This window comes from Pseudomonas caspiana (genome assembly GCF_040224095.2).
Taxonomy (GTDB): domain Bacteria; phylum Pseudomonadota; class Gammaproteobacteria; order Pseudomonadales; family Pseudomonadaceae; genus Aquipseudomonas; species Aquipseudomonas caspiana.
In genome coordinates this window covers 2701434-2759104 of record NZ_CP167995.1, presented here as the reverse complement: position 1 = coordinate 2759104, position 57671 = coordinate 2701434, and the positions used below count along the sequence as shown (strand labels likewise).

Sequence of the window (57671 nt, the reverse complement as noted above, 5' to 3'; positions counted from 1 at the left end):
TCGCCCCGGAATCCTACAAGCTCAGCGTGAAGGAGCGTTCATTGGGCGCGATTATTGGCACCGGGCCGTTCGTGCTGGAGCGCTATACCCCGGAAAGCGGCTTGAAGCTGGTCAAGCGCAAAGGCTATGCATGGCCGTCCGCCAACGCGAAGAACAAGGGCGAAGCGCACCTCAATACCGTTGAAGTCAGCTACGTGCCGGAGGAAAGCGTGCGCAATGGCCAGTTTGTACAGGGCCAGGTGGACATTCTCTGGCCCCGCGCGCCTTTTTCCGAAGTCGACTTGAACCTGTTCAAATCCAAGGGCGCAACCATCCAGAGTCGTTCGCTGCCAGGCCCGGCGCTGAACTTCTACCCCAACACCCGTGGTACACGCATCCTCGCGGATCGAAATGTGCGCCTTGCGCTGCAAAAAGGCATCGACCGCAAGACCTACGCGGCCACTGTGTACAACCCACAGTTTCCGGTGGTGACCAGCATCTACGACGTCACCACGCCGTATTACAAGAACAAGTCCGATCAACTGGCCTACGACCCGCAAGGCGCGGAAAAGCTGCTGGATGACGCAGGCTGGCAAAAAGGTCCGGATGGCTATCGCAGCAAGGACGGCAAACGCCTCAAGCTGGTCTACAACCTGTCCCCGGCAGAAGGTGCGGGGGATGTGCTGATCCAGGACCAACTGCGCAAAATTGGCATCGAGCTCAAGCTCAATGTGCTGACCACCGCTGAATGGGCCGCCGCCAACGCCTCGGGCAACTATGACCTGACCTCCACCTACATGACCCGCGCCGATCCGATCATTCTGCAAACCATCATTGATCCGCGGAGCGCCAACAGCTCGACCCTGGCCACCAACCTTTACGCACCGGAAACCCTGCCCAAGGCACTGGAACTATTCGACGCGGGCCTGACGGCAACCAAAGCCGAACAACGCGCCAAGGCCTACGGCGATTTGCAGGATCTGCTGATCGAAGAAGGCTCGGCGTTCCCGATCTATGAGCGCGTCTGGCAGGCCGCGACCGCCAAGAAGGTCCATAACTTTTACTGGACTGCCGAAGGCTTTGCGCTGCTCAACGACATCGAGATCGCAGCGCCATGAGCCGCTACGTGATCGGCCGGATTGCCCAGGCACTGCTGGTGTTATGGGGAGCGTATAGCGTGACGTATTTCATCCTGTATTTACTGCCGGGTGACACGCTGTCGATCATGCTCAGTGCCTCGGGTGTCGAAATCGATGCGCTGTCGCCTGAAGAAATCGCCAAGGCCCAGGCCTACTACGGTCTGGATGGCGGGATTTTTCAGCAGTACTTCCACCTGTTGTGGGGTGCCGTGCAGGGTGACTTCGGCAGCTCGCTGACGCTCAATCGGCCGGTGTCAGAATTGCTCGTCGAGCGTCTGCCGCAAACATTGGCGCTGGCCGGCCTGGCCATCGTGTTTTCGCTGATTGGCGGCATCGGTCTGGCGTACCTCGCCGCGTATGTGCGCTGGCAACCGCTGAAGGTCGCCCTAGCGCGACTGCCGTCACTGGGCTTTTCAGTGCCGGTGTTCTGGATGGGCCTGCTGTTGATTCAGTTGTTCGCCTTCACCCTGGGCTGGTTCCCGGCCACGGGCAATCAGGGCTTTTCCAGCCTGATCCTGCCCGCCGTCACTCTGGCGATTCCCAGTGCAGCGGTTTACGCCCAAGTGCTGCAGCGCGGTTTTCAGGGTGTCTGGAAAGAACCCTACATCATTACCGCTTACGCCAAAGGTCTGAGCCGCGCTCAGGTTCAGGCCCGACACGCATTCAAGAACGCCGCTCTGCCGTTGCTGACCCTGATCGGGTTGCAAGTCGGCAACACGGTGTCCGGGGCCGTGCTGGTGGAAACCATTTTTGCCCGCTCCGGCGTCGGTCGGCTTGCGCAAGAAGCCGTGCTGCGCCAGGACATCCCCGTGGTACTGGCAATCGTCGCGGTGTCCGCAGCAGCCTTTGTGCTGGTCAACCTGATCGTCGATCTGCTCTACCCCGCGCTCGACCCGCGTATCGCCCACACACCAAAGGTCTCCTGACGCCATGACTATTTTTGATAATCGCCTTGAACGTCTGGCCCGCAGTTTCACCAAGACGGATGCTGCACCGCCTGTACTGTGGCGCCGCCGCAGTCGTTTCAGCCGGGCACTGGAGGCCACTCAACCGCTGTTGCGCCGACCGGGTTTCGTGCTGGCGGTGGCAATCATTGCCTTTGCGTTGTTGTCCGCCGTGGCGCCCAGCCTGCTCACCCACTTTGCGCCTTACGCCACCTCCCCCATCGACAAACTCACACCGCCCAATGGCGTGCACTGGTTCGGCACCGACGAACTGGGCCGAGACCTCTATACCCGCGTGGTCTACGGTTCTAGCCTCTCGGTACAGGCAGCATTGCTCGCGGTCGGTATCGCGCTGGCAGGCGGCTTGAGCCTGGGCATCGTCTCCGGTTTCGCTGGCGGACGTATCGACGCCGTAATCATGCGTTTCATCGATGTACTGTTGGCCCTGCCCGGTCTGCTGCTCGCACTGGCTATCGTTACCGCGATCGGCTTCGGCACCATTCCGGTAGCCATCGCGGTAGGCGTCGGGATCATTCCCGGCTTTGCCCGAACCACCCGCGCCGAAGTGCTGCGGATCAAGACCCTGCCCTATGTCGAGGCCGCACGCCTGGGCGGCGCCAGTTGGACCCGGACGCTGTTGCGGCACATCCTGCCCAATGCCTGGGGCCCGGTCGCCGTGCTGGCCACGCTGGATTTCGGCGCGGCGATTCTCGCCACAGCGGGCCTGAGTTTTCTCGGCTTCGGCGCAGAGCCACCTGCTGCTGAATGGGGCACCCTGATCGCCAACGGCCGTCACTTCCTGATGACCGCGCCGTGGGTGTCGTTGTTGCCAGGTCTGTTCGTGGTCGCCGTCGTGTTCAGCTTCAACCACATCGCCCGCACCCTTGAGGAGACGCAACGATGAGCATCGCCGATGCATTGATCGACGTGCGCCAACTGGCTGTTGCTTACCGTTTTGGCGGGCTGGTCAATCAGGCTGTGCGCGGCGTTTCCTTTCAGGTCGCCAAGGGCGAAACCCTGGCCATTGTCGGCGAGTCCGGCTCCGGCAAATCGACCATGGCCAATGCCATTCTTGGTCTGCTGCCAGACAATGCAGTGGTGACTGGCGGCGAACTGTGGGTCGACGGAACGGACCTGACCCACGCCTCTGAACGACAGAAACGCCAGCTTCGCGGCAGCACCATTGGCCTGGTGCCTCAGGACCCCATGGTCGGTTTGAATCCGACCCTGCGCATTGGCAAGCAAATCGGCGAGGCGTTGATTCAGGCTCAGGGTCGTCGTTATCCCGCCGTGGACGCCGATGTGCTGGAGTTGCTGCAACAGGTCGGTCTGGACAATCCGCTGCTGCGCGCCCGGCAGTACCCTCACGAACTGTCGGGCGGCATGCGTCAACGGGTGCTGATCGCTATTGCCCTGGCGGGCAACCCGCGGCTGATCATCGCCGACGAACCCACCAGCGCGCTGGACGTGACCGTACAACGCAAGATACTTGACCACCTGCAACGGCTGGTGGCCGAGCGAGGCATTTCGCTGCTGATCATCACTCACGATCTGGGCGTGGCCGCAGATCGCGCGGACCGGGTGCTGGTGATGAAAAGCGGTGAGCTGGTCGAGCAAGGTCCGCCGCAACAGATCCTCATCAACCCCAGCCATTCCTACACCCAGGCATTGATCGCCGCAGCACCCGCCTTCGGCCAGCGCAAGACGCCCGCTGCACCACGCCCTACCGCTAACAGCAAGGCGCCGATTCTGACTCTGGAGAATGTCGGGAAGTCGTTCCGGCTGCCTTATGTGAAAGGCGAAAGCGCGGAGTTTCAGGCCCTTGAAGACGTCAACTTCAAGGTTTATCCGGGGCAGACGCTGGCCATTGTCGGTGAGTCCGGCTCGGGTAAAAGTACTGCGTTGCGCATTGCCTTGGGCCTGGAAAAACCGACTCAGGGCCGCGTACTGTTCGAAGATCAGGACATTACTCACTTGGGCTGGGGTGAGTTCCGCCCGCTGCGCCGACGCATGCAACTGGTGCAGCAAAACCCCTTCGCTGCACTCGATCCGCGCTTCACCTTGTTCGAGAGCATCATTGAACCGCTGGTGTCGTTCGGGTTGCTCAAAGGCCGGGATCTGGAGCAGGCGGCGCGCAAGCTGATCGAGCGGGTGCATCTGCCGGTGGCTTATCTTGATCGTTTGCCACGAGAGCTTTCCGGGGGCCAGCGACAGCGGGTTGCCATCGCACGGGCACTGGCGTTGCAACCGGACTTGTTGCTGCTCGACGAACCGGTCTCCGCCCTCGACGTCTCGGTGCAGGCGCAGATTCTTGATCTGCTGGTGGAGCTGCAAAGCGAACTGGGCATTGCCTACGTGCTGGTTTCCCATGATCTGGCCGTGGTTGCCAGCGTAGCTCATCAGGTGTTGGTGCTGCGCCAGGGCAAGACCGTTGAACAAGGCGCTGCCAGCGACATCTTCGACCAGCCGGAAGCGGCGTATACCCGTGAGCTGATTGATGCCATACCGGGGCGACGGCTGGAGGTAGCAGCGCAATACTGACTTGAAACTCATTCGGCAGCGCTCATCAAACAAAATATAACCACATGATTTGGAATGCTCTTCTGTAGGAGTGAGCTTGCTCGCGATAGCATCAGCACAGGCAATATATTCATCGACTGATAGACCGAATCGCGAGCAAGCTCACTCCTACAGGTACTGTGTTTACAACTCGATGTTGGTAAACATCCCACAAGGACAATCATGACCCGCACCCTTCTGGCGTTGACCCTCGCCTCGCTTCTCGCACCGGCACTCAGCCAGGCTGCGACGACGGATATCACCGACGCGCAATACGCAAAGGTGCTCGAAGGCTCATGGCGAGCCAAGGAAAACAGCGCTCGCGACAGCTATCGTCATCCACAAGAGACGTTGAAGTTCTTCGGTCTGCAGGCTCAGCAGACGGTAATCGAAATCACGCCTGGGGGTGGCTGGTACAGCGAGATTCTTGCTCCGTTGCTCAAGGAGCATGGGCATTACATCGCCGCCCTTCAGGCACCTTCCTCCGGCGACTATTACAAGAAAGCCGCTGATGGCCTGAAGCAAAAGTTCAAGGCGGACCCGGCACGCTATGGCAAAGCCGAAACCATCGAGTTCGATCCCCAGGCACCGGCATTTGGCAAACCCGGCACAGTCGACCGGGTACTGACCTTTCGCAACGTACACAACTGGGTCCTGGCCGATGACGCGCCACAAATGTTCGCGGCTTTCTTCAAGGTGCTCAAACCCGGCGGCGTGCTGGGCGTAGTGGATCACCGCGCCAAAGACGGCGCTGATGTCAGCAGCATCAAGGACAGCGGCTACCTGCCCACCGATTACGTAGTGAAACTGGCCACGGATGCGGGTTTCAAGCTGGACGCGCAAAGCGAAGTCAACGCCAATCCGAAGGACACCAAGGACTATTCAGCAGGCGTCTGGACCCTGCCGCCGTCTTACAAACTGGGGAAACAGGACCGGGCGAAATATGCGGCGATTGGCGAGTCGGACCGGTTTACGTTGCGGTTTGTGAAGCCGGTGGGTGAGTAGCGTTTTGGGGGTGTGCAGGCAGCTGTTCTGTGGGAGCGGTGCTTGCCCGCGATAAGGCCAGATGCGATCTAAAGTGAATCGCGTCCAGCCTTATCGCGGGCAAGCACCGCCCCCACATGAAACAGCATTCCACACCAAGTCCTATACAGGCTGGCTAATGTGCTGCTGATACAGCGCATTCAGCCGCTCGCTGACCCGAGCGAATCGGTCGGCCATCAGCCACGTTGACCGGGGTGGGACGAACACCTCACTGGCGCTGTAAACCTCGCTGCCTGTCAGCAACCCCCATCAAGTCAGAGTAACGATTTGTAAAACATCCCCGCCCCTCTCACCGACAGGCGCCCGCCTTACCGGGTCTGGATGTGTTTCTATCCATGACACCTCTGTTACACCTTCAAGAATGAAAGGAGTCTTCGTATGCCCGCCCACTCGCTCAGTCGTCGCCACTTCATTCAGGCAAGCTCAGCGCTGGCCGCCATGGCAGCCCTGTCTCCCCTGCTCCCGGCGTTTGCCGCAACATCGCTGCTGACCCGCAAGATTCCCGCATCAGGCGAGGACTTGCCGGTGATTGGCCTGGGCACTGCCCGAACCTTCAATTTTGCGGTGACTTCAGAAGAGATGACTCCGGCGCTGCAAGTACTAAAGACGCTATTGAATGGCGGCGCGAAGTTGATCGACACCGCGCCTAGCTACGGCGATTCTCAAGCCGTAACCGGTGAATTGCTGACCCGCGCCAACGCCCACCGTCAGGCCTTTATCGCCACCAAGGTCTCATCGACCGGACGTGAGGCGGGGCTTCGCCAAATAGAACAAGCGTTCAAGCAGCTACAAACCGAGCGCATCGACCTGATTCAGGTGCACAACCTGCAGGACACCGCCACGCAATTGCAGACTTTGCGCGAGCTTAAGCAACAGGGCCGGATTCGCTACATCGGCGTGACGCATTACGTCGAGTCCGCCCACGACGAACTGCTGGCCGTACTGCAAAAAGAGAAAGTCGACTTCGTACAGGTCAACTATTCCATCGGCGCCCGCAACGCTGAAAAGCGTCTGCTGCCCTGGTGCGCAGATAATGGTGTGGCAGTGTTGGCCAACCGCACGTTCGAAGCCGGACGACTATTTGCCAAGGTCAAAGGTAAACCAGTGCCGGATTGGGCGTCCGCTGAACTGGATGCCAGTTCATGGGCACAACTGATGCTCAAGTTCGTGCTCGCCAACCCCGCCATCACCGCAGTGATTCCGGCGACCAACAACCCGCGTTATGCTGCCGACAACCTGCTGGCGGGCCAAGGTCGATTGCCCGACGCCAGCTTGCGTGAGCGGATCGCCGAACTGTTCGCCTGATCATTCACAGCCGGGAGCGTATCCGTGTCCTTTGTTGACCACCCACTGAGCCAACGCGCTGCCCGCACCATCAATGCCGAACCGGACGAACTGCGTCCGGCATTGGCAGGCTTCGCCCTGTTCTTCTGCTTGTTTTGCGGCTATTTCATGCTGCGGCCCATTCGTGAAGCCATGGGTATTCAGGCCGGGGTCGAAAATCTTCAGTGGCTATTCACCGCGACATTCCTGGTCATGCTGATCGCGGTCCCGTTATTTGGCTGGCTTAATTCTACGGTGCCACGTGTCCAGTTCATCGACTGGGTTTATGGGTTCTTTGCCGTCAACCTGCTGTTTTTCGCCGCGACCTTTGCCCTGCATGACGACAGTGTCTGGCTGGCGCGAGTGTTCTATGTGTGGATTTCGGTCTACAACCTGTACGTGGTTTCAGTCGCCTGGAGCCTGATGGCCGATGCGTTCGACGGCGCTCAGGCACGGCGGTTGTTTGCCTTTATCGCAGCGGGTGCCAGCGTGGGTGGTTTGCTGGGTCCGTTGATCAGCGCCTTCTCGATTGAAATGCTCGGTCAGGGCGGGCTGGCGCTGTTCAGTGCCTTGCTATTGTTGCTGGCATTGGCGCTCAAGCGTTACCTCATGGCCTGGCGTGAAACTGGCGGCGCGGGTCGGCCCGGTGCGCCGCCTGCTGAAAACCCGCGACGGCCGGTGGCAGGCAACCCGTTCAGCGGCATGCTGCGGGTACTGCGCTCGCGGTATCTGCTGGGCGTGTGTCTGTTCGTGGTGCTGCTCGCCACTGCCAGCACCTTTTTGTATTTCGAACAGGCACGACTGGTGTCCGAGTTGTTCGCGACTCGTGAAGAACAGATCCGCGTGTTTGGCCTGATCGATTTCGCGGTGCAGGCTGGCGCGCTGGTTTCGCAGTTGTTCATCACCGGGCGTATTGCCCAGCGCTTTGGAGTTAGCGTGTTGCTGGCGGGCGTGCCAGTGCTGGTGTGTATCGGCTTTATCGGCCTGGCACTGGCGCCAACATTCGCCATGTTGGCTGGGTTGATGATCGTGCGACGTATCGGCGAGTACGCGTTTATCCGACCCGGCCGGGAAATGCTCTTTGCGCCGCTGGACGCCGAGACCAAGTACAAGGCCAAGAACTTCATTGACACCGTGGTTTATCGCGGCGGCGACGCCATCAGCGGCTGGGCCAAAAGCCTGCTGGACATGCTCGGTCAAGGTACTGCGCTGGTGGCCTTGGTGGGCGCTGCGTGTGCGGCGCTCTGGGCGGTTACCGGGTGGTATCTGGGGCGGCGTACGGATCGGGAAGTGATCGAAGAGCGCGTGAAACACACTGATCATCCGGATTGAAATGTAATTCCCGTAGGAGCTGCCGAAGGCTGCGAAGCATTTATCCTGACACATCGCGATCGCAGCCTTCGGCAGCTCCTACAGGATCCGGTTCAGCTCAGAACAATAAAGTTCAAATAACGCCCTCCAGCGGCTCGATAATTCGCAATTATTACCAATCCCGCAACAGTGTTTTCCCTAAATGCGAAATGACAATTTGTCGCAGGCAGGGCTTTTTTTGATATCTTTGCAAAAGTAACCAGTTAGTTAATTGTCTTCGGAGTTCAATAGAACTGAGCCGTGTCGTCAGCATGGACCCTGAAAAGTCTCCTCGCGACCGCTGTTCGGGAACAGCTCTTCAAGCCGTTTCCTCCACTACGCTTAACCTTTCATACAAACGCTCATGCGTCACCAGGATCATGCACCATGACTAAGTCTCAACCTACGGCATCCGTCAGCCGCTGGCCCATCTGGGTCGCGGCGCTCGGCGTGCTGGTATTTGGATTACTGTTCACAGGACTGGGCGGTTACCTCGCCACACTTGGCGGCAGTTGGTACTTCCTGCTCGCCGGTCTCGGCATGCTCGTCTCTGCGGTACTGCTCTTTAAACAGCGCCTGACAGGTGCCTGGCTGTTCGCGGTCGTCATGGTGCTGTCCATCATCTGGGCGCTGGTAGATGCCGGGCTGAACTTCTGGCCACAAATCTCCCGCCTGTTCGCACTGGGCGTGTTGAGCCTGGTGGTGGCACTGGTCTACCCGACACTGCGCAAGGCGAATGGCCTGGTCGGAGGTCGTGGTGGCTATGCACTGAGCGGCCTTCTGGCACTGGCCATCGTCGGCGGCGCATGGGGCATGTTTATTCCTCACGCCTCGGTTTCCCCAACCGGCGACGGCCCGGGCCTGACCAAAGTCGACCCTGCCAAGGCGCAGAAAGACTGGGCTCACTACGGCAATGACGAAGGCGGCAGCCGCTTCGCTGCCCTGGACCAGATCAACCGCAGCAACGTCGGCAGCCTGGTACCCGCCTGGACTTACCAGACCGGCGACGTTGCGATCAGCGACGGCAACGGCGCTGAAGACCAGATGACCCCGCTGCAAGTCGGCGACAAAGTGTTCATCTGCACCCCACACAACAACGTCATCGCACTGGATGCCGACACCGGCAAACAGCTGTGGAAAAACGAAATCAACGCGCAGAGCAAAGTCTGGCAGCGTTGCCGTGGCCTGGCGTATTTCGACTCGACAGCCGCATTGGCGCAGCCAGTTGACGGCAGCACGCCCGCCACTGCTGTATCGGTACCCGCCGGTGCCAACTGCCAGCGTCGTCTGCTGACCAATACCATCGATGCACGCCTGATTGCTGTAGACGCGGACACCGGCGAGTTCTGCCAGGGCTTCGGCACCAACGGCCAGGTTGATCTCAAAGCAGGCCTGGGCAATGTTCCGGATTCCTACTATCAGCTGTCGTCCGCGCCGTTGATGGCCGGTTCTACTGTGGTCGTGGGCGGTCGCGTTGCCGACAACGTTCAGGCTGACATGCCTGGCGGCGTGATCCGAGGTTTTGACGTGATCACCGGCGCCATGCGCTGGGCGTTCGACCCGGGTAATCCAGAAGACAAGAAAGCTCCAGCGGCCGACGCCACTTATGTGCGCAGTACGCCAAACAGCTGGGCACCGATGTCCTACGACCCGGCGATGAACACCATCTTCTTGCCGATGGGCAGCTCGTCGACCGACATCTACGGCGTTGAGCGTACCGCGCTGGATCACAAATACGGCGCTTCGATTCTGGCGCTGAATGCAACAACCGGTGAAGAAAAGTGGGTCTACCAGACCGTCCACAATGACCTGTGGGACTTCGACCTGCCGATGCAGCCAAGCCTGATCGATTTCACCAAGGCCGACGGCAGCAAGGTGCCTGCCGTGGTGATCGGTACCAAGGCCGGTCAGATCTTCGTGCTCGACCGTGCCACTGGCAAGCCGCTGACCAAAGTTGAAGACGTCGCGGTCAAGGCCGCCAACATCCCCAACGAGCCTTACTCGCCGACACAACCGCTGTCGACCGGCATGCCGCAGATTGGCACCAAACACATGACCGAATCGGACATGTGGGGCGCCACGCCGTTTGATCAGATGCTGTGCCGTATCTCGTTCAAGCAAATGCGTTACGAAGGCCTGTACACCGCGCCGGGCACTGACAAGTCGCTGAGCTTCCCCGGTTCGCTGGGTGGCATGAACTGGGGCAGCCTCTCGACGGATCCGGTACACGGTTTCATCTTCGTCAACGACATGCGTCTGGGCCTGTGGATTCAGATGGTGCCGCAACAGAAAGACGCCAAAGCCTCTTCCGGTGGCGAAGCGCTGAACACCGGCATGGGTGCAGTACCGCTCAAAGGCACGCCGTATGCCGTGAACAAAAACCGCTTCCTGTCGATTGCCGGCATTCCGTGCCAGGCACCGCCGTTCGGTACGCTGACAGCGATTGACATGAAGACCCAGAAAGTCGCGTGGCAAGTGCCGGTCGGCACCGTTGAAGACACCGGCCCGCTAGGGATCAAGATGCACCTGCCGCTGCCGATCGGCATGCCAACACTGGGCGGCACGCTGTCTACCCAAGGTGGCCTGATCTTCATCGCTGGTACCCAGGATTACTACCTGCGCGCCTTCAACTCGGCCAACGGTGAAGAAGCCTGGAAAGCCCGTCTGCCCGTCGGCAGCCAAGGCGGCCCGATGACCTTTGTTTCGCCGAAAACCGGCAAGCAGTATGTGGTCATCACTGCAGGTGGTGGCCGTCAGTCGCCGGACCGCGGTGACTACGTGATCGCTTACGCGCTGCCTGATAGCAAGTAATCAGTAAAAGCAAAAACCCGCTGCCACCTCAACGGTGACAGCGGGTTTTTTTATTGTCTTTCCCGGCTGAACCAATCCTGCGATCTCCCGCCAGTATTGAGACACAGCTCGGTGGAGACGCTGCGGTATCTGGAGCAGGCCGAGTCATCGTTCTTCGTCGTAATGCTGTCCAGACCGAGCCTCGCCCCAACAGGACACCAGCCACGTATACGTCCATGAACAGCAAATGGGAATGTTGTGATTCACACAACATTCCCGAAGAAAAGCTTCGCCACTCGGAAACATTCGTTTGCCAATAAAGTCGTCGTGTCATTACCCTCATATGAATGAACTCTTCATTATGAGGACGAGCTGACCAGCAATTGGTCGGCCCGTTCAAACCACTATTAAACTTTACTTGTGGTTCTCTCGATATTGTCGGACACTTCGAATCGATGACAATATACAGGCGTCAGCCAACCGACATGCTTTTCTCCAAAAAAAATTGGCCGACATCACCCTAAACAAAAGATTCAACATTGGTTGACGAATGGTTTATTAAATTAACAATAGTCAATTAAAACAAACAGTTAACAACAGTAAGACGCTCTTCTCAATCCCGCGCCAAACCCCCGCAAAACCTGTTAAAGACTCGTTACAAATGTAAAAGTTTCGAACTTTGAAATTAATGTCAAAAACACTATTTAAATCTTTGCGCTCGCCGCGAATGCTGCTAATAATCGGCCCAGTTCCGGGTTGCAAGGCAATGCGCCATCTCACACGAAGTGAATAATCAGCTTCATTCCGATTCAACCCCGGCCTAAAAACTATTCAGTAGTTTGCTCAACATGCCATCAGGCTTTGAGCTGACTGCTCGTGCGGCGCAAGAAACTTGCGCGAGGAGGGCATCATCGCTCGCAGTGAATCCAGGATTAAGGTCCTATCGATCTTCGGCACGCGTCCCGAAGCCATAAAAATGGCTCCGCTGGTTAAAGCACTGGCGGCGGAATCTGGCGTCCACTCGCAGATCTGCGTCACAGGCCAGCATCAAAGCATGCTGAAGCAGGTGATGGATCTGTTCGACCTCACGCCTGATTTCAGTCTCGACGTGATGAGGCCCAATCAGACACTCAATACACTGACGTCTGCTCTTTATGGCGCAATTGATCCGATACTGGAAATGATCCAGCCGGACCGCGTTCTAGTGCATGGCGACACCACCTCAGCCATGGTTGCCGCAATGGCGGCGTTCCATCGCCGTATCCCGGTCGGCCATGTTGAGGCAGGGCTGCGTACGGGTGATATTCGCTCGCCGTGGCCGGAAGAGATGAACCGCCGCTGCATCGACCTGGGAGCCGACCTGCTGTTTGCGCCGACTTTCGAGTCCCGTACCAACTTGCTCAGTGAGCGCCTGCAAGGTCGCTCTTTCGTCACTGGCAACACGGTCATTGACGCCCTGCAATTGACCGCTAACCGGATCGATCAAGACCATGCATTGCGTGACAGTCTTGATAGCCAGTTTGCGTTCATCAAGCCAGGCCGCAAGGTATTGCTGGTCACCGGTCACCGTCGGGAAAATTTCGGCGACGGCTTCCTTGATATCTGCAAGGCACTGCGCCAGTTGGCTAGTCGTAAGGACATCCAGATCGTTTACCCCGTGCATTTGAACCCTAACGTTCAAGGCCCGGTCAACGAGCATCTGGGCGGTCTGGATAACGTACATTTGATCGAACCGCTGGACTATCTGGCCTTTGTTCGTTTGATGCAGCGTGCCCACGTGATTCTCACCGACTCGGGCGGCGTGCAGGAAGAAGCTCCTTCCCTCGGCAAGCCAGTGCTGGTGATGCGTGACGTCACCGAGCGCCCTGAAGCTGTCGCGGCGGGCACCGTTCGACTGGTCGGTACTGCGCCGGAATCCATCATCAGCGGCGTCGCGGCCCTGTACGACGATGACCTGCTGTGGCGTCGCGCCTCCCAGGCGGCCAACCCTTATGGCGATGGCAAAGCCAGCTCACGCATTGTCGATGTCCTGCTGAGCAGACCCATGCATGAATTCGTGGTGGGCAAATCACCGCGAAACATTGAACACCCCCTGATGATTCCGAACCCGGAATTCACCCGGCCAGTTTCCACATTCCAATAAACATTCGCCCCTTAACAGCCCGAGATCTGCCTGAATGAAGTTTTCCGTTGCCACTCAACCGGGCGCGCTGAGCGCCTTTGCCTGTGGCGTGAGCCTGCTCGCGCTCATGCCCAACTTTGCCCTGGCCGCGGAGAGCCCGCTCACTCAGGCAATCAACCGGCTGAACACTGATACCCAACAACAGCGCGAGATTCGTCTCAGCGATTTGGGTATTGATGCGCCGATCATCCTCGGCTCCACCGACTCGCGCCGCGAGCTGTATCTGCCGGTCCCGGCTGGGGTGCCGCTGACTGACGCCACCTTGCAGTTCGACGCCAGCTACCTGAACGGCGAAGGCGGACGCAACACTATGTTGCTGTCGCTGGACGGTTTCCCGGTACGCGCCGAAGGCCTGACCGAGCCGCAAGGCAACGCCAGCGCTACGTTGGGCGTCGACAAGGCAGCTCGCGATAGCGGTTCAGTGCGATTGGGCGTCGCCTGGTCGTCGATCGTTTCCCGCGTCCTGTGCGAAGACGAACGCGTGATCGGCAATGTGCTGCGTATCGACCCGGCGACCCGTCTGACCTACAGCTACGACGCCAATGATCTGCAGGACATCGGTGCGGCATGGAATGCCCTCCCCGGCAAGCCAGGCATCATGGTTGCTCCGGGCAGCCTGTCTGCCGAAAGTTACGACGCTGCATGGCGTATCGGTGTGGCTCTTGAGCGCATCGGCAAGCATGCACGCATCCTGCCCTTCCCTGCTTTGCAGCACAGCGTCGACCTGAGCGCTTTGCGCGTCCCGGCCGAACTGCTGAACATTCCGGCCTTCGCCGGCCTTAATGGCAAAGGCACACAGACTCTGAGCGACCCGGCACAGATCGGTGCTTTGTTGGTGCTGGGTCAGACGCCAAATGTACAAGCTGACCTGGCAATCAATGATCCGCAGTTGCTTAAGGCAATCAACGATTCACTGGATGCCTTGCAGGCCCAGATTCAAAGCCGCGACGCTACTGCGGTCGACGCGTTTAACCAATGGCGCGAGCGTCATATCAACGCAGGCCAGAAAACCGGTAAAGAAAACGTGCGTCTGGCATTGCTGGGCAGCCGCCCGATGCTGATGATTGCACCGGACGCCACCACCAAAGCGCTGACGATGTTCAGCTCGGCGTGGAACAAACTGGCCCGCACCCGCCAGTTGTCCATCAGCGAAGCACAGGCGCCGCTGGATACCGATGGCCGTGTAGCGCTGTCGCGACTGGGCGGCCAGCCGGGCACCATCGACGTATTGGCAAAAGCCGACTGGAGCGCCTCTTTCCCGCTGGGCGCCGTAGCTTACGACGGACGTCTGCCGGTCAAAGCAGTGATTGATATTGCTGCCGCACCGGGCGCATCGGACACTGCCCCGGTCGCCTCGCTGTTCCTCAATGATTACCTGATCGGCGCGCAGCAGCTGGAAACCACCGGCGAGAAGCAACGCATCGAAGCGCGCATCCCGCGTTACGCGCTAGGTTCAACCAACGTCCTGCGCGTCTCTTTCCAGCGCCAGCCGGTCAGCGATCGTTGCCTGGAAACGCCGCAGGCGTTCCCGGTTTCGGTACGCCCGACCAGCCACATCGTCCTCGAAAAAACCACGCCAAGTGATGACTTCGCAGGCATGGCAGCACGCTTCGCGGTTGATACCCAGGTGTTGGTTCCGCAGACCTGGCTCGATCACCCGGCCAGCAGCTTGCCGCAGGTGATTTCAGTAGCCAGCGCCACCGGTGTTTCACCACTGCGCGCGCAGTTGAATGTCAGCGCTGACCCGAAAACCGCAGTCAAGCCGGAGAAATCCTTCCTGGCTTTCGCACTGCCAGTCGCCGACAGCAAGCAAGCACTGCAAGTCGATGATCAAGGCCGACTGCGCATCAACGACAAGGATAAAGTCCTGCTGGATGTTACCCAGTTGAACAACCTCGCCTCGTTGCAAGTGGTCGAGTCCGGCAGTCAGCGTGGTCTGGTTTATCAGGCTCTGGGCAGCGACGCTCCGCAGTTCGCCAAGCCAATCCTGTTGACCCGCGGCGATACCAGCGTGCTGGGCAACAACGGTGTGTTGACCACCCTGGACAGCAAAGACCCTAACGGCAGCCGGATGATTGATGACGACGAGCCAAAAGGTCTGGATGCATGGCGCACGCCTTCGCTGTTGTGGCTGATTCCGGGCGGCATTCTGTTGTTCCTCGTGCTGTTGCTGGCTGGCCGTAGCGCCCGTCGCAATCGCCAGTAACGGGAACCTGAGATGACGTCGCTTTATTGGCCTTATTGGCTGGCCCACTACTACAGCGTCCTGGAAGTCGCGACCATCGTGATCGCGGTGCTGATCCTGATTTCCAGCCTGGACGACTTGTTCATCGACCTGTGGTACTGGTCGCGCCGGATATTCCGCAGTTTCACCGCCGGGCGCAAATACCGGCCGTTGACCGCAGAGCAATTGGTCGCCAGGGACGAGCAGCCTCTGGCGATCATGGTCCCGGCGTGGCTGGAATACGACGTCATCGCACCGATGATCGAGAACATGGTGTCGACGCTGGACTACCAGAACTATGTGGTTTTCGTCGGCACCTACATCAACGATCAGCGCACCATCGACGAAGTCGAACGCATGCGTCGCCGCTACAAGCAGTTGCACCGTGTAGAAGTCCCGCATGACGGGCCGACCTGCAAGGCTGACTGCTTGAACTGGGTGATTCAGGCGATCTTCCTTCATGAGAAAACCCACGGTATGACGTTCGCCGGTGTGGTCCTGCATGACAGTGAAGACGTGCTGCACCCGCTGGAATTGCGTCTGTTCAACTACCTGTTGCCGCGCAAGGACATGATCCAGTTGCCGGTGGTTTCGCTGGAGCGCAACTGGTACGAGTGGGTTGCGGGCACTTACATGGACGAGTTCGCCGAATGGCACGGCAAGGACCTGGTGGTGCGCGAAAGCATGAGCGACACCGTGCCTTCAGCCGGTGTCGGTACCTGCTTCTCGCACCGCGCGTTGCAGGTGTTGGCCGGGGAAACCCAGAACATGCCGTTCAACACCGACAGCCTGACCGAGGACTACGATGTTGGTGCTCGTCTGTCGAAAGTCGGCATGAACGCGATCTTCGTGCGCTTCCCGGTGGAATACCGAGTGTTGCGTAAATCGTGGTTCAGAAAGCCTTACGAATCGACCCTGAAAATGCCGTTGTGCGTACGGGAGTTTTTCCCGGATACGTTCCGCACCGCATTTCGTCAGAAAGCCCGCTGGACACTGGGTATCGGCCTGCAAGGCTGGGAGCAAATGGGTTGGACCGGTTCGCTGGCCAACCGTTACTTGCTGTTCCGTGACCGCAAAGGCGTGGTCACGGCGTTCGTCAGCATCATTGCGTACCTGATTCTGGTGCAACTGCTGGTCTTGATCATCCTGCGTCAAAGCGGCCTGTGGGATGTGAGCTTCCCTACCCCGTTCGAAGCCAACGGCTGGATCAAATACCTGTTGGTGGCCAACGGTATCGCATTGGCCTGGCGCGTTGTTCATCGCTGCTACTTCACCGGCGTGCTGTATGGCTGGCAGCATGCATTGCTGGCTATTCCACGGATGGTCGTTGGTAACTTCGTCAATTTCATGGCCGCTTCCCGGGCGTGGAAGATGTTCATTGTCGGCAAGGTGCTCAACCGCAAGCTGGTCTGGGACAAGACCATGCATGACTTCCCGTCCACTGACCTTGTAGCGGTTGCCCCGCGCAAGCTGGGCAGCGTGCTGTTGTCGTGGCAAGCAATCAACGACAGCAATCTGCAAAGCGCACTGGCCGAACAACAGACTCGCCAACTGCCATTGGGGCGCATTCTGCTCAATAACGGCTGGCTGGACGATGAAACCCTCGCCGAAGCCATTGCCTTTCAGAATGAGATGCCGCGTGTTTTCGATGTGGCTGCCAAGGCTGAGCGGGCAGAACCTGCGCTGGCCGACGAGTTTGCCCTGCGCTGGCGCGCCGTGCCGGTCGGCCTGAGTCCTGAGGGCCGTCAGCAGATTGCGGTGGCCAGCCCACTGTCAGCCGAAGGGCTTGAGCAAGTCAGCGCTGAACTGGGCAGCGAGCCTGTGCAGTTGATCGCTCGAGAAAGCGAAATCATCAACCAGTTGCGTCAGCTTGATGCACCGGATGATCGCGCCTTGCCGCATGCCAGCGCACCGCTGCTGGGCGATCTGCTGATCGAAATGGGCTTGCTGGATCGCGACGTGTTCAACAAAGCGATGCTGCATTACAAACCACAGCAACATGGTCGTATCGGTGACTACCTGGTGGATACCGGTGTACTGCCTCGCGCAACCATTGAGCAGGCGGTCGCCCGTCAGCACAGCCATTATCAGCCGGAGCCCGCATTATGAACCGCTCTCTGCTGAGCCTTGTGGTCGCCAGTGCAGCCCTGCTGCCGACCTTGAGTCAGGCCGAAACGCTGCCGCTGCCGTTAACCGGCCCGGCCTATCAAACGGCTAACGAAGCCTACAGCGCTTACGATCGCAAGGACTACGATCTGGCGATTGCCAAAGCCCGTGAGGCCTTGCGGCAGCGTGCCGACGTGACCCGTTTGAACCGGCTGATCGAACTGGCGGAACGCGACAAGGACATGCGCGACAACCCTCGGCGTTATCCGCAAGCGAAGCCCGCTCCTGGCTTCAGCGTCGCGGCTCAGGCGTTCAAAGCCTACGACCGCGACGATTTCGGTCTTGCTGCCCAGTCCGCCCGCAAAGCCATCGCCCTGGCGCCAAAGCGCATGGACTATCGACTGCTGCTGATCGAGTCTCTGCAACGCCAACAGCAATTGGTCGAGGCCGATCAGGCAACCACTGAGGCGCTGCGGGTATTCCCGGATGACGATGCGCTGTTGATGCGCCGCGAAGCGATTCGCCGCCAGATTGCAGCACCGCTGGCCATCGCCGGTTATCGTGCGCTGGAACAGGACAATCTGCCGCTGGCAGTGGATCAGGCTCGCAGGGCCGTGGGCTGGGCGCCAGAAATAGGCGCGAACCAGCAACTGCTGATCAGCGCCCTGCTCGCCTCAAAGGATTATTCTGCCGCCGAGCAAGCCGCTACCGGCGCGCTGGCGCAAGACGACGGTGAAATTGCGCCGTGGGTGCTGCGCGCCTATGCACTGGATCGTCAGGGCAAAACCCAGGCGGCACAGGCTGATCTGAATAAGGCACTGGCCATTGACGGCTTGCTGGATTCCGAAGAGCGTGAGATTCGCTTCTTTGCGGCCGATCTGGCGTTGGCCAACGGCAACCCGCAACAAGCGCTCGACCAGTTGCAGCAACTCAAGCCTGACGAAGGTGGTGAAGTCGCCCGTCGACGTGCCGCTGCGCAGGTGGTTGCGCGACAAAAAAGCAATGGTCTGAAAACGGCGGTGCGCTTCCCTGCCCCGGCCTTGAACTGCCAGGAAAGTGCCTTCGGCCTGATCTGCGATATATGGCCAGGCAACCAACGCGATGCTGGCACCGACACTGCGGTGCAGGCGTATGCCGCACTGGCTCGCAAAGACGCCGCTTCAGCGGCTGCACTGGCCAACGAAGCCATTCGTCGTGCGCCGCAAAATCCGGCGTACCGCGGTTTGCTGGTGAGTGCGTTGACTGAACAAAAGCGCCTGCCAGAGGCGATCGACGCAGCGAGCCAAGGCATTGCCGCCAATGGCAACGATGCGCGTTTGCTGGCTCAACGCGGTCGTCTACGCCAACAAACCGGAGATGATTCCGGGGCGCGCAAAGACTTCACTCAAGCGCTGGCACTGGGCAGCTTGCCCACCTATGAAGAAGCCAGTCTTTACGCTGCGCTCGGGCAACGCCGTACCGCACGTGAGCGCTTGCAACAGGCGCGTGATGCCGGTGAGCTGGAAGGCATGAGCAATCTGCAAGTCGCCTACCTGTCGGTTCAGGCCGGTGACGACGACGCAGCGCATGACTCGTTTCGCAAGGCTGACGCCGAAGCGCCATTGCCACCGACAGCGACTCAGGACGCGGCGTACAACGCCATGCGCGTCAACGACGATGAGCAGGCGGTGGGCTACTTCAAGCGCGTAATCGATGCACAGAATGCCGGTGAACTGGACATGCCTGCGCAACAGCTGTTCGATACCCGACGTGCAGTCGCCGACGTCTCGCGCACCTGGGGCCTGATCAGCACCACCAGTTATCGCGGCAACAGTTCCAGCAGCGGCTTGAGCTCCGCGCCGAGCACTGGCAGCAATGGCAATGGTGGAAGTGGCGGCAGCAGCAACGACAGCCTGCAAAACAGCACCGAACTGTCGTGGCGTCCGCTGGGTTATCGCAATGCGCGCTTTGTCGAGCTTTACGGGCGGATCACCGACACCTTGTGGGCCAAGAACAGCGATTCGGACACCGGCCTTGACGCTCTGCAAGGCGCACTGGGCGTGCGGGTCAAACCGTTCTCGTCGCTGAACGTGATGGCGGCTGCGGAACGCACCTTTCCAATCGGTTCATCCAACGTCGACGGCGACTGGCTGCTTCGCCTGGGTTATGGCTCCAGCATCGGTACCGATCTGCGGGTCGACACACCAAGCTGGTGGACCTCACAGCTGTTCGCCGAAGCCGGGCATTACGTCAACGATTCGCGCAACTACTTCAACAGCGAATGGCAAGGCGGCCGCAGCTACGCCATCGGTGGTACTGGCTCGCGCTGGGTGACCTTCCCGCATGTCGTGGCGGCTTACGATTACGACTCGAAAATGAACAGCAAAACCGGGGCCGATGGCCGCGATGATTATTCCTCGGGGCACGCTGCTGGCATTGGCGTGGGTAATAACGTGCGCTACTGGTTCCGTGAAGACGCGTACAACGCGCCACGCTCTTACGTGGATTTTTCTCTGCAATACCGGGTGAAAGTGTCTGGCGATGACCGTGCCAAAGGCGTGTTTGCCCGACTGACTTACTCTTACTGAGGACTGATATGTACCCTCGAATCTGTTTGTGGCTGGGCTTGAGCCTGGCTGCCACGACGGCCCACGCCGCGTCCGAAATTGCTCAACTGTATGAATCCAAATTGCCGGAAGGCTCGGCCTGGGTGCGGGTGGTCAACCCTACCGACACCACAATGCAGGTTCGCATTGATCAGGGCACCAGCTTCAATCTGTCTGCCCAGTCAGCACTGGCCAGCCCGTTTCAAGTTGTCGACGGGCGTCAACCGTTGCGTCTGACGGTGAATGGCCGCGAGATCAAAGACCTCAAGGCTCAGGCGAACGCTTTTGTCACCCTGATCCTCGACAGCAACCCCGCCGCTGCACCGCGCGTGGTGATTGATCCGCCGGTACGCGGCAAGGATTTGCGCGCTGAACTCAACGTCTACAACCTGAACAATGCTTGTGACAAAGCCGATATCAAACTGGCCAATGGCTCGACCGTGTTCAGCCAACTGCCGCTCAAGGGTCAGGCGCAGCGCACTATCAATCCAGTGCAAGCGACCCTGATTGCCAACTGCGGCCAGAGCGTCAGCCTGCCGTTCAAACTCGAACCGTTCAAGGCCGGTGATCGCTACAGCCTGTTCCTGATCGGCTCGGGCCAGACTCCGCGTCTGGTGGGCCTTGTTGATCAGACTGCACCATGATGGCCCGACTGAACGTGCCCCTATTCCGACGCCGCCTGCCTGTGCCCGCGATGATCACGGCCGTGTTGCTGGGGCTCTCCAGCACCACGGTGCAAGCTGCTTCAGCCGTGATCACCGGCAAAGACGGCTGGCTATTTCCGGCGTGGGAAAGCCTCAGCAAAGTCGACAATGCCGGTACCACTCGCAGCATCGCGCTGATCAAGGATGTGCAGCAGCAACTTGAGCGCAACAAGATCGCACTGGTTGTGCTGGTCGTGCCCATGAAAGCGCCGTTTTATGCTCAGCGCTTGCCCGCTGATCAGCCTCTGAAACCAGCCGTTGCGCAGCGCTACGATCAATTGCAGGGTGCGATGAATAAAGCGGGCCTTACCACGCTGGATATCAAACCTATCCTGCAACAAACGGAACACGGTGATCAGACTGCGTTCTACCGGGCCGATTATCACTGGACTGCGTGGAGTGCAGAAAACACTGCTGATGCGACTGCCCGGCTGATCAACCAGCGCTACAAGCTGCAGGGCGAGCCAGGTGGCGGCGCAGTGCTGGGTGAATGGTTCGACAAACGCGCCTTTGGCGACCTGGCGAGCAACTTCCTGCCTGCGGTAAAACGCAAAGCCATCGGCCGCGACATCTATACAGTGCGTCATCAGGTGGAAAAAGACCTGCTGATCGACGATGCACCGGCGCCGGTACACGTGATCGGCAACAGCTTTGTGCAGCCTTATCTGGGTTTCACTCAAAAGCTGTCCAACGCGCTGGATCGTCCCGTTACGCTGACCTGGAACCCCGGTGATATCGGTCCATGGGCCACCCTGCTGCAATACCTGCAATCACCGGATTTTGCTCAGCAAAAACCTCAAGTCATCGTCTGGCAGTTCAATGAAGGGCAGTTCCATCAAGGTCCTGATGCTTCGGCGAACTGGAACGCCAAAGGCGTGGTGTCGTTGAGCCAGTGGCATCAGCGCATCAAGCAGGCGCTTCCGTGAGGATTATGGGTAGGCGTTTAAACCGTGCGACTCTGACCGCTCTGCTGCTTGCAGCCATGATCGGGACAGGGATCGCCATGTTGAGTATGAACGCAGTTAAAGCATTGAAACCCGGAGTCGTCGGGATGGTCTGGCAACCGGACAACGCCACGGTAGGCATCAAAGGCGACTGGCACAAACTGGGTGCTCGCGAATTGTTGGTGCAGTGGACGGTGGTCGACGATCAGGCGTTCATTCCGGGTACCGGCCTGCCTGGCGTACCGGTAATGCCGGACTGGACGCGCATCGGTAAAGAGCCTTGGGCCAAAGACGTCATCGTCGGCCTGGCCGGGTATTTCAGTGAGAATCGCTCACGAGACAATGTCGAGCAATTGGCCAGACTCTCGGAAAAAATTGCCACGTTGTCCTTGCCGCTGAACGTTACGGGGTATTACTTCCCGGCTGAAGTCGATCCAAGCTGGACCAAGGCCAAGGATTTGCCTGCACTACTCGCCAAGCTGCCAAGACCCCTGTGGATCAGCGTCTACGACGGCGCCAACATCGGCCCCGCTGCCACGGCTGACTGGCTCAAGCAGTGGCTGCCGGATGACATTGGTGTGTTTTTTCAGGACGGCGTCGGGGTCTATGCCCGCACCGCTCCGGTGGCCCGTACTTATGCCGATGCCATGCGCGACCGACTGGGCAAGGATCGCGTTCGAATCATCGCCGAAGCCTTCAGGCCGCAATACGGCGGCGGTTTCCGCTCAGCCACCGCAGAAGAACTCAAACCGCAGCTCGCAGCGTATGACGGTTACCCGCTGTACCTGTTTGATGGTCCACATTACGTGACGCCGGAGTTGGTAAAACAGCTGTTGAAGTGAGGCTGGCACGTTTCGGGTAATAAACCCCGAACCTGTAGGAGCGCACGAGCAATGCGAGGCCGCGATGGCGGTGCATCAGACAGACCCCCATCGCAGCCTTCGGCAGCTCCTACATAGACTTTACGGCGCCGAATCCTGAACGCCAGACACCGAACCTGTAGGAGCGCACGAGCAACGCGAGGCCGCGATGGCGGTGCATCAGACAGACCACCATCGCAGCCTTCGGCAGCTCCTACATAGACTTTACGGCGCCGAATCCTGAACGCCAGACACCGAACCTGTAGGAGCGCACGAGCAATGCGAGGCCGCGATGGCAGTGCATCAGACAGACCGCCATCGCAGCCTTCGGCAGCTCCTACATAGACTTTACGGCGCCGAATCCTGAACGCCAGACACCGAACCTGTAGGAGCGCACGAGCAATGCGAGGCCGCGATGGCGGTGCATCAGACAGACCCCCATCGCAGCCTTCGGCAGCTCCTACATAGACTTTACGGCGCCGAATCCTGAACGCCAGACACCGAACCTGTAGGAGCGCACGAGCAACGCGAGGCCGCGATGGCATGTTGTCTGACACCCCGCCATCGCGACCTCGCATTGCTCGTACACGCCTACAGCAAGCGTTTCAACCCAATTACAAAATCGACAACGGGTAGTTGATGATCAAACGGTTTTCATCGAACTCGTTGTTGCTGAAGTCCCGCCGCATGGTGGAGTTGCGCCACTTCACGTTGAGTTTTTTCAGGACGCCACTCTGAATGGTGTAGGCCAGCTCAGATTCGCGTGCCCACTCCTTGCCGTCGTTGGTGGCTGAGGTTCTGACATTGTCGCCACTGATGTAGCGGTTCATCAGGGTCAGGCCGGGTATGCCCAGTGCGGCGAAGTCATAATCGTGGCGTACCTGCCATGAGCGTTCCTCGGCATTGTCAAAGCTGGCGTTGTAGCTGTCGTTAGCCAGGGTGCCGCCACTGGTGCCGTTGACCCGCATCCAGGTGTCGCCACTGACTTTCTGCAAACCGACGTAAAACACATGCGCGCCATACTTGGCAGAGAACAAGCCGGAGTACGTCTTGTTGTCCAGATTACCCGCCAGCTCCCGACCGTCCTCCCCGCCTTTGAAGAAGCCCAGATTCGCACCCAGCGTCCAGTCGCCCAGCGGCTGGCTGTGTAACAACTGCAGGTATTGCTGGTTATAAACGTCTTTCAGTTCCGCGCCCCACAACCCCACCATCGTGCGGTTCTGGTTGAACTTGTACTCGCCGCCGACGAAGTTGAAGCGGTCAGAGACACCGCCAGCGAAGTTCATGTCTTCCATGCTGGCGTCGTTACGCGGGCTATTGCCCTGAAACTGGCCGCCGTAAAGGGTCAGGCCATCGATCTCATTGGAGGTAACTTGCGCGCCCTGAAAGGTCTGCGGCAGTGAGCGTCCGTCATCCGAGCGCAAGATCGGCAATACTGGCATCCATTCGCCGACTTTCAACTCGGTCCTGGAGACTCGCACTTTACCCGCCACCGCCAGGCGTCCGAAGTCATCTGCCGGACGGCCGTCGGTGTGACGAGGCAACAGCGCAGTGCCGTAAGTACCGCCACCGCCGTCGAGCTTGACCGACCACATGCCCAGTACATCAACGCCAAAACCCACCACCCCCTGAGTAAAGCCGGACTTGGCATCGAGAATGAAGCTCTGGGTCCACTCCTCCGCCTTGCTCTGCGGGTTGCTGGGGTCAACAAAGTTGCGATTGATGTAGAAGTTGCGCAGCCCAAGGTTGACCTTGGCATCCTCGACAAAACCGGCGGCCAAGGCAGCCCCCGGCGCAATAAGTGACAGGCCCAGCGCCGTCGTGGTGAAGCCAAGAACATTCGCTGCAAGGGTATTTAATTTAGCCATTTTTGTTCCCCACTTTCAGTTGGACGAGCAGCGCCATGCGCGGCCGTAGAGGCCCGCATCAGCAATGGAAAGCGATTAATAGCCGTCACGGGAATCTCGTGACGGCGTTGTTGATAGCGCTAGCCGTGGGTCATGAGTAGCACGGCGAACTTATGACCCATCGGAACAAGACTTACTGCTTGGCACGCACCTTGGCGATTTCGTCGTACATCAATTTCACCAGACTGCCATCGAGTTTTTCCGAGTACTTTTTGATGACCGGCTGAACGCGCTCGCGGAAACGGTCTTTCTCTTCGGCAGAGATATCGTTCACAGCAACGTTTTTCTGCTGTTCCAGATAGCCACGCGCCTTGTCCATGCTGCTCGCGGTCACTTCACGCTGGTACTGCTGGGCCTTAACCGCGGCGTCTTTAACCAGTTTTTTCTCATCATCATTGAGCTTGTTCCAGGTTTTCTGGCCAATGATGAAAGATTGCGGATTGAAGATGTGGCCGGTGGTTGAGATGTACTTTTGCACCTCATAAAACTTGCTGCCCTGGATTACCGTCAGCGGATTTTCCTGACCGTCGATAACGCCCTGCTCCAGGCCGGTGTAGACCTCCGGAAACGCCATGGCCACCGGGTTGGCGCCCAGCGCATTGAAGGTGTCCAGATAGATCGGCGACTGAATCACGCGGATCTTGAGGCCCTGCATGTCTTCCAGCTTGTTGATCGGGTGCTTGCTGTTGGTCACGTTACGGAACCCCAGGTCCCAGTAACCGAGACTGACCAGCCCTTTGCTGTCCAGTTGTGCGGCAAGCTTTTGCCCGACGGGACCATCGATAACGGCGTGTGCCTCTTCGACGTTATTGAACAGGAACGGGAAGTCCAGCATGGCGAAGTCAGGCGCTTGAGCCGCGAGGATGCCGGAGTTGAGCACGGTCAGATCCAGCGTTCCGCCTTGCAACGCCGAGACTGTCACGACGTCACCGCCCAACGTGCCGCCCGGAAACAATTTGACCTTGATCTTGCCGCCGCTGCTCTCGGCCAGCAGGTCGGCGAACTTCTGAGCCCCCTGCCCCTGAGGATGTTCCTGCACGTTCTGGAATGCGAAACGCAGGGTCCGTTCACGAATCTCGGCCGCGTGGCTGGCCATGCTGCCCAGTAAGAGGCCCGTGGCGCAGGCGCCTGCCAGCAGGGTTTTCATCAGTTTTTGCATGTCACTCTCCATATTGTTTTTAGAAGTCGAGTTACGTAAATGCCCACCGACGTCAGCCGGTGAAAAACTTCAGCGGTACAAGCACCAGCGAAGGGAACAACACCAGCAGAAACAGCACAACAAACTGGGCCAGCATGAACGGCCAGACGCCACGGATGATTTCATCCATGCTGATTTTGGAAACGCCGCACACCACATTCAGCACCGTGCCTACGGGCGGGGTAATCAGGCCGATGGCGCAATTGATCATGAACAGCACGCCGAAATACACCGGATCGATACCGGCCATGACCACAGCGGGCATCAGCACTGGCGTCAGCAGCAAAATAGTCGGGGTCATGTCCATGGCCGTACCGACCAGAATCACCAGCAGCATGATGACCACCAGCAGTATCGTCTGGTTGTCCATGAATGGCTCAAGCACGCCAGCCAGTTGGTCGGGCAGCTCAGCAATGGTTACCAGCCACCCCGAGACCATAGCCGCAGCGACGAGCAGCATAACCACTGACGTGGTTTTCGCCGATGAAAGAATCAGGTCGTACAGCTGGTTGATCTTCAGTTCCTTGTAGATGAACAACGCGACAAAAAGCGAGTACACCGCAGCAACCACCGCCGCCTCGGTCGGCGTAAAAATGCCGAACTTCAGGCCGAAGACAATGATCAGCGGCAAGCCGAGCGCCCAGAGGCCTTCGATCAACGCGCGCATGATTTGCCTGGCGCTCTGCTTGGGCGGCGGCTCGATATTTTCCTTGCGGGAAACGAACCACCAGGCCACTGCCAGCGATGCACCGAGCATCAGCCCGGGCACGATCCCGGCCAGGAACAGTTTGGAGATCGACACACCCGACGCGACACCAAAGACGATAAAGCCGATGCTCGGCGGAATCACCGGCGCGATAATCCCGCCCGCCGCAATCAGGCCCGCCGAGTGAGCCCGGTTATGCCCGGCGCGAACCATCATCGGCACCAGCAACGCCGCAAGCGCGGCGGCGTCGGCCACCGCAGAACCCGACAGCGAAGCCAGCAGACAGGACGCCAGAATGGCCACATACCCCAGACCACCGCGCTTGTGCCCCACCAACGCCATGGCGATGTTGACGATGCGTTTGGACAGACCGCCAGCGTTCATGATTTCGCCGGCCAGCATAAAGAACGGCACCGCCATCAACGGAAAGCTGTCAGCGCCGTTGAGCAGGTTCTGCGCGATGATTTGCGCGTCAAACAGATCGAGTTGCACCATCAATGCAACGCTGACCAGCAGCAAGGCGAACGCGATTGGAATGCCCAGCGCCATGGTGCCAATCAACGAACCTAGAAAGATAACCAGCGTCATGGATGAGTTCTCCCGGTGGTCGATTGCTGATTCTGGATATGTTTGATTTCTTCCGCGGCGTCGCTATCGGTGACCATGACCAACTCGTCATCCGCCAGTTTGCCGGTCAGCACCAGATACAACTCATAAAGAAGAATCGCCGCAGCACTGGCACCAAACACCAGCCCCGCAGCGTAGAACAGCGCCATGGACAGACCCGATGCAGGCGCGACCACGTCCAGGTTGATGACCGCTTGTTGCCAACTGCCACTGAATACCAACCAGCAGATGTAGAGCATCAGCACATGGCCGACCACCAGACAGAACCGTTTGCCGCCCGCCGGCAAGCGCCGCACAAGGCTGTCGAAACCCATGTGCGCGCGCTCTTTGAGCGCCACTAATGAACCGAGGAAGATCATCCAGACAAACAGCCAGCGCGACAGCTCTTCCGACACGCTGATACCCGAGTTGAAGGCGTAGCGCAGCACCACATTGCCGAACACCAGGACGAGCATGGCAATCATGCACAGCACGATCAGTAACTTCAGCAGCTTGAAATACAGGCCGACTATTCTTTTCATTATTGTTGCCTCGCAGAGACCCAAAATCCGGCTCGACTAATCTGACTTGGCCCTTACTGGTCCGAATCGCAGTGACGCGCGCGCATGCAAATGCCGCTCGGCATAATTTGCCGGGTCATTGGTCGGGCACAGGGGAAGGAATCGAGAACGTGCAATTGCGGCCGCATGGGGGTGTCTCCATTGTTTTTATTGTTCCGAGGCACTGCTGGCCAAGGTTTATGACATGGAAAATGTACTAACTGGTTAATTCGGTCAATATCCAATAGCACCGATTATTTGCCGCCAAACCTGGGTCTCTGGCATCTAAAACCGCTTATATCCTCCGAAATTGAACCTAATGAAGGATAATTTCGTCGAAAAACATCAATAAACCTTCATTGGCAGAACCATTTCGGCAATTCAAAAGCGTGCGATTATCGATTATTTTTTCAACTCGACCCGAGCAATACGGTCCTATCCCTCTTCTGCGACAGGTAACAGACATGCCCAGCGTTGCTCCGTTTTCAGGCGCCAAGATCGCGCTTCTTTGCGAAGGCATGCTGCTGAGCTATCTGCGCGATGACAAACCTTCTATTCCGTGGCCCGGTTTATGGGACCTTCCTGGCGGAGGCCGCGAGGGAAAAGAGACGCCGCTGGAGTGCGCTTTACGCGAGACCTGGGAAGAGTTTGGGTTGACCATCAGCCCCGACACTGTTGTCTGGACCCGAGTGTATCCGGGCCAGGGGATGGGCGGCCTCGATACCTGGTTCTTCGTGGCACGGGTTCCGCCCGCAACTTTCGCCAACATCAGCTTCGGTAATGAAGGCCAGCGCTGGGCGGTTACCACGGTAGAAGCTTTTCTGGCGAATACCTTGGCGATCAAGCATTTCCAGCATCGGTTACAGGAATACCTGGAGAGCAACACTCTCTAGTGTTGCCATAAATGACTGGCACGTTGTTCACGCGCTACTAGCGGCTGATCCGACTTGGGAATAACATGCCGTGATTCCATATAGCCAGATATCACCCATGATTATAGCCAGCCTGCGCAGCCACCTGACACTCTGGTTCGCCGGACTGTCGCTGCTCGCCCTGCTGAGCGTGGGTTTCTATGTCGGGCATATCGCTACCGAACAAATCAAACAGGCCAGTGGCAACGCGCTGCTGAGCACCGCCAAGTCAGCCTCCACAATGCTGGGAACCCAGTTGCGCGAGCGTCAACTGGAGATATTCCTGCTCAGCCGCGAACCACATCTGGTGCGCGGCAACCTGGATGACCCGGATATCTTGCCCTCGATGGAGCTGCGCACCCAGTCTCACTCCGAGTACGCCTGGATGGGTGTCGCTGACACCCAGGGCAAAGTACGCCAGGCGGTGCAAGGACTGCTGGTCAATCAATCCGTGCTGGAGCGTCCCTGGTTCAAAGCCGGACTACAGGGACCGTACACCGGCGACCCGCACGAAGCGGTGTTGCTGGCCAAACTCCTGCCTGCCAATGCCAGTGGTGAACTGCTGCGCTTTATCGACTTTGCAGCACCGATACGCACTGCCAACGGTACGGTGGTCGGGGTGTTGAGCGCCCATGTGCACTGGAACTGGATGACCCGGATTGTCGAGTCGGCCATTCTGCGTGAAGGCGTGACTGCTGACCTTGAGGTCATGATCATCAATGGCGATGGTGCGGTGCTGTATCCACAACAGATGGTCGGGCAAATGCGCCCCGAACTGCTCGCCGCACAGCAACCCTCCCCTAATCAGAAAGCCGCTGACGCACCAGAATGGTCAGAAGACGCTGACTACCTGTCCAGCATATTGAAGGTGCCGACGCCTCAGTCAGCCAAACTGTCCTGGTACATCGTGGTTCGCCAGCCTCTTGAGACGGCGCTACAGCCCGCGCGGATTCTGCTTTATAAGCTGTTGATACTGGGGGTCGCCGCAGCGCTGGCATTTGGTGTGGTGGCTTATTACCTGGCGCAGTACATGAGCCGCCCCATTGAGCAACTGGCCAAGGCCGCTAAACAGGTTCAAGCAAAACAGCCCGGCGCCGACTTTCCACAGGTGCATTCGGTACGGGAGATCGCCCAGCTAGGCCAGTCCATCCAGAGCATGACCGAGTCGTTGCTGGACAAGGAACGCGAACTGCAGGACACCAATGCGTCCCTTGAAGCGACTGTCGAGCAGCGGACCGCCGCCCTAACCCAAGCCAATGCCGACCTGTTGAAAATGGCGACCCATGACGCTTTGACCGGGGTCTACAACCGCCGCCGCTTCGATGAAAAGCTCGCCGAATGCAATCAGCTGTTTGAGCGTTCCGGTCGCCCCTTCGCCCTGCTGTTCATTGATGCTGACCACTTCAAACACGTCAACGACACCTACGGCCATGCCACCGGCGACGACGTGCTGCACCAACTGGCTCAGTTGATTCAGGAAAACATCCGCGCCACTGACTTTGTGGCTCGCTATGGCGGTGAAGAGTTCGCCGTTCTGTTGCTGGAGCCAGAAGGCGCGGAAAGCCCGGAAGTTGTGGCCGAGCGGATTCGCAAAGCCGTTGCCGATGCGACCTTTGATCTGGTTGGGCAAGTGACCGTGAGCATCGGTATTGGCCTGGCCGACTCCGCAGATGCCAATACAACTGCACTGATAAAACGCGCTGATCAACAGCTGTACTACGCAAAGGCATCAGGCCGTAACCGTGTAGCAAGCAAGATTACAGTGCAGATATAAGAACATCGATTAGACCGATGAATGTGCGTGATCGGGCCTGTTTGCAGTATGGGGCGACAGGTCCGGTTAAAGCTTTGCCGTCTGCGGTCGACGATTACCTATCAAAGAATAAATAAATACCTCTAGGAGCAGCGGCATGCGGATGTTCAAGGCATTGTATGAGTCCATCGAAATGCAGTTTTTCGATTCGCTGACTAAAAAGCTCTCCAGCCTTTTTCTGCTGGTTGCCGTCAGTGCGTTGCTGTACTGGATCGCCTTGAGCATTCGTGCCGACATCGTTCAGCAATTGCGTGGTGCACAACTGGATGCAGCCCTGCTCGGCCAGATTGAAGGCAGCCTGAACGGGCTTAGCAACGCCATTTTGTTCAGCACGCTGTTTACGCTGTTCATGGTCAGCTTTCTGGTCTGGTATTTTCGCCATCTGATCGTTCGCCCGGTTACGCACATGACCAACGCCCTGGCGGAGATTGCCAATGGTGAAGGCGACCTGTCCAAAGACTTGCCATTACTGACCCACGACGAGATCCGCGTGCTGGCCAGCACCTGCAACCGGTTTCTGGGTAAGCAGCGGGAAATCATCAGCAACGTACAAGCCCTGACCGTGCACATCGCTGTTGAATCGGCACGCTCCCTGAAGAACATCAGCGACTCCAGCGACAGCGCCACCCATCAGGCACGCTTCGCCAAGGAAGTGATGGACCAGAGCAATATGGCCGTGGGTAACATTCAAGAGGTTTCCCAGCAAACCCAAGGCATTTCCAGCACCACCGCGCAAAACCTGAGCATGGCACGCGACTCCTATGCCGAGCTTCTGGAAGTAACCGGCAACATCAGCGAAATCTCCTCCAGCCTCAACGAATTCGGCACGCTGGTCTCGGCGCTCAATCAGCGCTCGTCGAGCATCAAATCCATCGTGGGTCTGATCCAGCAGATTTCCTCGCAAACCAACCTGCTGGCGCTCAATGCTGCCATCGAAGCGGCTCGCGCCGGGGAAAGCGGCCGAGGCTTCGCGGTGGTGGCTGATGAAGTCCGCACGCTGGCGCAGAACGTCAGCAAAGCCACCGACGACATTTCACAAAACATCGATGCAATGCTCAGGGAAGTCAGCTCTACTCACGAGCAGACCACGCAAATCAGCCACAGCGCACGTGAAACGCAAAAAGTCGTCGAGCGCGCTTCCGGCCACTTCGAAAGCATGATCGGCGACTTTGAGTCCACCAATGGCAAGCTCGCCGACATTGCCGAACACATCCTGCAGTTCGCTGAAAGCAACAATGGCATCAATGATCGGGTCACCCAGATTTATGCCGACAGCCAGTCCATCGATCAGCGCATGCAGCATTCGGCAACTGCGACCCGCGACCTCTCAGGAGTCGCCGAGCGCGTGCAAACCATGCTTGGCAAGTTTGTCCTGGGGCATGGCGCGCTGGACGCAGCCATTACCCGCGCCAGCCAGTGCCGCGACATTCTGCAGGAGCGGCTCGCCGAACTGCACCGCAGCGGACTGAATCTGTTCGATCAAAATTACAAACTGATCCCCGGCACCGATCCCAAACAGTACCTGACCAGCTACACCGAACGCTTCGCCCAGATCTGCCAGGAAGAATGCGACAAGCTGACCAAGGGCACAAAAGGCGGCAAGGTGTCGTTTATCGTCGACAGCAAAGGCTATTGCCCGGTGAACAACAGCTGGGTATCGAAACAACCCACCGGCGACCGCGCGATCGACCTGCCGGTGTGCCGCAACAAACGCATGTTCTCCGACCCGATCGGCCTGCGTGCGGCGGGCAACACGCAGCGTTTCCTGCTCCAGACTTACCTGCGCGACACCGGTGAAATCATGACCGAGATCGATGTGCCGTTCTTCTTCGACGGTCGCCATTGGGGCAACCTGCGTATGGGCTTTGATGCGGCTGTTTTGTTGGCGGAGTGATTGAAGGGCTGCAGGCTAACCAAATTGCCTGAAATCCAGGTATTGATGTTGTAGGAGCTGCCGAAGGCTGCGATCGCGGCGTATCAGGAGAAATGCTTCGCAGCCTTCGGCAGCTCCTACAGAAAATGCAATTCAATCCACAGGCCAAGCTCAGCTTCCACAATCAGATCCCCGCCCATGGCAGAAGCACATTGCCCATGTGTGAATGCTAAAACCTGACGAATGAGAACAATTCCGTTACCCTGTGCGCACTTTTTTACGGCGGATATGTCGTGCTGCCTGCGGCCGATTCGTCCTCACCTCTCGGTATGGGTAATTCAATGCGCCTGTTCAAACATCTCGCAGCCGGTGTAAGCCTGCTGCTAGCCGGTCAGACCCTGGCCTTCGCAACCACCTATCCAGTCACTGTCACCGACGTCGCCAACCGTCAGGTTGAAATCCCCGCCGAACCCAAACGCATCGTTCTGCAGGACGGTCGTGACCTGTTCACCCTCGCCCTGCTGGACCGCGCCGATCCGTTCCAGCGTATCGTTGCGTGGAACAACATCATCAAGCGCTCCGATCCCAACACCTGGAGAGTCTTCGAGAACCAGTGGCCGAAAACCGCCAATCAGGCCACCGACATGAAGTTCGGTGACGACGGTGATCTCAACCTTGAAGCAGTCGTCGCAGCCCGCCCGGACCTGCTGGTGTTCCAGACCCGCGCCCGTGCTTCGCTGGAAAACGCAGGCGTAGCGCAGAAGCTGGCCGCACTGAAGATTCCCGTCCTGTTCGTCGACAGCGACCTGGAGCCGGTGGTCAACAGCCAGAAGACTGTGACCTTGCTCGGTCAGGTACTGAACCGCGAAGAAGAAGCCAAAGCCTATATCGATTTCTACAAATCCCGACTGGCAAAAGTTGAAGCCATTACCAAAGAGCACAACAAAAAGCCTTTGGTGTTCGTTGAAGCCAAAGCGGGCCAGGGCGGCGCATCCGCCTGCTGCTTCACCCATGGCGATGTGTACTGGGGCAAGCTGGTACAGGCTGCCGGCGGGGTGAACCTGGGTTCGCAACTGCTGCCGGGCGCAACTGGCGATGTCACGCTGGAAACCGTACTGGGCAAGCAACCTGACGTGTATGTCATGACCGGCACCCAGTTCCCGGGCAACACCTCGGTTTCGCCACCATTTGGCTTCGGTGAAAGTGTCAAGCTTGACGCCATCCAGCGCCAGTTGAAGCTGCTGGAGCAACGCCCTGGTTTTGCTCAGCTCAAGGCCAGCCAGAACGGTCGCGTCTACGGCGTTTACCACCAGTTTTACGCCAGCAGCTGGAACATTCTGGCGGTAGAAAACCTGAGTCAGGCTTTCTACCCGGACAGCGCCAAACAGCTCGACGCCGATGCCAGCCTCAAGGCGCTGTTCGCCCTGACCGGTATCAAGGCAGTACCTGCGATTCTGTACGCGCCTGCACCAGCGACCGGTAAATGACCCGCAACCATGACGACCTCTATCGGTAACGCTTCATCTGACGCCAGCAGCTATCAGACTCGCTACACCCACACCGTATGGAAACGCACGGTCTTGCTGATCAGCCTGCTGGTGATCGCGGTGGTGGCTTTCATTGCCGACCTGATCGTCGGCTCGGGGACACTAACGTTTGGCCAGGCCATGAGCGGGCTGTTGCAGCCCGACAGTGTCGACGCCAGCACGCGAGTCATCCTGTGGGAGCTGCGCATGCCCATGACGCTGATGGCGGTGCTCGCGGGCACCTGTCTGGCGCTGGCCGGGTTGATGATGCAGACGGTACTCGATAATCCGCTGGCCGAACCTTTCACGCTGGGGATTTCCTCGGCAGCAGGGTTTGGCGCTTCACTGGCGTTGGCATTCAACTTTTCCCTGGGCAATGCCTTGCCGGGGTTTGGTGCAGACCTGCTGGTGACGGGCAATGCCTTTCTGTTTTCTCTGCTGACGGTGGGCATCATTCTGCTGCTGACCCGCGGCCATGTCGGCTTGCAAGCGATCACCCTGCTGGGCATCGCCGTGCACTTCGTGTTCAGCTCGCTGCTGGGTCTGGTGCAATACGTGGCCAGTGTCGACCAGTTGCAAAGCATTGTGTTCTGGCTGATGGGTTCGCTGCTGCATGCGACCTGGAACAAGGTCACGCTGTGCGCGATCATCGCGGCGATTGCGATTCCCGTGGTGCTGGTTCAAGCCTGGGCACTGACGGCATTGCGCAGCTTCGGCGAACAGGCGGTGGTGTTCGGCATTCCGGTACGCCGTATACGCACCGTGATGCTGATGCTGGCGGCCTTGCTCGCTGGTGCTGTGACGTCGGTGGTCGGCATCATCGGCTTTGTCGGTCTGGTAGCGCCTCATGTTGCTCGCCTGCTGGTGGGTGAAGATCAACGCTTCACCATCGGCGTGACGATTGCCTGCGGGATCATCTTCGTCACCCTCGCCTCGCTGGCCAGCAAGTTGATCGTGCCGGGCGCCGTGCTGCCCATCGGTATGGTGACCTCGCTCATCGGTTTGCCGTTCTTCATCATTCTTATCCTGCGCGACCGGAGACTGACATCCCGATGAGCTTCGCTACTGCTGACTACCGCGTCACGATCCACGGCAGGACCATCCTCGACGGGCTCGCCGTAAAAGCCGAAGCAGGTCGTACGCTGGCACTGCTGGGTGCCAACGGCGCCGGCAAATCAACGTTCATGAAAGGCCTGTGCGGGCTGACCAAGGCTCACGGTTCAGCCACCATCGACGGCATCGACCTGCTGAGTTCATCTCCCGCGATCCGGGCTAAATTGATCGGCTATGTCGCTCAGGATCTGGCGCACCTGGACGTGAGACTGTCCACCTACGAACTGCTGTTGCTCGCTCAGCACGGCAGCGCACGCGGTTGGGCAACCGGCAAGGATGCCCAGCGCAAGGCCAGTGAAATGCTCGAACTGCTCGGTTTGCAGCGTTTTGCCGAATGTCAGCCGGGGCAGTTATCCGGTGGTGAGCGACAGATGATTTCCCTGGCACTGGCACTGGTGCGCAGCCCGCGCCTGTTGTTGCTCGACGAGCCGACTTCGGCACTGGATCTGGCCAATCAATTGCAGATTCTTGATGCGGTCAGCGCTTATACCCGCAAGGAAAACATCGTCACGCTGGCGATCTTCCACGACATGAATCTGGCCAGCCGTTATGCCGACGACACGCTGATGCTGCATCACGGCCACGTGCACTGCAGCGGCCCGACGCGCAACACATTGACTCCGGAAAACCTTGCCCACGTTTACGGCGTGGATTGCCGGGCGATCAGTGTCGACGACGGGGCGTTTACGGCGATTTACCCGGTGTCGGTGCTTAAAGCTGCAGGCTGACATACAACTCTGAATCTGTTGGACCTGTCGGAGCTCACCGAGGTTACGAGGCCAGCGATAGCGGTGTGTCTGACAAACCGCTATCGCTGGCCTCGTAACCTCGGTGAGCTCCGACAGGATCAGGCTCTACCTCTGCGCAACGCATGACATGCCGTCCCTCCTGCCTTTTTCGCAATAAAGCACTTTTGTGCCACGCATTTGTGCCCGCTTCATTTCCCGGCATGCCAGTAAATTAAAGGCATGGTCCCGCAGAGCGACCGACAACAAAAATTTCCAGCTCGCTTATGACATCTGCCAACTATCGGGAGCCCTTTACATGACAGCATCCAGTATCCGCACCTTCAAACTGGCGAGCCTGGCCATTCTCACCGGCTGCGCCAATATGGCGTTCGCTGAAGACATCACGTTTGTGTCTCAGGGCGGTGCCTATCAGGAGGCGCAGAGCAAGGCGATCCTGGAACCGGCGGCCAAAAAACTTGGCCTGACGCTCAAGCAGGACAGTTCGCCCAAAGCCTACCCAATCATCAAGACTCAGGTCGAAAGCGGCAAGGTTACCTGGGACGTAGTGGATCTCCCGACGGGCGACTGCGTGCGCGGTCAGCAGGAAGGCCTGTTCGAAAAGCTTGACCCGGCGCTGATCCCCAACGCAGCGCAATTACCGGCGGATCTCAAAGATGAGTACAGCGTGGGCTACATCAGCTACTCCACGGTGCTGGCTTATCGCACCGACGCCTTCAAGGGCGACAAGGCACCCAAAACCTGGGCGGATTTCTGGGACACGAAGAAATTCCCGGGCCAGCGTTCATTGCGTAATTTGCCGCGCCCGACCCTGGAAGTAGCCCTGCTGGCCGACGGCGTCGCACCCGACAAGTTGTACCCACTGGACGTCGAGCGCGCCTTCAAGAAACTCGAAGAGATAAAACCGCACATTTCCACCTGGTGGACGTCGGGCGGTCAGTCGGCACAACTGATCAGCGATGGCGAAGTGGACATGATTCAAGCGTGGAACGGTCGTATCACGGCTGTTCAGGCCGACGGCGCGCCAGTGGCCTTCGATTACAATCAGGGCATTCTGGAAACCAACTCCCTCTGCGTCCTCAAGGGCACACCGCACAAAGCGGCGGCAATGAAGTTCGTCAACGAAGCCATCGACGCGAAACTACAGGCAGCACTGCCGATGATCATTGATTACGGCCCGCTCAACCCGAAAGCCTTCGAGACCGGCACCATCCCGGCAGAACGTGCTGCCAAGCTGCCCTCCTCACCTGAAAACATCTCCCGTCAGGCATTACTGTCGGCCAAATGGTGGGCGTCTGCCGAGGGCATCAAGGCAGAAGAACGCTGGTTGTCGTTTGTGCAGAAGAAGTAATCACTGACCACCACAACCTGTAGGAGCACACGAGCACCGCGAGGCAGCGATAGCGTCCCGCCTGACGCACCGCTATCGCGGCCTCGCGGTGCTCGTGCGCTCCTACAGTGACGATCCTTTCTTCCAGACACCTCAACGCAGGACATGCCGTCCGCACGCCTCATTACGCAATAAAGCACTCTCGCGCAGCGCATTTCAGCGGCTTCATTTGCCGACATCTGGGTACATTGGAAACTGCACGGTCCCGCAGAGCGACCGGAACAGAAAGACACTCGTTTTAAGCATCTGCCCCATCTTTCGGGAGTCGTTCACATGCCAACACTCAAGCACGGCGCCTTCCAGCGCTTCAGCCAGAACAAGTGACGGGAGAAAGACATGTCCAATGCTTATCTCGCCAAATCCCTGCCTGAATCCGACAATCAGCAACAACCGCCGCTTACCAACAGCGATGCCCTTGCCCGTGAAGAGCGCAAGGAACACACCTCAATGATGTTGTTGCTCACCCCGGCGCTGTTCATGGTGATAGTGCTGTTGATCCTGCCGATGTGCTGGCTGGCCTTTCAGTCGGTGCAGACTGAAGAAGGCTTCTCCCTCGCCAACTACCTGCGTATTTTTGAAGAGCGGATCTATTGGGACACGTTCGTCCTGACCTTCAAGATCAGCCTCATCGTCACTGTACTGTCGGTCTTCCTCGGCTTCCCTATTGCTTATGCCGCGTCACGCCTGCACGGCTTCTGGGCCAATCTGATTCTGATCTGCGTAATCATCCCGTTCTGGACCAGCGTGCTGGTACGTTCCTACGCCTGGCTGGTGTTGCTGCAACGCCGCGGGCTGGTCAACCAGACGTTGATCGACATGGGGATCATCGATCAGCCGTTGAACCTGATGCACAACACCACGGGCACGGTCATTGGCACGCTGCATGTGATGCTGCCGTTCATGGTTCTGCCGCTGTATTCAGTGATGAAAAAAATTCCGCAGGACCTGATGCAAGCCTCGGAAAGCCTCGGGGCCAAGCCTTTTTACACTTTCCGCCGAGTGTTCTTGCCGATGGCGGCACCGGGAATCATGGCCGGTTCGATTCTGGTTTTCGTCATCTGCCTGGGTTTCTTCATTACGCCCGAGCTGCTCGGTGGTGGTCGCACGATCCTGGTATCGATGCTGGTGCAACGCAACGTTGAGCTGTATCACGCCTGGGGCGCCGCGAGCGCGGTAGGCCTGGTGTTACTGCTGGTGGTGTTCCTGATTTTCTGGGGGATCAACAAGTTCATCCCTATCGAACGCATTCTGGGAGCGCGCTAAATGAAACTGGTCGCCTATCTGCGTCATATCCGACTTTCCCACGCGCTGTTCACGGTGCTGGTGGCAGCGATTCTGTTGTACCTGATTCTGCCGGTACTGATCGTGGTGCCGATGTCGTTCTCCGAAGCGCGCTTCCTGCAATTCCCGCCCAAGGAATGGTCGCTGCGCTGGTATGCGGCGTTCTTCCAGAGCGCTGAATGGATGTCGGCGGCACGGGTCAGCCTGATCACCGCCGCTGTTACCACGCTGGTCAGCCTGCCCATCGGCATGGCTGCGGCTTACGCGATCAACAGCTCCAGCCTGAAGGTGGTGCGCACCCTGCAAATCATTCTGCTGCTGCCGATGATGGTGCCAATCATCCTCATCGCCGCCGGGGTGTTTTTTGTGTACGCCAGAGTGGGCCTGATCAGCACCATGACCGGGCTGATTCTGGCGCACATCATGCTGGCACTGCCCTACGTGATCATCGCCCTGCTGGCAGGTTTGCGTAACTTCGACATGTCTCAGGAAATGGTCGCTCGCAGCCTGGGCATGAATCGCTTCCGGGCGTTCATGGCCGTGACCCTGCCGCAGATCAAGCCAAGCCTGGTCTCGGCCACACTGTTTGCGTTCATCACCTCGCTGGACGAAACCGTGGTCGCGCTGTTCATCTCCGGCGGCGACAACCAGACCCTGACCAAGCGCATGTTCACCGCACTGCGCGATGAAATCGACCCGACGATTGCGGCCATCAGCTCGATCCTGATTCTGGCTTCACTGTTGTTGGTGGTGATCGCGGGGCGTAATAAACCAAGTTGAAAACACCACCTCGGTAGGAACTGCCGAAGGCCGCGAAGGCAATTTGTCTGACACACCGTTTCGCAGCCTTCGGCAGCTCCTACAGGGATATCGGGATAGCAACATCTGCCGCCAGCGCTGCAAATTCAGCATCTAGCACCCGCTCCAGTGGCTATCTCGGCATCGGCCGCTGGGCAGACATTTTTACAATGAGTCCATCGTTCGGACCTTCAAGGCACCTTGATCATGTTGAAAAATACCCTGCGTGACCCTTCCCTTCTCGTCGAGCGCGCCTACGTCAATGGCGAGTGGATTGATGCCGATGACGGCGCGACGCTGGACGTGACCAACCCCGCCGACGGCAGCGTGATCGCCCGGGTTCCGGCCCTTCAAGCCGCGGAAACCCGTCGCGCCATCGCCGCTGCTGAGGCACGTTTCGTGTCTTGGCGCGAGGTGCCGGCCGCCGAGCGCGCGCGTTTTCTTGAAGTCTGGTTCAAGCTGATCATGGACAACCAGGAAGATCTGGCGCTGATCATGACCGCCGAGCAAGGCAAACCGCTGACCGAGTCGCGCGGTGAAATTGCCTACGGCGCCAGCTTCGTTAAATGGTTTGCAGAGGAAGCCCGGCGCATCTACGGCGATACCATCCCTTCGCCGGTCGCCGACCGACGCATCATTGTGCTCAAACAACCGATTGGCGTCGTGGCCGCCATCACCCCGTGGAACTTCCCTAACGCGATGATCACCCGCAAGTGCGCCCCGGCGCTGGCGGCAGGCTGCCCGGTGCTGGTCAAGCCGTCGGAAATGACCCCGCTGTCAGCCCTGGCGTTGGCGGTACTCGCAGAACGTGCGGGCATCCCGGCCGGCGTATTCAACGTGCTGACCGGCTTGCCAGCCGGAGTTGGCGGTGAAATGACCAGCAACCCGGCGATACGCAAGCTCTCGTTCACAGGGTCAACCAAAGTCGGCCAGCTATTGATGAGCCAGTGCGCGAGCACCATCAAACGCTTGAGCCTGGAGCTGGGTGGCAACGCCCCGTTTATCGTCTTTGATGATGCGGACCTGGATCTGGCCATTGCCGGGGTCATGCAGAGCAAATTCCGCAACGCTGGGCAAACCTGCGTTTGCGCCAACCGCATTCTGGTTCAGGACGGTATTTATGAGCGTTTTGCCGAACGCCTGAGCGCTGCCGTCGCCGAATTGAAGGTCGGCGATGGCCTGCAAACCGGCGTCACGATTGGTCCGCTGATCAATGCTGCGGCAGTCGACAAAGTCGCCCGACACATTGGCGACGCGCTGGAAAAAGGTGCCAGTGTAGTGATTGGCGGCACGCCTCAGGGCGATGGGCTATATGTCCAGCCTACCGTTCTGCGTGACGCCAAAGCCGACATGCTGCTGGCCAGCGAAGAAACGTTCGGTCCAGTGGCCCCGCTGTTCCGCTTCAAGGACGAAGCCGAAGCGCTGGCGCTGGCCAACGCTACTCCCTATGGCCTGGGCGCGTATTACTTCACTCAAGACATGCGCCGCGCCTGGCGTGTGGGTGAACGGCTGGAGTTCGGCATGGTGGGGTTGAATACCGGGATCATTTCCATGGAAGTCGCTCCTTTTGGCGGCATGAAGCAGTCAGGCACCGGCCGTGAGGGCTCAAAGTACGGCCTCGACGAATTCCTCGAAGTGAAGGCCTGGCACATCGGCGGTCTGGACTGACAGCCGGCCTCAAAGACAGACACCGCCGGGCAGCAGATCCTGTTATCCCGGCGGCTCAAAACGGCACGAACACGGTCAGCGGCTGTGTTCAGATGGATGCAGACACCCGCTCTGCACAGGAGGATGCTTCATGAATTTCACTGAAGGTTTTGAGTCGGTCAGCGTCAATCAGGTCTGCAAGGATTACGGCAGCCTAAAGGCGCTGAACAATGTGAACCTGAAGGTCGAGGCCGGAGAATTCATGTCTTTGCTGGGCCCTTCCGGCTCAGGCAAAACTACGCTGCTGAGCATCCTCGGTGGATTCATCCGCGTCAGCTCCGGGAGCATTCTGTTTGGCGAGCGCGACGTGACGTTGATGCCGCCCCATAAGCGTGAAATCGGCGTGGTGTTTCAGAATTACGCGCTGTTCCCACACATGACAGTGGGCGAAAACGTTGCGTTCCCCCTGCGCGCCAGAGGGGAAAGCGCTGCCAAAAGCCTGGGTCGCGTGAAGCAAGCGTTGGCGACAGTGGAACTGAGCGGCTACGAAAACCGTTCGATTGCGGCCCTTTCCGGCGGTCAGCGGCAACGGGTAGCACTGGCACGGGCCATCGTCTTTGAACCCAAGCTGATCCTGATGGACGAACCGCTTTCCGCTCTCGATAAACAACTGCGCGAGACCATGCAGATTGAGCTGCGAGCCCTGCACAAACGCTTGGGTGCAACGATGATTTACGTCACCCATGACCAGCGTGAAGCGCTGACCATGAGTGACCGTATCGCGATCATGCGTGGCGGCCAGTTGGTGCAGGTGGATACGCCACGTCGTTTGCACGATCATCCTTCCGATGACTTCGTCGCCAGTTTCATTGGCGAAAGCACCCTGATCCCGCTGCAACGCAGTGACAGCGGCCTGAACCTGGGCGCTACGGCACTGCGTACGACCCGCGCTATTCCACCTTCGGGCGATGTGTTTCTGGCATTGCAGTCGGAAAAACTGCTGCTCGACAACGACACCTCAGGCCCGGAATGGAACCGTCTGCGCGGTCGTGTTTCGGACATTGTTTTTCAGGGGGAAAGCCTCAAGGTGTTCGTCGACCTGGAAGGCGGCCCGACGGTCAGCCTGCGTCAGCCAAGCCATCACGAAGGCAACCTCAGCCTGCCGCCGATTGGCTCCCCGCTGCTCATGCGCCTGCACCCGGAAGACACCATTGTTGTGCCGCGGGCAGTGGTTTGACACAGGGCTTTTATGTGGGAGCTGCCCAAATGTCCCTGACACAGCGCTGTGCGAATCAACCCAGAACTGTAGGAGCGCACGAGCAACGCGAGGCCGCGATAGCGATTTGTCTGACAGGCCGCCATCGCGGCCTCGCGGTGCTCGTGCGCTCCTGTAAAAAAACACTCCGCGTCAGGTAAGTGCATTTATTTGACAGGAGCAAGCTCTGCTTCCACAGGATTTACAAACCGCTCAAGTTTGCCTGCAACACTCCACAGCGAATTATTTCGCAACCTCCCTCCAAAACAGTCGATCACAGCGCTGGCCCGGGCAACTACAGTGCTTGTGATTCTGGCCAGTGCTTATCCTGATCACATCACCTGCCACTCTGGCGATCACGGAGATTGAGATGAATTCTGCACTGACTGAAAACCAACGGCTGCTCGCTCTGCGTGAGCAGCACATCCCGCGCGGCATCATCACGGCTCATCCGGTTGTCGCTGCACGTGCCGAGGGCGCGCAGCTGTGGGATGTGGATGGCAAGCGCTATCTGGACTTCGTCGGGGGTATCGGCGTACTCAATGTCGGACACAATCACCCGCGCGTGGTTGATGCAGTACGTCGCCAGGTCGGCGAGATTTCCCATGCCAGCTTTCAGGTCGTGGCCTACGAGAACTACATCCAGGTCGCCGCGCGACTGAACAAGCTGATCGGTGGCGATGAACACTACAAGAGCGTGCTGTTCACCTCCGGCGCTGAAGCCGTAGAGAACGCAATCAAGATCGCCCGTGGTCATACCAATCGTACGGCGGTGATTTCCTTTCGCGGCGGCTTCCATGGACGAACCCTGCTCGGCGTAACCCTGACGGGCATGAGCCAGCCGTACAAACAGAACTTTGGGCCTTTCCCGGCCGAGATTTATCACGCCACTTACCCGAACCCGTATCGCGGAATCAGCAGCGACGATGCGCTGGCGGAACTGGATGAGCTGTTCGCCACCGATGTTGCACCCGATCGCGTGGCGGCGATCCTCATCGAGCCCGTACAGGGCGACGGAGGTTTCATCGCCGCCTCCAATGAATTCCTGCAAGCCTTGCGTGCGCGCTGCACTCAGCACGGCATCGTGCTGATTCTTGATGAAATTCAGGCTGGATTTGGCCGCACTGGCACCATGTTCGGCTTCCAGCACGCAGGCATCAAACCTGACCTGGTTACGGTCGCAAAAAGCCTGGCAGGCGGAATGCCGCTCTCCGCTGTAGTAGGCCGGGCCGAGATCATGGATGCGCCGACGCCCGGTGGCCTGGGCGGTACATATGGCGGCAATGCAGTCGCTTGTGCTGCGGCGCTGGCGGTGCTGGACCTGTTCGAAGAGCAGGATCTGCTGGGCCAGGGGGAGAAACTGTCCGCGCAGTTGCGGGACGGTCTGCTGGCCCTGCAAGCCCGCTACCCACGCATTGGTGATGTCAGAGGACTGGGCTTCATGCAAGCCATCGAAATGGTTGCCGATGATAACAAGCAAAGCCCGGATGCAGCGCTGGCGCAGAAAGTCATCGACGAAGCGCGTAACGCGGGTCTGCTGGTGATCAAGTGCGGTGTACACCGTAACGTGGTGCGCTTCCTCGCGCCGCTGGTGACCACCCCCGAGCAAGTGGCGGAAGCCTTGCAGATGCTTGATCGCGCATTGGCGGCAGCCTGCTGAGCACCTGCGTTGCATGACCTGCCCGGCCTGCTCACCCAGTGCCGGGCTTTGGTTTGAAACTAGACGGAACCGACAGTGGTTGCTCAGGAGCGAACAATGAAAGTCACCCAGTACAAGGCATTGGGATTTTCCTTTGGAACACTGGTTGATCGAGAACGGGGCATCCTTGAAGGACTTCGACCGCTGGCAGTGCATAGCCGATCCGCGCCCGATGACGAGCAGTTGCTCGAAGCTTATCGACGTATCGCCGACGAGTTGATCAGCAGTGGGTCAGACGGCAGTCATACCGCGTTTCACGGCCAGCTGTACCAACGTCTGGCTCACCAATTGCATATGATTCCTGACTGGGATCAGAGTGTTGCTTTCAGTAGCTCCTCTGACCATTGGCCCATATTTGAAGACGTTCCAGGTGCATTGCAGTACCTGAGCAAGTTCTACCGTTTGATACTGATCGCCCCACCTCACGGCATCAATGTGAGCTCGCTGATCAGCCGCTTGCCGGTGACGTTCGACGCTGTTATCGAACCCAGCAGCATTGATTGGCACATGAGTCTGAATACTGCGTTACTCCAACTGGAGCTGGAGCGATCAGAACTGTTACCGGTGCGCAGTACGGAAACCGATGACCCGTGGAATGAGCGGGTGGATTTCCCGGTGTGTACATTGCGACGGGGTCACAGCCTGCCGTGGAATCATTCACCGCAGGCACTGGACGGCAATCGCTGTGAGTACGCGAGTCTGGCAGACCTCGTCCATGCGCATCAAAAAGCGCTGCATGCCTGAGGCGTGCAGGCAGGATTTTGAAATTGCGAGGACTGAACCATGGACGCAGCAACGAAGCTCGATCGTATCGACATCAACATCCTGGTCCAACTGCAGAAAGACGGGCGAATGACCAACGTCAGCCTCGCCGAAGCTGTCGGTCTGTCTCCCAGTCCTTGCCTGCAAAGGGTTAAACGCCTCGAGTCGGCAGGCTACATCAGCGGCTATGAAGCCCACGTCAATCTGGCCAAGTTCGCCAACTCGGTCACCGTCTTCACCGAAGTCACCCTCTCCGACCACAAGCGTGGAGACTTCGTGAAGTTTGAATCGAGCATCCGCAACATCGATGAAGTGCTCGAATGCCATTTGATCAGCGGCGGCTACGACTATCTGGTGCGCTTTCTGTGCAGCAGCATTCAGCACTACCAGGAATTGATGGAGTCGATCCTGGACAAGAATATCGGCATCGAGAAGTACTTCAGCTACATCGTGATCAAGTCACCGGTGGTAAAAAGCACCGTGCCGCTGCGGAGTCTGGTCAGAGCGGTGTGACACGCACAACACTCGGTTGCTCCTGGCCACAAAACTCAACGGAAAGCTTTTTCTGTAGGAGCTGCCGAAGGCTGCGAAGCATTCATTCTGATACGCCGCCATCGCAGCCTTCGGCAGCTCCTACAGGTTCAATGTTTTACGCGAACCAGCGTAGCGCCATAATCACCGGCCAATCACATCCAGTAATTGCTGCCAACCCGCCGCCAGACGCACGCCGGGTGCGCGGAATGCGTGCAGGGGAATAGGGTTGAATTTGTCCCCGCAAAGCAGACCCAGATCGACCTTCTCTCCGGCCGTCATCTTTGCCAGTTGCCCGCCCATGTAAGTCGACATGGCAACCCCGCCGCCGTTGTAACCGATCGCGTAGAAACTGCGCTCATCCAGTTGTCCGGCATGGGGCAGGTAATCCAGCGTCATGGCAACCAGGCCGGACCAGCGAAAATCAATCTGGTGATCACGCAGTACCGGAAACACCTCTCCCATGCTGCGCTGCAAGGTACGGAAGGCGCTCTCGGAATCGTTCTTGCCAAAGGCACCTCGTCCGCCAAAGATCAGCCGGTCACCGACGACCCTGAACCAGCGCAACATCCGTTTGGTGTCACCACATACCTGACCACCCGGCATGATTTGCGCCAGTACATCAGCGGGTAGCGGCTCAGTCGCAATGATCGCGCTGCGAAACGGGATCAATCGGCGATGCAACGTATCGGTAGCCCGGGTCTGATCGGAATAGCCATTGGTGGCGTAAATCACCTGCCGCGCGCTGACGCGCCCTTGAGGGGTCATGACAATGACGCGGCCTGCCTCGTGACGCACCTGGTTGGCCGGGCTGTTGATGTACAACTTCACCCCACGCTCAGTCAGGCTCTTTGCAATGCCACGCGCGTAGTTGAGCGGGTGAATGCCACCTGCTTTCGGCGTCAGCAAGCCACCGGCGAAAATCTTCGATCCGGTGGCCTCGCGAACCTGTTCGCCGCTGATCATCAGCGAAGACGTGCCACCGGTTTCCCGTCTGATCCAGTTTGCAGTGGACTCGAGCCCGCCTAACGCATGAACGTTATGCGCGGCGGCGATATGCCCGCCCATGTGCAGCTGCGCCCCTGACAAGCCAAGGCTGTCGACCATCTCCACCAGACTGTCCACTGCCGCATAACCGGTGCGATACATGTGCAAGGCAGTATCACGACCGAAACGCTCCATCAGCGTCGGAAAACCAACCCGGAACTTGGGTGAAACCACCCCGCCATTGCGCCCGCTGGCGCCCCAGGCGAGCGTATTGGCTTCAACGATCAACGGCTCACGGCCGCTCAGGGCAATATGGTGCGCGGCAGTCAGCCCGGTGTAACCGGCACCGATGATCACCACGTCACACTGGCGATCGCCTTCAAGCGATTGCAGTGCAGGAGAAGATTGGGCAGTTGCCGCCCACAAGCTCTGAACAGTCATGGCCAGCATCCGGCTAAAAAGAACAAAGGCGCTCGCGGCATTGCCCGGGCGCCAGAATCGTCAAACCCGCTCAAGGCACCCTCAGCCGAGTTCTTTCTCGACTGCGTCGGCCAGTTGCGCCAGCGAAGTGAAATGGTAATGCGGCTCTACTCGCTCGGACTCAAGCGTGCCACCGGTACCCTTCTGGGCGAAACGACGCTCGATCCAGCAGGTTTGATAGCCCAGACGCATTGCCACACCGATGTCGTGGTACTGACTCTGCGCAACGTGCAGGATGTTTTCGAACAGGATGCCTTGGGTAGCCAATACGCCACGGGTATAGGCGAAGAACTGTGGGTCAGGCTTTTCAAAACGGACGTCGTCCACGGTCACGCGCACGTCGAACGGCTCGTCCAGCGTCTTGGCCATGAAATCCAGCGCCCAGATGCGCGAGTTCGTCGTGGCAACCAGCTTGAAGTGCTTGCGCAGACGCTTCAGTGCTTCAACCGAATCAGGGAACGCCGGGAAGTTTTTGACCGCCAGGCTCAGGCCTTTGGCGTATTCATCGTTGTCCGGCAGCCCCAGTTTCGAAGCAATGACGTGGTAGCAGCGCTCCAGATCGTCCGGCCACCAGCCCGAGTCGGTCTGGGCACGTGCTTCGCGATAGGCTTTGAGAATGTCGTCGTCACTGCAGGCTTTACCCGCTTCGCCCGCCACTTCACGCACGTGAGCAAGGATGCCTGCCTCGAAATCAATGAGGGTGCCAACGACATCGAACGTCAGGGCTTTGAATTGCTTGAATGACATAAGGCGCTCCGCAAGATAATTCATAAGGGAAAGCAAGCTGGGTAAACCCATTATCTGCCTGCTCTCCCCATGAAATATTCCGTTTTGTACGGGCCTCGAAGCATAACCTACGGTTTTTTTACTGTGTGCGGCACACCTGATCTCAACGAACCGGTTCCAAGTGGGTTGCCAGGCCTAAATGTGGGTAAAGCGCATCTACTTGCAGAAGGTCAGCGCGCATTTCTTCGATAATCCAGTCGCGGATATTTTCCACCACTGGCCGCACCGGACGACTCGCCGGAGTGACCAGGCAACAACGCCGCGACGTGACCCTGAGCTGCTCGACGGCCGGTACCAGTTCGCCTTTGACCAGGCTGTTGGAAACAACCGTCAGCCATCCCAGCGCCATACCCTGACCCAACAAGGCGGCCTGCACCACCACCGCATAATCGGAGAATATCAACGCATTTTCGGAGCGGCCGGACGAGCCGAAATCCTGCGCCCAATCACGGTCCTGGTTGTCCATGCAGATCAGCGTCGGCGGCTGTTTTTTACCTGTGCCGTGCACGACCTGTTTGAGGTATTGCGGGTTGCAGACTGGCAGCATTATTTCAGGTATGACCAGCATATCCGTGGCTTTCAGACTGCCTGAGTCGAGGTAGCGCATTCCCAGATCGACATCCACCAAAGGTCCGCCAATCCGGCCGGACATCAACTGAAAGCGCATGTCCACGCTGGGAAAACGTTGATTGAAGCGGCTCATGCGGGGCATCAACCAGTGGGTGGTGAACGCCGTTGACACTGACAGCGTAACCGTTTCGATACCCGTGGCACGGGACTCGATTTCGCTGATTGCCGACTCGATCGTACTAAAACCTTCCTGGACCCTGCGGTACAGAATACTGCCGCTTTCGGTCAGTCGCGCACCACCGCGCATGCGTTCAAAAAGCTGCACGCCGAGATGTTCTTCCAGGCGTGACAACATCCGACTGACCGCTGGCTGACTGACACACAGCTCATCCGCCGCTCGCGTGAAGCTGCCACACCGTGCGGCCGCCTCGAAGACGAACAGGGAACTTGAACTGGGAAGCTTTCGACGAAGATTAGACATGACCTGAGCTTATGCCTGAAGCAACTATTAGTAAATTGTCGGATGCAGAAATAGATGCTTATTCTTGCGAGCGACTGAATGTGCTTTCTACGCCCATTGCGATCCGAGACCGACACTCACACTCAGCACTTCCTTCGTCACGTTCCCTCCTCCCAACGAGACTGCCCCCGATTATGGAAAATGCACTGAAGTTTTATATCGATGGCCGCTGGGTAACACCCGCGGGCGACACGCAACTGGCGGTCGTCAACCCGGCGACAGAGCAGCCCTTCTGCAAGATCGCTATGGGTAATCAGGCTGACGTTGATGCCGCCGTATCAGCGGCGAGGCGCGCATTCCCGTCATTCGCGCGCACCTCGCCTGACGAAAGAAGACTACTGATCGAGCAGATTCTGGACGTGTTCATGCAGCGCTACGACGAAATTGCCGAAGCGATCATGGCAGAAGTCGGCGCACCCAAAGCGCTGGCTTACGACTGGCAAGCCGGTATTGGCAAGCGTCACCTGCAGCAACTGCTACGCACGCTGGACAGGTTTGATTTTCAGAAAACCACCGGCAATACGCTGATCAACCTTGAGCCTGTCGGCGTGGTCGCGTTGATAACCCCCTGGAACTGGCCCATCAATCAGGTCGTCTGCAAGGTCGCCCCGGCATTGGCTGCGGGCTGCACGATGGTTCTCAAACCCAGTGAAATCGCGCCGTTGAACGCGGTGTTGTTTGCCGAGGTCATGCATGACGCCGGGGTGCCTGCCGGTGTATTCAACCTGATCAATGGCGACGGCCCTACGGTGGGCGCAGCGCTGGCTGCCCATCCCGACGTGGACATGGTGTCCTTCACCGGCTCCACCCGGGCCGGCGTCGAGGTCGCTCGCCTGGCCGCACCGACCGTGAAGCGGGTCCATCAGGAGTTAGGCGGCAAATCGGCCAACATCCTGCTGGACGATGTCGACCTGGAAAAAGCGGTGACCTCCGGCGTGAACGGCTGCTTTGGCAACAGCGGACAATCGTGCAACGCACCGACCCGGATGCTGGTGCCTGCGGCGCTGCATGACCGAGCGGTAGAGTTCGCTCGTCGCGCCGCCCTGGCTCATCAGGTCGGCGCCCCCAGCGACCCGCAATCCACGATGGGACCGGTGATCAGTGAGCGTCAGTTCCAGGCTATTCAGCGGATGATTGCCATAGGCATTGCGGGAGGTGCGCAATTGGTCTGCGGCGGCTTGGGCCGGCCTGAAGGTCTGGAACGTGGTTACTACGTGAAACCTACGGTGTTTGCCGGGGTGACACCGGACATGACCATCGCCCGGGAAGAAATATTTGGACCGGTGCTGGTGATTCAGGCCTACGACGATGATGAGCACGCGGTGGCTTTGGCCAATGACAGCGTATTTGGCCTGGCCGGTTACGTGCAGTCATCAAACCTGCAACGGGCACGAGACATTGCCCTGCAAGTGCGAGTGGGTGGTGTCTACATCAACCATCCCGACTGGAACCCCGGCGCACCTTTTGGCGGTTACAAGCAATCCGGGAATGGCCGTGAATATGCTGAGTGGGGGCTGGAGGCTTTTTTGGAGACTAAGGCGATTGTGGGGTATCAGCCGTAACGGTCGAGCCGCGGAACGCAATATTCGTGTAGATGACTTTGTAGGAGCTGCCGAAGGCTGCGATAAGCGTTGTTTCAGAAAACCATTTCGCAGCCTTCGGCAGCTCCTACACAAAAATGCGCCCTACAGGATCATTTTTGCTGACTTTCAGCCTTGATCAGATCCGCAATCCGCTCGGCAATCATGATGGTCGGCACGTTGGTATTCGCGCACGGAATTGAAGGCATCAACGACGCATCACATACTCGCAGGCCAGTGACGCCAATCACCTTTCCATCACTGAGCGTGACGGCCTGCGGATCGTCCGCCCGCCCCATACGGCACGTGCCCGATGGGTGCCAGGTGCCGCCGACATTTCTCCGGACAAAGTCGGTCAGCGCCGCATCATCCGCAACCAGCTTTTTCAGCGTCACCCCCTGAGTCACCAACCGGTGAATCAGCCACGCCCGAAACGGCCCGGCGATATCCAGCAGCAGACTCAAGACCCCGCGAAGCAAGCCATTGACCAGCCCAGGCTGCGCCACTTTAGCGACCCGGGGCGAATAACTGGAGGGAAACGTCACGCTGCGCTGTGCACTGAGCTGCGAGGCTGAAAGCGTCGCCGCGCCAAATTTCAATGCCTGCTTGAGACGCTCCAGGTCCCGAGGGTCAGAAAGCATGCAGAAATCCACTTCAGGTTCGTGAGCCGGATCACTGGAGGCCAGCCGAATACGACCTCGGGAATACGACTTGTTGACCCAGAAAAATATCGTGCCCAATCGATAGCCCAAAGAGTGCCAGCCGGAACGCGAGAGAATCGCGCCGTGCATGTCGCAAGGCACGGTGTCCGGCAAACCCGAAGAAAAGCGCACGATGGCCTGCTCGTGGTGTTCGCTGGGGAACGCCGTGCGCCCTGCTTTGCTCAACAATGCCGAGACCGCTATTGATGGATGCTCCATCAGATTACGGCCGACACCTGGACGATCCGCGACGACGAAAATGCCTGACTGGACCAGCTCATCGGCAGGCCCGATGCCGCTGCGCATCAACACCGCCGGGCTGTGAATCGCCCCTGAGCAGACAATCACTTCCTTGGCGAATAGATCAATCGAGGTGCCGTCCGCCAGGACAACGCGCGCGCCTACCGCCTGATGAGACTTGAACAGCACACGGTCGACCAGACATTCAGTGCGTACCTTCAGATTGCTGCGTTGACGCACCTCATCGGACAGATAACACACGGACGTGGGGATCCGCTCCCCCTCAGGACTGACGCCGATTGCGCCAACAAATACACCCGGCTCCCAAGGCCCGTTCTGGTCGGCTTTTGTAGCCAGTCCGCCTTCGCCCAGCACCTTCATGACCGCCTTGACGAAGGGTGAGAGAAATTCCTGCGCGGTGCGGCGAATCCTCAGTGGCCCTTGCTTGCCATGCAACGGACCGTCGAAGTCGGTATCGTTTTCCAGCTTGCGGAAGTACGGCAGGCAGTTGTTCCAGTTCCAGCCTTCAGCACCGAGTCGCTGCCACTCGTCATAGTCGTCGGGCGCGCCGCGATTGGTCATCAAGGCGTTGATGGCCGAACCTCCGCCCAGCAACCGAGCCTGTTCATAGCGGCGCTCGGTGGAGCGCTTGCCCATCAGCGCCGTCAGTTGGCGCCAGATATTGCGCGTATCCAGATAGGCCCGCCCCGGATAGCGGCTACGAATCTCGGCAGGCATATTGCCCGCCGAAATATCGCGCCCTGCTTCGATCAGGCACACACGCGTGCGGGGGTCCTCGGACAGCCGCGCAGCCAACACGCAGCCAGCCGAACCGCCGCCCAGAATCAGGTAGTCGATACCTTTCACAGCGCTGGCCTACTGGACAAACTTGAGCCAGCGATCCTTCGCGGCAATACCCGCGGCCGACGACCACCATTCCTCGGACATCAGCGCCTGCTTCGCGGCGTTATCCGGAGAACTCGGCAGCTCTTTGGCACGTTCGGCGGTCAACTTGCCAGTGCCAAACGCGGCCGGGTTGCCAGGACCGTAATCGATGTACAGCGGCAGGTTGGCCTGCAGGTCTGGCGAGAGCGCTTCGTTGACGAACTTGACTGCGGTGGCGTAATTCGGGGCGTTCTTCAGGATGCACAACTGGGTGTTTTGCAGGATGCCTTCGTTGTAGGTGAACGAGATATCAGGATTGTCTTTGCGCACAGCACTGGCACGACCATTCCAGATCATCAACATGTCCACTTCGCCGTCGTTGAGCAACTGTGCGGACTGCCCGCCCGAACTCCACCAGACGGCGATATCGGGTTTGATCTGTTCGAGACGCTTGTAGGCCCGGTCTACGTCCAGTGGGTAGAGCTTGTCTCGTGGCACGCCGTCCGACAGCAACGCGGCTTCCAAAGTGCCCATAGGGTCGTTGCGTAATGAGCGGGTGCCGGGAAATTCCTTCACATTCCAGAAGTCAGCCCAGCTCTGAGGCAGCTTCTTCAATGTTTTGGTGTTATAGCCGAGCACGGAAGAATAGAACTCGTAAGCGACCGAGTAAGGCGTGCGATAGGCTTCGGGCATGGCCTGCACATTAGGCATTTTGCTCAGGTCGAGTTTCTCGATCAGTCCTTCATTGCCACCCCGAATGCAGTTGGAGGGTGGCGTATCGATCACATCCCAGACCGGCTTGCCCGCCGCGCCTTGGGCTTTGACCATGGGCAAGGCGTCAGGAACACTGTCTTGTTTGATGGTGATGTTCAGGCGTTTGGCTGCCGGGTCGAGGATCGCCTTGGTCTGGGCCTCCTGATAAACCCCGCCTTGGGAAACGAAGGTGATTTCTTCTGCCGATACTGACATCGCGCACGATATCGACACGCACAACAGGGATAAGACTGAACCCAATGAAACGGTTTTCATGGCAAATCTTCCTGAACGTAGAATGATTCGGCAGCTGCAAAAACCCTGTTCTGAACACCCTGCAAAAACCAACGCATGCTCAGGTTTTAAGTTTTTATTGTTACCGAGCGGGTCTACAGGACGTTACAAGAGCGGGGGGCGGTCCGGCAATGCATCAATAATCATTGCTGACATGATTTTAGGTTATGGCGTTTTTTGGAAGGCACTGCTCCGCTACCCATGGCTCCACGCTGTCTCGCGGCGAACACTGGACCTGTGGGAGCTGCCGAAGGCTGCGATGGCAGTGTGTCAGGATGAAGGCTTCGCAGCCTTCGGCAGCTCCTACAGAACATGCATCCGATTCAACGGTTTGCATTTTGTTATTGAGCGCTACCGCTTACTCACAATGCCGTAGTCACCGCAAACGGCAGGCGTTTGGTCAGTTCCTGCGCGAGGTACCGGGTGAATAGCGAAATACGCTGTGGGATGTGGCGTCGATGCTGGTACACCGCGAAGATATCGCCGCGTGGCGGTTGATATTCTTCCAGTACTGCTATCAGCCGCCCACTTTCCAGATGTGCCTGCACATCCCAGCGCGAACGCAGGATCAGCCCGTGGCCTTCCAGCGCCAGACTCAGTGCCACTTCGCCGTCGTTGCTCGACAGCGTGCCGCTGACTTTATGGGCAAAATCCTGACCGTCCTTCTGAAAGCGCCAGATCGCGTAATCGCTGCCAAACTGACGCAGCAAGATGCAGTTGTGCTCGGCCAGGTCGGCCACACGCTTCAATGCTGGCCGCCCCTCCAGATACTGGGGTGAAGCACACAGTATTCGCGGGTTTTCCAACAGGCGAACGCCAATCAGCCGCGAGTCAGGTGGCTCGCCCATGAACACACCGATGTCGAACTGATCATCCAGCAAGCTCACGGGCTGACTGGTCAGCTCCAGAGAAATCTCCAGCTCGGGATGCAGCCGGGCAAAGCTCGACACCACGGGCGCCAGATGCCGACGGCCAAAACCCAGCGTGCCGTTGATGCGCAAGCGCCCCTGCAAGGTGGGCTGACGACTGTTCAGAGCACTTTCCAGCTCGTCAAGCTGACGCAAGATGGGTCGCCCACCTTCCAGGTAAAGCACGCCCTCCGGAGTAAGTGACAATTTGCGCGTGGTGCGTTGCAGCAATTGCACGCCAAGCCGCGCTTCGAGTTGGCTCAGACGCTTGCTCACCGCAGGCAGCGATAGCCCCAGCTGCCTCGCGACTTCAGTCAGGCTGCTGCGGGTGGCGACCTGCTGAAAGAAACTCAGGTCATCGATCATGCTCATCGATTGTTTCCTTGAATCTAAGAATGGCTTTCGCGAATGACTAATTATTAATCCAGAGACACTGCATACACTGAGCCTCGTCAGCCATCAACCCTGGAGTCAAAATCCATGAGCAAGTCCCATTACAAAATTGCCGTCATCCCTGGCGATGGCATAGGCAAGGAAGTCATGCCCGAAGGCGTACGCGTGCTGGATGTGGTGGCCGCGCAGCACAACCTGGAGTTGCAATGGGACTGGTTCGACTTTGCCAGTGCCGATTACTACCTGGCCCACGGCAAAATGATGCCCGACAACTGGTTCGAAATTCTCAAAGGCTATGACGCGATTTACTTCGGTGCAGTGGGTTGGCCGGACGTTGTGCCTGATCACATTTCCCTGTGGGATTCCCTGCTGCAGTTCCGCCGCGAGTTCGACCAGTACGTGAACCTGCGCCCCTGCCGCCTGATGCCGGGCGTCAAGGCACCGCTGGCCAATCGCAAGCCCGGGGACATCGATTTCTGGGTAGTACGGGAAAACACCGAAGGCGAATACTCAAGCGTTGGCGGCAAGATGTTCCCTGGCACCGATCGCGAAATCGTTCTTCAGGAAACCGTGATGACCCGCGTTGGCGTCGACCGCATTCTCAAATTTGCGTATGACCTGGCTCAGAGTCGCCCGAAGAAACACCTGACGTCTGCGACCAAGTCCAACGGCATTGCGATCACCATGCCGTACTGGGACGAGCGCGTCGTGGAAATGGGCAAGAAATACCCGGACGTGAACGTCGACAAGTACCACATCGATATTCTCACCGCGAACTTCGTCCTGCATCCAGACTGGTTCGACGTAGTGGTGGCCAGCAACCTGTTCGGCGACATCCTCTCCGACCTGGGTCCGGCTTGCACAGGCACCATTGGTATTGCGCCCTCGGCCAACATCAACCCGGAGCGCCACTTCCCGAGCCTGTTTGAGCCGGTACATGGATCAGCACCGGATATCGCAGGTAAAGGCATTGCCAACCCGATCGGGCAGATCTGGTGCGGTGCGATGATGCTTGAGCATCTGGGCCATCCAGAGGCCGGTGCAGCAGTGCTCACCGCGATTGAAACCGTGTTGGCCATGGGACCGGAAAACGCCCCGCTGACTGCTGATATTGGCGGCAAGGGCAATACCGAAGCACTGGGCAAAGCCATCGCGGCTGCCTGCGCACGATAAGGAGCAGTCCGCATCGCCTCTCAACTGGACTGAAATGCATTATCTGTAGGAGCGCACGAGCACCGCGAGGCCGCGATGGCGGCATGCCAGGTAAACCTTCATCGCTGGCCTCGTAAACTCGGTGAGCTCCTACAGGTCTGTGTCTGTTCTGCATCAGTGTTGTTATTGGGACACGCGGCGATCTTTTATCAAAATTAACGCACACGCCATTGAGGTATGGTTTTCGCAGAACCGGCTACACACCAATTAAAGCGAACCCCGCGTGCCGACATCGGTCTGCTCCTGTATCACTTTCAGGAAGATCCTTTTTATGTCCACGCAACGCAGCCTCACTCTCCTCGCCCGAAGCGGCTATGCCGCTCGGGGTGTGGTGTATCTGATCATTGGTATTTTTGCCCTGCTCGCCGCGCAAGGTTCGTCTCAGCCCAAAGACAGCCACAGCAGCCTTGAAGCGCTGTTGAGTCAGCCTTTCGGCAACGTAATGGTCGCGATTGTGGTGGTCGGCCTGCTGGCATTTGCCGCCTGGCGCGTCCTGCAGGCCACTCGCGATGTGGACCATCACGGCACAGAATTAAAAGGCCTGGTGATTCGCACCGGCCTGCTGGTAGGCGGCGTGACCTATGGTGCACTGGCGTTTTTTGCCTTGGGCCTGCTAATCAGTGCGCTCAAAAGCTCCGGTGATTCAGGCGGCAAAACCCAGGACCTGCTGGCGTCCATCCTGTCCTGGGATCATTCGAATATTCTCGTTTACCTGGTAGCACTGGTGCCGCTAGGCGTGGGTATCACCCACATCATCAAAGGCTGGAAAGCCTCTTTCGAGAAGTACTTCGAAGCCGATGGAGAGGTGATGCGCTATGTGCGTCCGGTATCGCAATTCGGCCTGATTGCCCGAGGCGTGGCATTCATCGAAATCGCTGCGCTGCTGGCCATCAGCGGTTCGAGCTATGACGCCATGCACCCGCCCGGTCTTAAAGACGCGCTCAATGGCCTGCAGGATCTGCCCGCTGGAGGCATTGTGCTGATGATCGTGGCGCTAGGTCTGATCGCATTTTCGGTGTACAGCTTCGCCGAAGCCGCATGGCGCAAGATCAACATGGACGTGCCAGATGCTCCGCATGCGGTCACGAAGCATTTCAGCTGAGGAAAAATCCCTGGCGGTTTTGCCCTTTAAATAAAACCGATTGCTGGCCCCTCGCCTCCAGCCGAGCTTGGCAAACTTGCTTTCTTTTCAGAAGCTTAGGGGCTGGCATTTATGCGGATTCTTCTATTGACCGTAGCGACGCTCGCGCTGGCCAGCGTTTCACTGGCGTCGCAAGCCAAAGAAGTCACACAGAGCGGCCGGTCGATTTGTACATGGGGTTCGGGTATTGCCGCAGGCGCTCAGGAGTCGAAACTCGCCGGGATTACTTTGTACGGTGCACGCAAGAAACTCCAGGGCCGCAAGTTCAATCAGCCCTGGATGCGCATGACCGCCATGGGTATCACCGAGCAGACCTATAAAAGCACCTCGCGACTCAAACCCGCTGCGATCAAACAGACTTATTACGAGCAATGCATCAAGCACGAGCTGGCGCGACGCTGAGCCCTATATGTTCAAGGCGCAGCCCCTGAAATCACGCTGTCTCGCGACAAACGATGAAAATCTGTAGGAGCTGCCGAAGGCTGCGATGGCGGCGTGTCAGGATGAATGCTTCGCAGCCTTCGGCGGCTCCTACAGGAAGTGCATTTCAATCCGAGGGTTGCATTGATTCATTGGCAAAACATTGACCCCGCGCAATCAGAAAATCCCACTTTTCAATTAAGTCAGCTCTTCAGCCATCTACCACTAACCGGCTAATTACTTGCGCCCTTTCAATGCTCTGCTATAGCTAACACTTCCCCGCTTTCTCGATAGAGGCAATGGAATGTCAGCTGCCAAGAAAATGAGCGTTAGCCAACTAACAATGTTGACTGCCGTCAACATGTTAGGCTCGGGCATTGTGTTACTCCCTTCAAAACTTGCAGAAGTTGGCGCCATCTCGATTCTCTCCTGGCTCGTCACAGCCACGGGTTCTCTGGCCCTGGCTTACGCTTTTGCCCGCTGCGGCATGCTCAGCCGAAAGACCGGAGGCATGGGCGGTTATGCCGAATATACCTTCGGTAAGGCGGGTAACTATCTAACCAACTACACCTATGGCCTTTCGCTACTTATTGCCAACGTAGCCATCAGTATTACGGCTGTTGGCTACATCCAGGTGTTGTTCAATATACAACTTGATTCCATGCAAGTCGGTCTGGCAACTATCGCGCTGTTGTGGGTGACGACTTTCGCCAACTTCGGTGGCGCAAGTATTACCGGCAAAATAG

45 protein-coding genes (2 of these 45 cut by a window edge) are annotated in these 57671 nt (G+C 58.4%); 35 read left to right on the top strand and 10 right to left on the bottom strand.

Translation table 11 applies throughout. The features are described 5' to 3' along the window. The 15 genes from ABRP31_RS12675 to ABRP31_RS12605 form a co-directional block, all read left to right on the top strand. Nucleotides 1-1097: the 3' portion of an ABC transporter substrate-binding protein gene (locus ABRP31_RS12675; protein ID WP_349973147.1), read on the top strand. Its footprint begins 535 nt before the window's first position; only the last 1097 of its 1632 coding nucleotides appear in the window; its start codon lies off the left edge, out of view; the stop codon is at nucleotides 1095-1097. After that, entirely contained in the window at nucleotides 1094-2044 is a 951-nt protein-coding gene (locus tag ABRP31_RS12670) for an ABC transporter permease (protein WP_349973149.1), read from the top strand. Before ABRP31_RS12675 ends, ABRP31_RS12670 begins: the two co-directional genes overlap by 4 nt. A 4-nt stretch (nucleotides 2045-2048) precedes the next feature. Continuing rightward, nucleotides 2049-2966 (top strand): ABC transporter permease, encoded by a 918-nt coding sequence (locus tag ABRP31_RS12665; protein ID WP_349973151.1) that lies wholly within the window; start codon nucleotides 2049-2051, stop codon nucleotides 2964-2966. Further along, nucleotides 2963-4603, top strand: a complete 1641-nt coding sequence (locus ABRP31_RS12660; RefSeq protein ID WP_349973153.1) for an ABC transporter ATP-binding protein — start codon at nucleotides 2963-2965, stop codon at nucleotides 4601-4603. Before ABRP31_RS12665 ends, ABRP31_RS12660 begins: the two co-directional genes overlap by 4 nt. 201 nt (nucleotides 4604-4804) lie before the next feature. Then, nucleotides 4805-5626: a methyltransferase gene (locus tag ABRP31_RS12655; RefSeq protein WP_349973155.1), complete on the top strand. Its 822-nt coding sequence runs from the start codon at nucleotides 4805-4807 to the stop codon at nucleotides 5624-5626. Nucleotides 5627-6043: 417 nt separating this feature from the next. Then, nucleotides 6044-6970, top strand: coding sequence for an aldo/keto reductase (locus tag ABRP31_RS12650; protein ID WP_349973158.1), 927 nt, complete (start codon nucleotides 6044-6046; stop codon nucleotides 6968-6970). 24 nt (nucleotides 6971-6994) lie between these two features. Continuing rightward, nucleotides 6995-8320, top strand: a complete 1326-nt coding sequence (locus ABRP31_RS12645) for an MFS transporter (RefSeq protein WP_349973160.1) — start codon at nucleotides 6995-6997, stop codon at nucleotides 8318-8320. A gap of 405 nt (nucleotides 8321-8725) precedes the next feature. After that, a complete protein-coding gene (locus ABRP31_RS12640) occupies nucleotides 8726-11149 on the top strand; it encodes a glucose/quinate/shikimate family membrane-bound PQQ-dependent dehydrogenase (protein ID WP_349973162.1) in 2424 nt (807 codons plus the stop codon). 955 nt (nucleotides 11150-12104) lie between these two features. Beyond that, nucleotides 12105-13271, top strand: a complete 1167-nt coding sequence (wecB, locus tag ABRP31_RS12635; protein WP_372489392.1) for a non-hydrolyzing UDP-N-acetylglucosamine 2-epimerase — start codon at nucleotides 12105-12107, stop codon at nucleotides 13269-13271. Nucleotides 13272-13305: 34 nt separating this feature from the next. After that, complete coding sequence (locus ABRP31_RS12630) at nucleotides 13306-15516, top strand: hypothetical protein (RefSeq protein WP_349973165.1); 2211 nt, start codon at nucleotides 13306-13308, stop codon at nucleotides 15514-15516. Between the two features lie 12 nt (nucleotides 15517-15528). After that, a complete protein-coding gene (locus ABRP31_RS12625) occupies nucleotides 15529-17643 on the top strand; it encodes a glycosyl transferase family protein (protein WP_349973167.1) in 2115 nt (704 codons plus the stop codon). After that, nucleotides 17640-20207, top strand: a complete 2568-nt coding sequence (locus ABRP31_RS12620) for a bacteriophage N4 adsorption protein A (protein ID WP_349973170.1) — start codon at nucleotides 17640-17642, stop codon at nucleotides 20205-20207. The genes ABRP31_RS12625 and ABRP31_RS12620 overlap by 4 nt, the downstream gene beginning before the upstream one ends. Before the next feature lie 8 nt (nucleotides 20208-20215). Then, complete coding sequence (locus ABRP31_RS12615; RefSeq protein ID WP_349973172.1) at nucleotides 20216-20869, top strand: alginate O-acetyltransferase AlgF; 654 nt, start codon at nucleotides 20216-20218, stop codon at nucleotides 20867-20869. Beyond that, nucleotides 20866-21855 (top strand): twin-arginine translocation pathway signal, encoded by a 990-nt coding sequence (locus ABRP31_RS12610; protein WP_349973173.1) that lies wholly within the window; start codon nucleotides 20866-20868, stop codon nucleotides 21853-21855. The genes ABRP31_RS12615 and ABRP31_RS12610 overlap by 4 nt, the downstream gene beginning before the upstream one ends. Further along, nucleotides 21852-22715: a hypothetical protein gene (locus ABRP31_RS12605; RefSeq protein ID WP_372489390.1), complete on the top strand. Its 864-nt coding sequence runs from the start codon at nucleotides 21852-21854 to the stop codon at nucleotides 22713-22715. The genes ABRP31_RS12610 and ABRP31_RS12605 overlap by 4 nt, the downstream gene beginning before the upstream one ends. Nucleotides 22716-23347: 632 nt before the next feature. Here ABRP31_RS12605 and ABRP31_RS12600 read toward each other — a convergent pair. From ABRP31_RS12600 to ABRP31_RS12585, 4 genes are all read right to left on the bottom strand, one after another. After that, a complete protein-coding gene (locus tag ABRP31_RS12600; protein WP_349973178.1) occupies nucleotides 23348-24601 on the bottom strand; it encodes an OprD family porin in 1254 nt (417 codons plus the stop codon). A gap of 172 nt (nucleotides 24602-24773) precedes the next feature. Continuing rightward, a complete protein-coding gene (locus tag ABRP31_RS12595) occupies nucleotides 24774-25799 on the bottom strand; it encodes a TRAP transporter substrate-binding protein (protein WP_087272075.1) in 1026 nt (341 codons plus the stop codon). Between the two features lie 52 nt (nucleotides 25800-25851). After that, on the bottom strand, nucleotides 25852-27132 hold the full coding sequence (locus tag ABRP31_RS12590; protein WP_349973179.1) for a TRAP transporter large permease subunit: 1281 nt from the start codon (nucleotides 27130-27132) through the stop codon (nucleotides 25852-25854). Then, nucleotides 27129-27692, bottom strand: coding sequence for a TRAP transporter small permease (locus tag ABRP31_RS12585; protein WP_087272069.1), 564 nt, complete (start codon nucleotides 27690-27692; stop codon nucleotides 27129-27131). The genes ABRP31_RS12590 and ABRP31_RS12585 overlap by 4 nt, the downstream gene beginning before the upstream one ends. A gap of 482 nt (nucleotides 27693-28174) precedes the next feature. Between ABRP31_RS12585 and ABRP31_RS12580 the strand changes: the two genes are divergently transcribed. The 14 genes from ABRP31_RS12580 to ABRP31_RS12515 all read left to right on the top strand — a co-directional run bounded on the left by ABRP31_RS12580 (nucleotide 28175) and on the right by ABRP31_RS12515 (nucleotide 45037). Then, on the top strand, nucleotides 28175-28603 hold the full coding sequence (locus ABRP31_RS12580; RefSeq protein ID WP_349973182.1) for an NUDIX hydrolase: 429 nt from the start codon (nucleotides 28175-28177) through the stop codon (nucleotides 28601-28603). A 97-nt stretch (nucleotides 28604-28700) separates the two neighbouring features. Next, nucleotides 28701-30395 carry a diguanylate cyclase gene (locus ABRP31_RS12575; RefSeq protein WP_349973184.1) on the top strand — a complete coding sequence of 565 codons (1695 nt, stop codon included), beginning with the start codon at nucleotides 28701-28703 and terminating at the stop codon, nucleotides 30393-30395. A gap of 136 nt (nucleotides 30396-30531) precedes the next feature. Further along, nucleotides 30532-32328, top strand: coding sequence for a methyl-accepting chemotaxis protein (locus ABRP31_RS12570; RefSeq protein ID WP_349973187.1), 1797 nt, complete (start codon nucleotides 30532-30534; stop codon nucleotides 32326-32328). A gap of 320 nt (nucleotides 32329-32648) precedes the next feature. Further along, a complete protein-coding gene (locus ABRP31_RS12565) occupies nucleotides 32649-33794 on the top strand; it encodes an ABC transporter substrate-binding protein (RefSeq protein WP_349973189.1) in 1146 nt (381 codons plus the stop codon). A gap of 9 nt (nucleotides 33795-33803) precedes the next feature. Next, the gene (locus tag ABRP31_RS12560) at nucleotides 33804-34889 is read left to right on the top strand and encodes an iron ABC transporter permease (protein WP_122394673.1); all 1086 of its coding nucleotides are present in this window, start codon (nucleotides 33804-33806) and stop codon (nucleotides 34887-34889) included. After that, nucleotides 34886-35674, top strand: a complete 789-nt coding sequence (locus tag ABRP31_RS12555) for an ABC transporter ATP-binding protein (protein WP_349973191.1) — start codon at nucleotides 34886-34888, stop codon at nucleotides 35672-35674. Before ABRP31_RS12560 ends, ABRP31_RS12555 begins: the two co-directional genes overlap by 4 nt. A gap of 316 nt (nucleotides 35675-35990) precedes the next feature. Then, a complete protein-coding gene (locus ABRP31_RS12550; protein ID WP_349972788.1) occupies nucleotides 35991-37043 on the top strand; it encodes an ABC transporter substrate-binding protein in 1053 nt (350 codons plus the stop codon). A 375-nt stretch (nucleotides 37044-37418) separates the two neighbouring features. After that, nucleotides 37419-38345: an ABC transporter permease gene (locus tag ABRP31_RS12545; RefSeq protein ID WP_087270405.1), complete on the top strand. Its 927-nt coding sequence runs from the start codon at nucleotides 37419-37421 to the stop codon at nucleotides 38343-38345. After that, on the top strand, nucleotides 38346-39143 hold the full coding sequence (locus ABRP31_RS12540; RefSeq protein ID WP_087270402.1) for an ABC transporter permease: 798 nt from the start codon (nucleotides 38346-38348) through the stop codon (nucleotides 39141-39143). Nucleotides 39144-39368: 225 nt separating this feature from the next. Beyond that, complete coding sequence (locus ABRP31_RS12535) at nucleotides 39369-40829, top strand: NAD-dependent succinate-semialdehyde dehydrogenase (RefSeq protein WP_349972787.1); 1461 nt, start codon at nucleotides 39369-39371, stop codon at nucleotides 40827-40829. Between the two features lie 130 nt (nucleotides 40830-40959). Continuing rightward, entirely contained in the window at nucleotides 40960-42045 is a 1086-nt protein-coding gene (locus tag ABRP31_RS12530; protein ID WP_087270397.1) for an ABC transporter ATP-binding protein, read from the top strand. A 388-nt stretch (nucleotides 42046-42433) separates the two neighbouring features. Next, nucleotides 42434-43723, top strand: a complete 1290-nt coding sequence (gene gabT, locus ABRP31_RS12525; protein ID WP_349972786.1) for a 4-aminobutyrate--2-oxoglutarate transaminase — start codon at nucleotides 42434-42436, stop codon at nucleotides 43721-43723. A gap of 96 nt (nucleotides 43724-43819) precedes the next feature. Beyond that, nucleotides 43820-44506, top strand: coding sequence for a haloacid dehalogenase (locus ABRP31_RS12520; protein WP_087270392.1), 687 nt, complete (start codon nucleotides 43820-43822; stop codon nucleotides 44504-44506). Between the two features lie 39 nt (nucleotides 44507-44545). Next, the gene (locus ABRP31_RS12515; protein ID WP_027900155.1) at nucleotides 44546-45037 is read left to right on the top strand and encodes an Lrp/AsnC family transcriptional regulator; all 492 of its coding nucleotides are present in this window, start codon (nucleotides 44546-44548) and stop codon (nucleotides 45035-45037) included. Between the two features lie 162 nt (nucleotides 45038-45199). Here the strand turns inward: ABRP31_RS12515 and ABRP31_RS12510 are convergent, their stop codons facing one another. The 3 genes from ABRP31_RS12510 to ABRP31_RS12500 form a co-directional block, all read right to left on the bottom strand. Beyond that, nucleotides 45200-46483 (bottom strand): FAD-binding oxidoreductase, encoded by a 1284-nt coding sequence (locus ABRP31_RS12510; protein ID WP_349972785.1) that lies wholly within the window; start codon nucleotides 46481-46483, stop codon nucleotides 45200-45202. An 81-nt stretch (nucleotides 46484-46564) separates the two neighbouring features. Next, a complete protein-coding gene (locus ABRP31_RS12505) occupies nucleotides 46565-47269 on the bottom strand; it encodes an HAD-IA family hydrolase (RefSeq protein WP_349972784.1) in 705 nt (234 codons plus the stop codon). Nucleotides 47270-47411: 142 nt separating this feature from the next. Then, nucleotides 47412-48359, bottom strand: a complete 948-nt coding sequence (locus tag ABRP31_RS12500; RefSeq protein ID WP_349972783.1) for a LysR family transcriptional regulator — start codon at nucleotides 48357-48359, stop codon at nucleotides 47412-47414. A 173-nt stretch (nucleotides 48360-48532) separates the two neighbouring features. Here ABRP31_RS12500 and ABRP31_RS12495 point away from each other — a divergent pair, with 173 nt between their 5' ends. Further along, complete coding sequence (locus ABRP31_RS12495) at nucleotides 48533-49960, top strand: aldehyde dehydrogenase family protein (RefSeq protein WP_349972782.1); 1428 nt, start codon at nucleotides 48533-48535, stop codon at nucleotides 49958-49960. Between the two features lie 131 nt (nucleotides 49961-50091). On the opposite strand, the gene ABRP31_RS12490 is transcribed toward ABRP31_RS12495, so the two are convergent. After that, a complete protein-coding gene (locus ABRP31_RS12490; RefSeq protein ID WP_349972780.1) occupies nucleotides 50092-51786 on the bottom strand; it encodes a GMC family oxidoreductase N-terminal domain-containing protein in 1695 nt (564 codons plus the stop codon). Between the two features lie 9 nt (nucleotides 51787-51795). Next, nucleotides 51796-52773: an ABC transporter substrate-binding protein gene (locus ABRP31_RS12485; protein WP_349972779.1), complete on the bottom strand. Its 978-nt coding sequence runs from the start codon at nucleotides 52771-52773 to the stop codon at nucleotides 51796-51798. Between ABRP31_RS12485 and ABRP31_RS12480 the strand changes: the two genes are divergently transcribed. Next, on the top strand, nucleotides 52748-53227 hold the full coding sequence (locus ABRP31_RS12480; protein WP_349972777.1) for a hypothetical protein: 480 nt from the start codon (nucleotides 52748-52750) through the stop codon (nucleotides 53225-53227). The two genes, ABRP31_RS12485 and ABRP31_RS12480, sit on opposite strands and share 26 nt — an antisense overlap. On the opposite strand, the gene ABRP31_RS12475 is transcribed toward ABRP31_RS12480, so the two are convergent. Beyond that, on the bottom strand, nucleotides 53214-54131 hold the full coding sequence (locus ABRP31_RS12475) for a LysR substrate-binding domain-containing protein (RefSeq protein WP_349972776.1): 918 nt from the start codon (nucleotides 54129-54131) through the stop codon (nucleotides 53214-53216). The two genes, ABRP31_RS12480 and ABRP31_RS12475, sit on opposite strands and share 14 nt — an antisense overlap. A gap of 108 nt (nucleotides 54132-54239) precedes the next feature. Between ABRP31_RS12475 and ABRP31_RS12470 the strand changes: the two genes are divergently transcribed. The 4 genes from ABRP31_RS12470 to potE form a co-directional block, all read left to right on the top strand. Beyond that, the gene (locus ABRP31_RS12470) at nucleotides 54240-55325 is read left to right on the top strand and encodes a tartrate dehydrogenase (RefSeq protein WP_349972775.1); all 1086 of its coding nucleotides are present in this window, start codon (nucleotides 54240-54242) and stop codon (nucleotides 55323-55325) included. A 310-nt stretch (nucleotides 55326-55635) separates the two neighbouring features. After that, on the top strand, nucleotides 55636-56466 hold the full coding sequence (locus ABRP31_RS12465; RefSeq protein ID WP_349972774.1) for a DUF1206 domain-containing protein: 831 nt from the start codon (nucleotides 55636-55638) through the stop codon (nucleotides 56464-56466). Between the two features lie 111 nt (nucleotides 56467-56577). Beyond that, on the top strand, nucleotides 56578-56907 hold the full coding sequence (locus ABRP31_RS12460) for a hypothetical protein (protein WP_349972773.1): 330 nt from the start codon (nucleotides 56578-56580) through the stop codon (nucleotides 56905-56907). Nucleotides 56908-57229: 322 nt separating this feature from the next. Then, a protein-coding gene (gene potE / locus ABRP31_RS12455; RefSeq protein WP_349972772.1) for a putrescine-ornithine antiporter crosses the window boundary here: on the top strand, nucleotides 57230-57671 show its beginning. It continues 968 nt past the right edge of the window; only the first 442 of its 1410 coding nucleotides appear in the window; the start codon lies at nucleotides 57230-57232; its stop codon lies off the right edge, out of view.

What these genes read in the sequence shown, in the direction of transcription:
- ABRP31_RS12470 (WP_349972775.1), top strand. Translation starts at nt 54,240, where the DNA reads ATGAGCAAGTCCCATTACAAAATTGCCGTCATCCCTGGCGATGGCATA.
- ABRP31_RS12505 (WP_349972784.1), bottom strand. Translation starts at nt 47,269, where the DNA reads ATGTCATTCAAGCAATTCAAAGCCCTGACGTTCGATGTCGTTGGCACC.
- ABRP31_RS12615 (WP_349973172.1), top strand. Translation starts at nt 20,216, where the DNA reads ATGTACCCTCGAATCTGTTTGTGGCTGGGCTTGAGCCTGGCTGCCACG.
- ABRP31_RS12555 (WP_349973191.1), top strand. Translation starts at nt 34,886, where the DNA reads ATGAGCTTCGCTACTGCTGACTACCGCGTCACGATCCACGGCAGGACC.
- ABRP31_RS12625 (WP_349973167.1), top strand. Translation starts at nt 15,529, where the DNA reads ATGACGTCGCTTTATTGGCCTTATTGGCTGGCCCACTACTACAGCGTC.
- ABRP31_RS12590 (WP_349973179.1), bottom strand. Translation starts at nt 27,132, where the DNA reads ATGACGCTGGTTATCTTTCTAGGTTCGTTGATTGGCACCATGGCGCTG.
- ABRP31_RS12665 (WP_349973151.1), top strand. Translation starts at nt 2,049, where the DNA reads ATGACTATTTTTGATAATCGCCTTGAACGTCTGGCCCGCAGTTTCACC.
- ABRP31_RS12460 (WP_349972773.1), top strand. Translation starts at nt 56,578, where the DNA reads ATGCGGATTCTTCTATTGACCGTAGCGACGCTCGCGCTGGCCAGCGTT.
- ABRP31_RS12500 (WP_349972783.1), bottom strand. Translation starts at nt 48,359, where the DNA reads ATGTCTAATCTTCGTCGAAAGCTTCCCAGTTCAAGTTCCCTGTTCGTC.
- ABRP31_RS12545 (WP_087270405.1), top strand. Translation starts at nt 37,419, where the DNA reads ATGTCCAATGCTTATCTCGCCAAATCCCTGCCTGAATCCGACAATCAG.
- ABRP31_RS12560 (WP_122394673.1), top strand. Translation starts at nt 33,804, where the DNA reads ATGACGACCTCTATCGGTAACGCTTCATCTGACGCCAGCAGCTATCAG.
- ABRP31_RS12650 (WP_349973158.1), top strand. Translation starts at nt 6,044, where the DNA reads ATGCCCGCCCACTCGCTCAGTCGTCGCCACTTCATTCAGGCAAGCTCA.
- ABRP31_RS12565 (WP_349973189.1), top strand. Translation starts at nt 32,649, where the DNA reads ATGCGCCTGTTCAAACATCTCGCAGCCGGTGTAAGCCTGCTGCTAGCC.
- ABRP31_RS12585 (WP_087272069.1), bottom strand. Translation starts at nt 27,692, where the DNA reads ATGAAAAGAATAGTCGGCCTGTATTTCAAGCTGCTGAAGTTACTGATC.
- ABRP31_RS12495 (WP_349972782.1), top strand. Translation starts at nt 48,533, where the DNA reads ATGGAAAATGCACTGAAGTTTTATATCGATGGCCGCTGGGTAACACCC.
- ABRP31_RS12620 (WP_349973170.1), top strand. Translation starts at nt 17,640, where the DNA reads ATGAACCGCTCTCTGCTGAGCCTTGTGGTCGCCAGTGCAGCCCTGCTG.
- ABRP31_RS12595 (WP_087272075.1), bottom strand. Translation starts at nt 25,799, where the DNA reads ATGCAAAAACTGATGAAAACCCTGCTGGCAGGCGCCTGCGCCACGGGC.
- ABRP31_RS12515 (WP_027900155.1), top strand. Translation starts at nt 44,546, where the DNA reads ATGGACGCAGCAACGAAGCTCGATCGTATCGACATCAACATCCTGGTC.
- ABRP31_RS12575 (WP_349973184.1), top strand. Translation starts at nt 28,701, where the DNA reads ATGATTATAGCCAGCCTGCGCAGCCACCTGACACTCTGGTTCGCCGGA.
- ABRP31_RS12485 (WP_349972779.1), bottom strand. Translation starts at nt 52,773, where the DNA reads ATGTCAGTATCGGCAGAAGAAATCACCTTCGTTTCCCAAGGCGGGGTT.
- ABRP31_RS12630 (WP_349973165.1), top strand. Translation starts at nt 13,306, where the DNA reads ATGAAGTTTTCCGTTGCCACTCAACCGGGCGCGCTGAGCGCCTTTGCC.
- ABRP31_RS12610 (WP_349973173.1), top strand. Translation starts at nt 20,866, where the DNA reads ATGATGGCCCGACTGAACGTGCCCCTATTCCGACGCCGCCTGCCTGTG.
- ABRP31_RS12535 (WP_349972787.1), top strand. Translation starts at nt 39,369, where the DNA reads ATGTTGAAAAATACCCTGCGTGACCCTTCCCTTCTCGTCGAGCGCGCC.
- ABRP31_RS12540 (WP_087270402.1), top strand. Translation starts at nt 38,346, where the DNA reads ATGAAACTGGTCGCCTATCTGCGTCATATCCGACTTTCCCACGCGCTG.
- ABRP31_RS12640 (WP_349973162.1), top strand. Translation starts at nt 8,726, where the DNA reads ATGACTAAGTCTCAACCTACGGCATCCGTCAGCCGCTGGCCCATCTGG.
- ABRP31_RS12520 (WP_087270392.1), top strand. Translation starts at nt 43,820, where the DNA reads ATGAAAGTCACCCAGTACAAGGCATTGGGATTTTCCTTTGGAACACTG.
- ABRP31_RS12580 (WP_349973182.1), top strand. Translation starts at nt 28,175, where the DNA reads ATGCCCAGCGTTGCTCCGTTTTCAGGCGCCAAGATCGCGCTTCTTTGC.
- ABRP31_RS12655 (WP_349973155.1), top strand. Translation starts at nt 4,805, where the DNA reads ATGACCCGCACCCTTCTGGCGTTGACCCTCGCCTCGCTTCTCGCACCG.
- gabT (WP_349972786.1), top strand. Translation starts at nt 42,434, where the DNA reads ATGAATTCTGCACTGACTGAAAACCAACGGCTGCTCGCTCTGCGTGAG.
- ABRP31_RS12475 (WP_349972776.1), bottom strand. Translation starts at nt 54,131, where the DNA reads ATGAGCATGATCGATGACCTGAGTTTCTTTCAGCAGGTCGCCACCCGC.
- ABRP31_RS12550 (WP_349972788.1), top strand. Translation starts at nt 35,991, where the DNA reads ATGACAGCATCCAGTATCCGCACCTTCAAACTGGCGAGCCTGGCCATT.
- ABRP31_RS12600 (WP_349973178.1), bottom strand. Translation starts at nt 24,601, where the DNA reads ATGGCTAAATTAAATACCCTTGCAGCGAATGTTCTTGGCTTCACCACG.
- ABRP31_RS12570 (WP_349973187.1), top strand. Translation starts at nt 30,532, where the DNA reads ATGCGGATGTTCAAGGCATTGTATGAGTCCATCGAAATGCAGTTTTTC.
- ABRP31_RS12465 (WP_349972774.1), top strand. Translation starts at nt 55,636, where the DNA reads ATGTCCACGCAACGCAGCCTCACTCTCCTCGCCCGAAGCGGCTATGCC.
- ABRP31_RS12530 (WP_087270397.1), top strand. Translation starts at nt 40,960, where the DNA reads ATGAATTTCACTGAAGGTTTTGAGTCGGTCAGCGTCAATCAGGTCTGC.
- wecB (WP_372489392.1), top strand. Translation starts at nt 12,105, where the DNA reads ATGGCTCCGCTGGTTAAAGCACTGGCGGCGGAATCTGGCGTCCACTCG.
- ABRP31_RS12510 (WP_349972785.1), bottom strand. Translation starts at nt 46,483, where the DNA reads ATGACTGTTCAGAGCTTGTGGGCGGCAACTGCCCAATCTTCTCCTGCA.
- ABRP31_RS12670 (WP_349973149.1), top strand. Translation starts at nt 1,094, where the DNA reads ATGAGCCGCTACGTGATCGGCCGGATTGCCCAGGCACTGCTGGTGTTA.
- ABRP31_RS12660 (WP_349973153.1), top strand. Translation starts at nt 2,963, where the DNA reads ATGAGCATCGCCGATGCATTGATCGACGTGCGCCAACTGGCTGTTGCT.